The 57,671-nt window shown below is 55.0% G+C and carries 53 protein-coding genes, 2 tRNA genes, 1 other RNA gene and 2 pseudogenes (1 of these 58 running past the window's edge); 20 read left to right on the top strand and 38 right to left on the bottom strand.

Annotated elements, in window-relative coordinates; translation table 11 throughout:
* Positions 1-281 (bottom strand): annotated as a pseudogene (locus CLV44_RS03540) (hypothetical protein); the annotation flags it as partial.
* 48 nt (positions 282-329) lie between these two features.
* Positions 330-389: pseudogene (locus CLV44_RS17660) on the bottom strand (hypothetical protein); the annotation flags it as partial.
* A 245-nt stretch (positions 390-634) separates the two neighbouring features.
* On the opposite strand from CLV44_RS17660, the gene CLV44_RS03545 reads away from it, so the two are divergent.
* Positions 635-1,477, top strand: a complete 843-nt coding sequence (locus tag CLV44_RS03545; protein ID WP_106590736.1) for a hypothetical protein — start codon at positions 635-637, stop codon at positions 1,475-1,477.
* 187 nt (positions 1,478-1,664) lie between these two features.
* Here CLV44_RS03545 and CLV44_RS17705 read toward each other — a convergent pair whose 3' ends face one another.
* On the bottom strand, positions 1,665-1,892 hold the full coding sequence (locus CLV44_RS17705; RefSeq protein ID WP_106590737.1) for a tyrosine-type recombinase/integrase: 228 nt from the start codon (positions 1,890-1,892) through the stop codon (positions 1,665-1,667).
* Positions 1,893-2,354: 462 nt separating this feature from the next.
* Here CLV44_RS17705 and CLV44_RS03560 point away from each other — a divergent pair, with 462 nt between their 5' ends.
* Both CLV44_RS03560 and CLV44_RS03570 read left to right on the top strand, forming a co-directional pair.
* Positions 2,355-3,482 (top strand): IS3 family transposase, encoded by a 1,128-nt coding sequence (locus tag CLV44_RS03560; RefSeq protein ID WP_106590739.1) that lies wholly within the window; start codon positions 2,355-2,357, stop codon positions 3,480-3,482.
* A 1,121-nt stretch (positions 3,483-4,603) separates the two neighbouring features.
* On the top strand, positions 4,604-5,101 hold the full coding sequence (locus CLV44_RS03570; RefSeq protein WP_106590741.1) for an ATP cone domain-containing protein: 498 nt from the start codon (positions 4,604-4,606) through the stop codon (positions 5,099-5,101).
* Between the two features lie 212 nt (positions 5,102-5,313).
* Here the strand turns inward: CLV44_RS03570 and CLV44_RS17710 are convergent, their stop codons facing one another.
* The 4 genes from CLV44_RS17710 to rsmI form a co-directional block, all read right to left on the bottom strand.
* Positions 5,314-5,568: a tyrosine-type recombinase/integrase gene (locus CLV44_RS17710; protein ID WP_106590742.1), complete on the bottom strand. Its 255-nt coding sequence runs from the start codon at positions 5,566-5,568 to the stop codon at positions 5,314-5,316.
* A gap of 36 nt (positions 5,569-5,604) precedes the next feature.
* The gene (locus tag CLV44_RS17665) at positions 5,605-6,636 is read right to left on the bottom strand and encodes a DUF6538 domain-containing protein (protein ID WP_106590894.1); all 1,032 of its coding nucleotides are present in this window, start codon (positions 6,634-6,636) and stop codon (positions 5,605-5,607) included.
* Positions 6,637-6,689: 53 nt separating this feature from the next.
* Positions 6,690-7,043, bottom strand: an RNA gene (gene rnpB / locus CLV44_RS03585) — RNase P RNA component class A.
* A gap of 40 nt (positions 7,044-7,083) precedes the next feature.
* On the bottom strand, positions 7,084-7,917 hold the full coding sequence (rsmI, locus tag CLV44_RS03590) for a 16S rRNA (cytidine(1402)-2'-O)-methyltransferase (protein WP_106590743.1): 834 nt from the start codon (positions 7,915-7,917) through the stop codon (positions 7,084-7,086).
* 35 nt (positions 7,918-7,952) lie between these two features.
* On the opposite strand from rsmI, the gene CLV44_RS03595 reads away from it, so the two are divergent.
* Genes CLV44_RS03595 through CLV44_RS03610 form a run of 4 tightly spaced genes read left to right on the top strand, consistent with a single transcriptional unit; the run spans position 7,953 to position 11,346 of the window.
* On the top strand, positions 7,953-9,779 hold the full coding sequence (locus CLV44_RS03595) for a penicillin-binding protein activator (RefSeq protein WP_106590744.1): 1,827 nt from the start codon (positions 7,953-7,955) through the stop codon (positions 9,777-9,779).
* An 11-nt stretch (positions 9,780-9,790) separates the two neighbouring features.
* The gene (locus CLV44_RS03600) at positions 9,791-10,150 is read left to right on the top strand and encodes a YraN family protein (protein WP_106590745.1); all 360 of its coding nucleotides are present in this window, start codon (positions 9,791-9,793) and stop codon (positions 10,148-10,150) included.
* A 30-nt stretch (positions 10,151-10,180) separates the two neighbouring features.
* The gene (locus CLV44_RS03605; RefSeq protein ID WP_106590746.1) at positions 10,181-10,765 is read left to right on the top strand and encodes an SIS domain-containing protein; all 585 of its coding nucleotides are present in this window, start codon (positions 10,181-10,183) and stop codon (positions 10,763-10,765) included.
* Between the two features lie 5 nt (positions 10,766-10,770).
* Entirely contained in the window at positions 10,771-11,346 is a 576-nt protein-coding gene (locus CLV44_RS03610; RefSeq protein WP_106590747.1) for a BON domain-containing protein, read from the top strand.
* 33 nt (positions 11,347-11,379) lie between these two features.
* Here the strand turns inward: CLV44_RS03610 and CLV44_RS03615 are convergent, their stop codons facing one another.
* From CLV44_RS03615 to CLV44_RS03660, 10 genes are all read right to left on the bottom strand, one after another.
* Positions 11,380-11,835: a ClpXP protease specificity-enhancing factor gene (locus CLV44_RS03615; RefSeq protein ID WP_211298077.1), complete on the bottom strand. Its 456-nt coding sequence runs from the start codon at positions 11,833-11,835 to the stop codon at positions 11,380-11,382.
* Between the two features lie 132 nt (positions 11,836-11,967).
* Positions 11,968-12,600: a glutathione S-transferase N-terminal domain-containing protein gene (locus tag CLV44_RS03620; protein ID WP_106590749.1), complete on the bottom strand. Its 633-nt coding sequence runs from the start codon at positions 12,598-12,600 to the stop codon at positions 11,968-11,970.
* Positions 12,601-12,690: 90 nt separating this feature from the next.
* Complete coding sequence (locus CLV44_RS03625; protein WP_106590750.1) at positions 12,691-13,461, bottom strand: cytochrome c1; 771 nt, start codon at positions 13,459-13,461, stop codon at positions 12,691-12,693.
* Positions 13,461-14,717 (bottom strand): cytochrome b, encoded by a 1,257-nt coding sequence (locus CLV44_RS03630; protein WP_106590751.1) that lies wholly within the window; start codon positions 14,715-14,717, stop codon positions 13,461-13,463. The genes CLV44_RS03625 and CLV44_RS03630 overlap by 1 nt, the downstream gene beginning before the upstream one ends.
* Positions 14,717-15,313: a ubiquinol-cytochrome c reductase iron-sulfur subunit gene (petA, locus tag CLV44_RS03635; protein WP_106590752.1), complete on the bottom strand. Its 597-nt coding sequence runs from the start codon at positions 15,311-15,313 to the stop codon at positions 14,717-14,719. The genes CLV44_RS03630 and petA overlap by 1 nt, the downstream gene beginning before the upstream one ends.
* Positions 15,314-15,573: 260 nt before the next feature.
* Positions 15,574-15,966 (bottom strand): 30S ribosomal protein S9, encoded by a 393-nt coding sequence (gene rpsI, locus CLV44_RS03640; protein WP_106590753.1) that lies wholly within the window; start codon positions 15,964-15,966, stop codon positions 15,574-15,576.
* Between the two features lie 13 nt (positions 15,967-15,979).
* A complete protein-coding gene (gene rplM, locus CLV44_RS03645) occupies positions 15,980-16,408 on the bottom strand; it encodes a 50S ribosomal protein L13 (protein ID WP_106590754.1) in 429 nt (142 codons plus the stop codon).
* A gap of 173 nt (positions 16,409-16,581) precedes the next feature.
* Positions 16,582-17,691 carry a cell division protein ZapE gene (gene zapE, locus CLV44_RS03650; RefSeq protein WP_106590755.1) on the bottom strand — a complete coding sequence of 370 codons (1,110 nt, stop codon included), beginning with the start codon at positions 17,689-17,691 and terminating at the stop codon, positions 16,582-16,584.
* Between the two features lie 123 nt (positions 17,692-17,814).
* Positions 17,815-18,525 (bottom strand): LrgB family protein, encoded by a 711-nt coding sequence (locus CLV44_RS03655; protein WP_106590756.1) that lies wholly within the window; start codon positions 18,523-18,525, stop codon positions 17,815-17,817.
* Positions 18,522-18,887 carry a CidA/LrgA family protein gene (locus CLV44_RS03660; protein WP_106590757.1) on the bottom strand — a complete coding sequence of 122 codons (366 nt, stop codon included), beginning with the start codon at positions 18,885-18,887 and terminating at the stop codon, positions 18,522-18,524. The genes CLV44_RS03655 and CLV44_RS03660 overlap by 4 nt, the downstream gene beginning before the upstream one ends.
* 180 nt (positions 18,888-19,067) lie before the next feature.
* On the opposite strand from CLV44_RS03660, the gene CLV44_RS03665 reads away from it, so the two are divergent.
* The 3 genes from CLV44_RS03665 to CLV44_RS03675 all read left to right on the top strand — a co-directional run bounded on the left by CLV44_RS03665 (position 19,068) and on the right by CLV44_RS03675 (position 20,630).
* A tRNA-Pro gene (locus CLV44_RS03665) sits at positions 19,068-19,144 on the top strand.
* Positions 19,145-19,169: 25 nt separating this feature from the next.
* Positions 19,170-19,246, top strand: a tRNA-Pro gene (locus CLV44_RS03670).
* A gap of 91 nt (positions 19,247-19,337) precedes the next feature.
* Complete coding sequence (locus CLV44_RS03675; RefSeq protein WP_106590758.1) at positions 19,338-20,630, top strand: NCS2 family permease; 1,293 nt, start codon at positions 19,338-19,340, stop codon at positions 20,628-20,630.
* Between the two features lie 93 nt (positions 20,631-20,723).
* On the opposite strand, the gene aceF is transcribed toward CLV44_RS03675, so the two are convergent.
* From aceF to pdhR, 3 genes are all read right to left on the bottom strand, one after another.
* The gene (aceF, locus tag CLV44_RS03680; protein WP_106590759.1) at positions 20,724-22,694 is read right to left on the bottom strand and encodes a pyruvate dehydrogenase complex dihydrolipoyllysine-residue acetyltransferase; all 1,971 of its coding nucleotides are present in this window, start codon (positions 22,692-22,694) and stop codon (positions 20,724-20,726) included.
* Between the two features lie 48 nt (positions 22,695-22,742).
* Positions 22,743-25,391, bottom strand: coding sequence for a pyruvate dehydrogenase (acetyl-transferring), homodimeric type (gene aceE, locus CLV44_RS03685; RefSeq protein WP_106590760.1), 2,649 nt, complete (start codon positions 25,389-25,391; stop codon positions 22,743-22,745).
* Positions 25,392-25,610: 219 nt separating this feature from the next.
* Entirely contained in the window at positions 25,611-26,381 is a 771-nt protein-coding gene (gene pdhR / locus CLV44_RS03690) for a pyruvate dehydrogenase complex transcriptional repressor PdhR (protein ID WP_106590761.1), read from the bottom strand.
* A 177-nt stretch (positions 26,382-26,558) separates the two neighbouring features.
* Here pdhR and CLV44_RS03695 point away from each other — a divergent pair, with 177 nt between their 5' ends.
* Together CLV44_RS03695 and CLV44_RS03700 are read left to right on the top strand one after the other, a co-directional pair.
* Complete coding sequence (locus tag CLV44_RS03695; protein WP_106590762.1) at positions 26,559-29,405, top strand: FAD-binding and (Fe-S)-binding domain-containing protein; 2,847 nt, start codon at positions 26,559-26,561, stop codon at positions 29,403-29,405.
* Positions 29,406-29,552: 147 nt separating this feature from the next.
* A complete protein-coding gene (locus tag CLV44_RS03700; RefSeq protein WP_106590763.1) occupies positions 29,553-30,455 on the top strand; it encodes an AEC family transporter in 903 nt (300 codons plus the stop codon).
* A 48-nt stretch (positions 30,456-30,503) separates the two neighbouring features.
* On the opposite strand, the gene CLV44_RS03705 is transcribed toward CLV44_RS03700, so the two are convergent.
* From CLV44_RS03705 to CLV44_RS03765, 13 genes are all read right to left on the bottom strand, one after another.
* Positions 30,504-30,788 (bottom strand): ComEA family DNA-binding protein, encoded by a 285-nt coding sequence (locus CLV44_RS03705; RefSeq protein ID WP_106590764.1) that lies wholly within the window; start codon positions 30,786-30,788, stop codon positions 30,504-30,506.
* A 112-nt stretch (positions 30,789-30,900) separates the two neighbouring features.
* Complete coding sequence (gene pyrF, locus CLV44_RS03710; RefSeq protein WP_211298075.1) at positions 30,901-31,629, bottom strand: orotidine-5'-phosphate decarboxylase; 729 nt, start codon at positions 31,627-31,629, stop codon at positions 30,901-30,903.
* Positions 31,630-31,641: 12 nt separating this feature from the next.
* Positions 31,642-32,829, bottom strand: coding sequence for a lipopolysaccharide assembly protein LapB (gene lapB / locus CLV44_RS03715; RefSeq protein ID WP_106590765.1), 1,188 nt, complete (start codon positions 32,827-32,829; stop codon positions 31,642-31,644).
* A 1-nt stretch (position 32,830) separates the two neighbouring features.
* Positions 32,831-33,136, bottom strand: a complete 306-nt coding sequence (locus tag CLV44_RS03720; protein ID WP_106590766.1) for a LapA family protein — start codon at positions 33,134-33,136, stop codon at positions 32,831-32,833.
* A 44-nt stretch (positions 33,137-33,180) separates the two neighbouring features.
* Positions 33,181-33,477: an integration host factor subunit beta gene (gene ihfB / locus CLV44_RS03725; protein WP_106590767.1), complete on the bottom strand. Its 297-nt coding sequence runs from the start codon at positions 33,475-33,477 to the stop codon at positions 33,181-33,183.
* Between the two features lie 67 nt (positions 33,478-33,544).
* The gene (rpsA, locus tag CLV44_RS03730) at positions 33,545-35,227 is read right to left on the bottom strand and encodes a 30S ribosomal protein S1 (RefSeq protein WP_106590768.1); all 1,683 of its coding nucleotides are present in this window, start codon (positions 35,225-35,227) and stop codon (positions 33,545-33,547) included.
* 28 nt (positions 35,228-35,255) lie between these two features.
* Entirely contained in the window at positions 35,256-35,951 is a 696-nt protein-coding gene (cmk, locus tag CLV44_RS03735) for a (d)CMP kinase (RefSeq protein ID WP_106590769.1), read from the bottom strand.
* Positions 35,951-38,191, bottom strand: coding sequence for a bifunctional prephenate dehydrogenase/3-phosphoshikimate 1-carboxyvinyltransferase (locus CLV44_RS03740; RefSeq protein WP_106590770.1), 2,241 nt, complete (start codon positions 38,189-38,191; stop codon positions 35,951-35,953). Before CLV44_RS03740 ends, cmk begins: the two co-directional genes overlap by 1 nt.
* A complete protein-coding gene (gene hisC, locus CLV44_RS03745) occupies positions 38,185-39,288 on the bottom strand; it encodes a histidinol-phosphate transaminase (RefSeq protein ID WP_106590771.1) in 1,104 nt (367 codons plus the stop codon). The genes CLV44_RS03740 and hisC overlap by 7 nt, the downstream gene beginning before the upstream one ends.
* Positions 39,289-39,317: 29 nt before the next feature.
* A complete protein-coding gene (pheA, locus tag CLV44_RS03750) occupies positions 39,318-40,208 on the bottom strand; it encodes a chorismate mutase (protein WP_106590772.1) in 891 nt (296 codons plus the stop codon).
* Between the two features lie 3 nt (positions 40,209-40,211).
* The gene (serC, locus tag CLV44_RS03755; protein ID WP_106590773.1) at positions 40,212-41,294 is read right to left on the bottom strand and encodes a 3-phosphoserine/phosphohydroxythreonine transaminase; all 1,083 of its coding nucleotides are present in this window, start codon (positions 41,292-41,294) and stop codon (positions 40,212-40,214) included.
* A gap of 32 nt (positions 41,295-41,326) precedes the next feature.
* On the bottom strand, positions 41,327-43,957 hold the full coding sequence (gyrA, locus tag CLV44_RS03760) for a DNA gyrase subunit A (RefSeq protein ID WP_106590774.1): 2,631 nt from the start codon (positions 43,955-43,957) through the stop codon (positions 41,327-41,329).
* Between the two features lie 127 nt (positions 43,958-44,084).
* Positions 44,085-45,419, bottom strand: a complete 1,335-nt coding sequence (locus CLV44_RS03765; protein ID WP_106590775.1) for an HDOD domain-containing protein — start codon at positions 45,417-45,419, stop codon at positions 44,085-44,087.
* 100 nt (positions 45,420-45,519) lie between these two features.
* Between CLV44_RS03765 and ubiG the strand changes: the two genes are divergently transcribed.
* The 3 genes from ubiG to CLV44_RS03780 are packed head-to-tail and all read left to right on the top strand — an operon-like array spanning position 45,520 to position 47,708.
* The gene (gene ubiG / locus CLV44_RS03770) at positions 45,520-46,239 is read left to right on the top strand and encodes a bifunctional 2-polyprenyl-6-hydroxyphenol methylase/3-demethylubiquinol 3-O-methyltransferase UbiG (RefSeq protein WP_106590776.1); all 720 of its coding nucleotides are present in this window, start codon (positions 45,520-45,522) and stop codon (positions 46,237-46,239) included.
* A complete protein-coding gene (locus CLV44_RS03775; RefSeq protein ID WP_106590777.1) occupies positions 46,239-46,910 on the top strand; it encodes an HAD family hydrolase in 672 nt (223 codons plus the stop codon). The genes ubiG and CLV44_RS03775 overlap by 1 nt, the downstream gene beginning before the upstream one ends.
* A gap of 42 nt (positions 46,911-46,952) precedes the next feature.
* On the top strand, positions 46,953-47,708 hold the full coding sequence (locus CLV44_RS03780) for a YciK family oxidoreductase (RefSeq protein ID WP_106590778.1): 756 nt from the start codon (positions 46,953-46,955) through the stop codon (positions 47,706-47,708).
* A 20-nt stretch (positions 47,709-47,728) separates the two neighbouring features.
* Here the strand turns inward: CLV44_RS03780 and rluB are convergent, their stop codons facing one another.
* The 4 genes from rluB to CLV44_RS03800 form a co-directional block, all read right to left on the bottom strand.
* Complete coding sequence (gene rluB / locus CLV44_RS03785; RefSeq protein ID WP_106590779.1) at positions 47,729-48,670, bottom strand: 23S rRNA pseudouridine(2605) synthase RluB; 942 nt, start codon at positions 48,668-48,670, stop codon at positions 47,729-47,731.
* A gap of 113 nt (positions 48,671-48,783) precedes the next feature.
* Entirely contained in the window at positions 48,784-49,179 is a 396-nt protein-coding gene (locus CLV44_RS03790) for an H-NS histone family protein (RefSeq protein WP_106590780.1), read from the bottom strand.
* 78 nt (positions 49,180-49,257) lie between these two features.
* Positions 49,258-49,878 (bottom strand): L-threonylcarbamoyladenylate synthase, encoded by a 621-nt coding sequence (locus tag CLV44_RS03795; RefSeq protein ID WP_106590781.1) that lies wholly within the window; start codon positions 49,876-49,878, stop codon positions 49,258-49,260.
* Positions 49,879-49,917: 39 nt separating this feature from the next.
* Positions 49,918-50,787 carry a PHP domain-containing protein gene (locus CLV44_RS03800; protein ID WP_245912594.1) on the bottom strand — a complete coding sequence of 290 codons (870 nt, stop codon included), beginning with the start codon at positions 50,785-50,787 and terminating at the stop codon, positions 49,918-49,920.
* Between the two features lie 50 nt (positions 50,788-50,837).
* On the opposite strand from CLV44_RS03800, the gene CLV44_RS03805 reads away from it, so the two are divergent.
* The 4 genes from CLV44_RS03805 (at position 50,838) to CLV44_RS03820 (ending at position 52,956) form a co-directional block, all read left to right on the top strand.
* Positions 50,838-51,392, top strand: coding sequence for a septation protein A (locus tag CLV44_RS03805; protein WP_106590782.1), 555 nt, complete (start codon positions 50,838-50,840; stop codon positions 51,390-51,392).
* Positions 51,392-51,691, top strand: a complete 300-nt coding sequence (locus tag CLV44_RS03810; protein WP_106590783.1) for a YciI family protein — start codon at positions 51,392-51,394, stop codon at positions 51,689-51,691. The genes CLV44_RS03805 and CLV44_RS03810 overlap by 1 nt, the downstream gene beginning before the upstream one ends.
* Positions 51,692-51,837: 146 nt before the next feature.
* Positions 51,838-52,443, top strand: a complete 606-nt coding sequence (locus CLV44_RS03815; RefSeq protein ID WP_106590784.1) for an OmpA family protein — start codon at positions 51,838-51,840, stop codon at positions 52,441-52,443.
* Between the two features lie 81 nt (positions 52,444-52,524).
* Complete coding sequence (locus CLV44_RS03820) at positions 52,525-52,956, top strand: DsrE family protein (protein ID WP_106590785.1); 432 nt, start codon at positions 52,525-52,527, stop codon at positions 52,954-52,956.
* A 65-nt stretch (positions 52,957-53,021) separates the two neighbouring features.
* Here CLV44_RS03820 and purL read toward each other — a convergent pair whose 3' ends face one another.
* Entirely contained in the window at positions 53,022-56,924 is a 3,903-nt protein-coding gene (gene purL, locus CLV44_RS03825) for a phosphoribosylformylglycinamidine synthase (RefSeq protein ID WP_106590786.1), read from the bottom strand.
* A 108-nt stretch (positions 56,925-57,032) separates the two neighbouring features.
* Between purL and mltF the strand changes: the two genes are divergently transcribed.
* Positions 57,033-57,671, top strand: partial view of a membrane-bound lytic murein transglycosylase MltF gene (gene mltF / locus CLV44_RS03830; protein WP_106590787.1) — the start only. The gene runs 846 nt beyond the window's last position; the window shows 639 of its 1,485 coding nt (coding positions 1-639); it begins with the start codon at positions 57,033-57,035; its stop codon lies beyond the right edge, outside the window.

Here is a 57,671-nt window from a genome sequence, read left to right on the forward strand (position 1 = left end):
GATCCTCGGCGCTTTTTGCCCTTGCATGGCAGACGCTGCCGCCACTGGAGCTTTGCGATATGGCGATACAAGGTGGAGCAACTGATGGCGTTATCAGGCTCCTCCAAGGTTATACGTCCTGCCACCTGCTCTGGACTAAAGCCCATTGCCAATAGCTTCTTCAGCTGCTCTTGATGCCTTGCATTAAAGCGTTCGGCTTTGTTGGCAGCACGGCGCTGATCATATGCATGTATATCAGCTTCCGAGGCATCGTATGCCTCGCAGTCGGTTAACCGTTTCAATTCCCTTGAAATGGTTTTGTTCGAACGTTTCAGCTCTCGGCCAATGGCACGGGCAGAGAAATCCAGTTCATATAAGGCCTGAATCTGGTATCGTTCGCTGAGAGTCAGCTGGCCGTAAAGGGCCCCCGTGTGGCACCTGGTTGCTTGTGTGAGAGCTAGTCAGCCTACAGCCAGCCTGGCTCTCCTGTCTAAGTCCAAGTGTGTCGGTTATTCTGAGAATCTAGGTAATATCCAAGAACCTCATAGTAATTATAACCATTAACTGCTGTCTCAAGTTCAGTATATGAACTCGCTTACAGCATAAATTCTTATGAAAATGCTTATTTAATCAATTTTTAAGGGCGAGTAAATAGATGATTAAAACTAGAATGCTGGGATTTATAAGTGTTTTAATTGCTATTGTGGCTTTGGCTGGGTGTGCCTCTAATTCAAAGCAGTTAGTCGAAAGACCAGATATTAACAAACCTCTTAATGAAAATGAAAGCATCATTATTTTAAAGCGACCAAGTAAATTTTCCCTCTCCATTATTAATTTCATTGTTCGTACAGAATCTCAGGTTATTGGCGATTTATCTGATGGGGGCGAGCTAATTTGGAAAACAAAGGCAGAAAACTTTGAATGTATTAAAATAGAAAACCTTCAGCTTAAGCAGGTTCTTAATTTGGGTTTCTACAAAGAGGATGTACCCGCACCATACAAGTGCTTTTTTACAAATCCAAAAGAGATACTGTCATTAAACTATGATTTTACTTATCCAAAATCACGAATTTTTCGTCCTGTTGCATTTTTGCCTTTATATAAAAAATCACCAACATTTGATAAAAGGTCAAGTGTCGCTATAAATGTAAATAATTCAATTGCTACTGAGGCCCCTATTAGTTTAAAAGAAACGCTAGAAAAATATTTAGAGGAACAGTTTGGGAGTATTGTTGACAACTCTTCAAACAAGGTCATAGATATCGAGATTCTTGATTTTAAGTCAGGGAACGCTGTCCAGAGATGGTTTGCTGCAACAAAAGATGGATCTACATTAGCAAAAGTAAAAGTAACGATCTCTGAAAATGATAAAATTTTAGATGAATTCATTACAGCGCCGGTAATATCAACTGGCGGATTGGCAACTGTTGGTGGAGACTCTCTAATATTTGAAGAAATAGCAGAAGACGTATATCTTCACACATTTGGCCTGAATTAAAGTATAAGTATAAATATAAAATTAAACTAAAACGAACAGGTGAGTTTCAATTTTCCTACCGCCTGTTCGTTTGATTTTATATATTATTGGAATTAATATTTTTAATCTAAATTTCATAGTTTTGAGACCTCTTCGAAGTAGATAGGTTTTAAGTATGAGACCTACCCTAGATTATCCCACTTAAGAACTAGTATCCAACTACGTCACAGACTTCTGCTAATTTTCCAATCGTGTAGCGATGTGTGTATCTATCAGTAACTCCAGCACCGGTAACTGAATGTCCAACGTACTGCTGCACCAAACTAGTGGGCAGCCCAGCCATTCTTGCCTTTGTAATAAACGTATGGCGAAGAGAATGAAAAACTAGCCGATCTCCGTAAGCATCACTGCCACTAGTTACCAGAGAGCCAAACAAATCAGTGACTCGGTTTTGATTTCAGTGAGCAAGGTCAAATAAATATTCAGTGCTTGAGCTCTCTAGATATTCGATCAATCCAGCTTCGATCAGGTCATTACTCAACGGAACCAATCTTACTGCTGCTGCGGTTTTGCCCTGAGTTACCTTGAAATAATATCTTTTTGAGTCATTGCAAATACTGAAATCGCTTTTAGTCAATCGAGCTATTTCAGATCTGCGAGCACCAGTGTAGGCACCAATCATCGCGAACCAGTAAAACCAATCCGGTTTACTAGCAGCACCTGTTAGAATCTCTTTGACTTCAAAATCAGTAAATGCTCAAAACCTCTTACCATCAGCTTTGAAAGTGACGCCCTCAGTGGGCGACTTCGCCAGCAATTTAGCCTCTTTGTGTAGTGGCCTAATAATCCCGGACACCAACTTAAGGTGGTAAAGTCACCGCCGAAGAAGAGGTGTTCAATGGCAAAACAGCGTCGTTCGTTTTCAACCGAGTTCAAAATGGAAGCCTCCAGCCTGGTGGTCGATCAGGGTTACAGCATGGTCGAGGCCAGTCGTGCCGTTGATGTGGGCGAGTCCGCATTGAGGCGGTGGGTTAATCAGCTACGTACCGAACGTGGCGGTGTAACACCCACATCCAAGGCCCTGACACCCGAGCAGCAAAAGATTCAGGAACTGGAAGCCCGTATCAACCGGCTGGAACGGGAGAAAACGATATTAAAAAAGGCTGTGGTGATAGACCAGTTAAGTGAGCAGGAGCCGGTCGACATGGTCTGTAGTGCTTTCGGCATTGCCCGTTCCAGTTACTACGAGTACCGCCGTAGCCGATCCCGGATTGACATTAAACGGCTTGAGCAGCGAGCCAAGGTGAATGAGCTTTTTGCGCAAAGCCGGAGCTCAGCCGGAAGCCGTACAATCATGACCCAGATGCAGGGTGAAGGCTATGAGATTGGCCGTTTCCGTGTGCGGCGTCTGATGCGTGAGCTGAACCTGACTTGCAAGCAGCCGGGACCGCACAAGTACAAACAGGCTACGGTCGAGCGACCGGATATTCCCAACCGCCTTAACCGGGAGTTTGAGGTACAAGCCCCCAATCAAGTGTGGTGTGGTGATATCACCTACATATGGGTGCAGAACCGCTGGCATTACCTGGCTGTTGTGCTCGATCTGTTTACACGTAGAGTCGTTGGCTGGTCGTTCTCGGGCCGCCCGGATAGCGCACTGGTCGTAAAGGCCTTGGATATGGCATACGAGCAGCGTGGCAAGCCTGCTGGGCTGATGTTTCATTCGGACCAGGGAAGCCAATATGCTAGCCGAGCTTTCCGGCAACGCCTATGGCGCTACCGAATCCAGCAAAGCATGAGTCGCCGGGGAAACTGTTGGGATAACTCGCCAATGGAGCGACTGTTCCGGAGCTACAAGTCCGAATGGATGCCTGCCACAGGTTACAGAGCAGTAGGTGAAGCCCAACAAGACATCAGTTTCTATCTGATGGAACGGTACAACTGGCAACGGCCACATCAGTACAACCAAGGATTGCCACCCGCTGTGGCAGAGGAAAAACTTAACTTACTGTCCGGTATTAGTTGACCACTACAGAGAGACCACAAGAGAGACTTGATGTAGGTCTTACAGATAGAGACCTGTATAGGTGATTACCTATGATGATAATGAAGTAATGGATATCTCATGGAAGAACTATAAGTCCCACTGAAAGTGGGGCTTCGCCCCCTCTACTCCCACCACCTGAAACGTGTCAGATGTAGCCGACCTCAACGCAGTGCCCCCTCAGATCATCTGCGCCAGTCTTGTCCGGTTCACGTCTGCCCCAACTGCCACCACAATCGTTCAGACCGGTGGTGCGTTCATACAGCTCATACCGAAAGCTCAAAGGTAGTAGGCCTCACAGACGGATCTTACCCTGTCTGCATCGAGGTCTTTGTTCTGGAGAACGGTTGTTGCTGATCTTGCATGAACAGAACTAGCCGCTTCTTCTCCTAAACTGTCACCTAATTGAACGTCGTCGATCATGCAGGGATCTTGCAATTTTGACAGCTGCGGGCCACGTCCGCTCTCGACCGCTAGCGCCCCCGCCAAACCAACCACTTGAATAACAAACAATCACCCCCATCAATTACGATGGGGTGTTTTACTGGGCGCACCCATCACTGAGTTGTTGGTTGTCTTCCTCGATAGCAGGAATCTGATGATCGAGACAAGACAACTTATTAAACGGCTCCTTCAGCTTCATCGCTTGTTGAAACAGAAGGAGACCTTGAACCCAGCAGAACAGCTCCAGCACGAGTGTGAGCTTCAAGAGGTAAAGTCGAGGCTACTGCAGAAGTTGTGCAGTCTTGGGCTGGCATTTTTGAGGCGCATGATCTGGCTACACAGCAGACGAGAGCTGTTGGAGTGGCTTCTGAGTCAAATTATTGGTATTGGTGGATGACCGGGGCTGGAAACCTCTAATCAACTACCGGTATGAGGAGGATAGGTTAGCGTTGAATATCACCTTTATTGCGATTCATTCTCAACTCATATGGATAACAACAGGAGGTATGCCATGACACAGCTACCGAAATCAACGCGCTCTTTCTTTAACTGACCAACCATTGATGATGGGGAGGCTTCCAATCTACCCATCGAAACCCAGACTTGGCCGGTAACAGGGTCACCTCTGGATAGCCTAGTAGGAGAGTGTCCATACCCTGATGAATGATGAACTGGTAGTCACAAAGCGTGACGGCAGACGCGAAGCGATAGACCTTGAGAAGATCCACAGGGTCATCATCTGGGCCGCTGAAGGCTTGGAGGACGTGTCTGTCGACCAAATAGAGCTGAAGGCTCATTTGGACTTCTACTCCAGCCTGAGGGATGGTGCATTGCACACCCCACAGACTACTGGCGCTGTTCTCACATTTCGTCAAGGCTATTCGTTTCCGCTGTTCAAGCAGCAAGCGATCCTGCGGCACTCACAAATTCAACACTCACTGTCTGCTCGGCTTCTCCGAAGACTGTCCGCACTTCGAGATACGGGTAGTGAGGCAATAACGAGGCTGTTACTGAGCTGTGGGCACATAACGAGAGCACCACCTTCCTGTCACGCTCCCCTTACTTACCAACCGCGCCCTCAATTCTTCGAGTTCGTTCTCTCCCATGCATCCACAGGATCTTGCTTGTCCCATTACTCGAAGTCACATGCAACGTAAGCGAGAAGTCCACCCGGTATCATCCCAAACCTGTAAATACTGCGATCACCGTCCACCGGGACGAGGCTCATCATATCGGCCTCCATCTCGCGTAACTTCGGGTCTTTCTTCCAGCTTTGAAGCCCCACCTTCGACAACGTAACGACTTCCTGAACAGCAAGATTGAACCTTGATCTACCTCCGTCAGTTCTGGCGAACCCTGGCACCGTCCATCACCCCTGATACGTTACCGCATCCACTACTGGCAAAAGATCCTCAAGTCTGAACCTATGAGTGTAGCGATCAGTCACCCCTGACCCAGTTTTCTCATGTCCAACCACTTCTTGAACCAAAACAGTATCGATACCCTTGGAACGGGCTTTCGTTATGAACGTATGACGCAGAGAATGGAACACGATACGCTCCCCATCCTCGGTTTTCTTGTCCATGTTCAACGACCTGAAACGGTTCGTAATTGAGTTGGGCATAGAAGCAGCCTCAGGGAAAAGCAGCCCTTCGGGCTCTTATGCCCAATCGATAAGGCCAGCTTTGACCAACTCATGGTGTACCGGTATCTGACGCCGTGCAGCCTTCGTTTTGCCCTTCTGGATAACGATGTAATAACGTCCTGTATCAGGGCACACTCTTACATCACCGCTCCTGAGATTAGCGATTTCACTGCGCCTAGCCCCAGTGTAAATAGCCAGCATCAGGACGAGGTAGAACCACTGCTGCTTTCTTTTCCCACTATCCAGTAACAAACGAACCTGCTCATCTGTGAGCGACCCGAAACGACTATCCTCAGTTTCCAGCCTCAAGCCAGCGGTAGGCGATTTCTCGAGCAGATCGATCTCTTGAACCATGTAGCGGCTAAACAGACTCTGACAGACCTTCAAGTGCTCCCGCACATACTTGTCACTGACTCGGTATCGAGGGGGCACCTTCATCTTGACGATTTCTTCAAGAGGCTTGTTCCGGTATGGCTTCAAGTTTCGCTGAGGGAGCTTTGCTATCGAGTTCAACGCAGAACGGAGGTGTTGCTTCGTAATCTCTCCGACCGGCTTGTCACCAATAAAGAAGAGAAGGTTGTCGAACAGCCGCTGGTTATTGATTCGGCTCTTTTCTGGCCAACTCTTCCAAGCAACAAAATCACTCCAGACCTTAGACAGTTTGGGTGTCTTGGCTTCTGGCTTTAATGATTGGGCTGGTGAAACGGTTTGCGGCTGTACTGAAGATGGTGGTGTTTTCTGCTGAAGCTGCTTGAGTCGATCAGAGACCCAAACATGAAACTCCTGTGAGAAATCCACAAGACGACCGATAAGTGACTTCACAGACTCCAGATCGGAGCAACGCTGGATGAGCCTGATCAGGGGGAGCTTCTTAGAGATCAACGCCAACGCATCGGAATAAGAGTCTGTCCGAAGGCTACGCTTCACTTCTGCGGGTAACGAGGGGAATTTTCTTCTGAGGGGAGTAGGAAGAGCGAACCTAAAGTAATAGGTCCGTCCCCTCAAGAACAGGTAAGAACAGGCGTTCTGTACCAGTTTCTGTGCCATTTTCAGAGCCTCCAAAAAAGAGGCGTAACTCACTGAAAATAAAGCGAAAAGTTGTTGAGAGTCTGCCGATAAGCCGGGTTTTGTCGTGGACAATCATTCATCTAGGGCCAGCGTCGCCACTGGCCTCAAGCGACCTACCCGGACCCGGCGCGGGTCACGCCTTAATGGGTCCCTATTTGGTCTTGCTCCGGGTGGGGTTTACCATCGCCGTGGAGTGTTGCCACCCACGCGGTGCGCTCTTACCGCACCATTTCAACCTTACCGGCATCCGAAGATGCTTAGGCGGTATACTTTCTGTTGCACTTTCCGTCGGCTCGCGCCGCCCAGACGTTATCTGGCACCTTACCCAATGGAGCCCGGACTTTCCTCCCCTGCACGAATGCAGCGACGATTGCCTGGCAGACTCTCGGCGCGAAGTATAACGGCCTGAACGTGTTACGCAAGCAATTAGTCGATCAGGAGCTGATAAAGCCGGTTTTTCTTCTCGCCAGTAATTTCGGCCGCGACGCCAGCCGCTTTTTTCGGCGGCATTTCCTTGGCCAAAATACGCAGAATACGTTCCGCTTCAGGGTCAATGCTGTCAGTACGAGGATCCGGTGCGGCTCCCTGCACCAATACGACAAACTCACCACGCTGCTGGTTACTGTCTGCCTGTACCCATTCAACCAACGCAGACAGCCGGTCACCGTGAATGGTTTCAAAGGTTTTGGTCAGCTCACGCGCCACTACCGCATAGCGGTCGGCGCCGAAAGCCTGTGACATTGCCCCCAGGCTGTCGACGATACGGTGAGTAGACTCATAAAATACCAGCGTTTCACTGTTTCCGGCCAACGCTTCAAGCGCCTGTAACCGCGCCCCGCTTTTGGACGGCAGAAAACCGATAAATTGAAAACGATCGGACGGCAGCCCCGAGGCCGACAGTGCGGCGATGAAAGCACAGCATCCCGGCACCGGCGACACCCGATATCCGGCCTCGCGTACAGCACGTACCAAATGATAGCCCGGATCAGAGATCAGCGGGGTACCGGCATCACTGACCAGTGCGATCGAATGCCCACTGCCCAGCAGGTTGATAATGTGCTCACAACGCTGGCGTTCGTTGTGATCATGCACTGAAATCATCTGCCCTTTAATGTTAAAGTGTGCCAGCAAGCGCCCACTGTGGCGGGTATCCTCGGCAGCTATGTAATCAACGCTGTCCAGCACCTCGCGCGCGCGCTCCGACAGGTCCGCCAGATTACCGATCGGCGTAGCTACGATATAGAGAACTGGTTCTGACATTAGGATATCCATCTGTTGGCAAGGATTGGGATTATATGACGAATTTACACCGGCTGTCTTTCAGCCTACTTTTGGCCACAGCGCTACTGGCTGGTTGTTCAAGCCAGACGCAGCCGCCTCAGGTAGTGGACAAGACCGCTACGACTCAACAAAGTATTGACAGTCTACTACGCCAGGCCGACAAGCAACCGACAACGCCGGCTGCGGAGTTGCGCCTGCAGGCTGCTCGGTTATTGGCCCAGATGCAACAGCCACAACAGGCGCTGGATGCTTTGGCACCGATCGATTTAAGCAGGTTGCCACCGACCCTGGCGTTCGAGGTTGCCAAGCTGAAAGCTCTGCTGACAACCGGCTCTGACGACCCTGCCGCCGCATTGCAGTTCCTGGATCGTCAGCGTTTCAACAACCTGCCTGCGCCGCAACAGGCCGAATTGGGGCAGCTGCGGGCTGACGCGCTGATGCAGCAGAATAACCCCATCGCCGCCGTGCGCGAACTGATCGTCAGCAGCTTGCTGACGCTGGATCCTGACGAGCAGCTACGTTATCACGACCAGATTTGGCACTTGCTGCAACAAACACCGTTGACGACGCTCAATGATGCTGCTCGCGGCGATAACGACTATCAGGAGCAGGGCTGGTTTGAACTTGCGCTAATGTTGCGTACCAGCACCGACTTGGCCGGCCGCCAGCAGGCACTGGAACAGTGGCGCACGCTGTGGCAATCACATCCGGCTCTGGCACTACCGCCCGCAGGCCTTCTCGGTATCGAACTGACGGGTGAACAGCTGACCGTACAGCGAATTGGCGTGATTTTGCCACTCACTGGCGAACTTGCCAAACCAGCCGGAGCAATCCGCAAGGGTATCGAGGCGGCGTTGGCGGTTGCCCGCCGTGAAGGTCAGTCGACCCCGAGCCTCGTCATGCTCGACTCCACAGGTTTGAGCGACATTACGCCACTGCTGATGCAAGCACGCCAGCAAGGCGTGGATCTGCTGATCGGACCGTTGGATCCAACTCTGGTCAACCAGCTTGCCACCATGCCGCAACTCGAAATTCCGGTGTTGGCCCTGAACCCCGCCGAACCGGGCCCGTCTCGCCCTTGGCAGCTGGAACTTTCCTCCGAGCATGAAGCTCGCATGATTGTGCGGCAGGCACTGTCTCAGGGCCACCGACGTGTATTGGTGATTGCACCGGCCGCCGAATGGGGTGATCGGGTACGTGCCGTCATCCAGGAAGAGCTTGAAGCCGCCGGCGGGAGAGTTGTCGGCACGCTACGTTATGATGCCACCGGCAATTATAATGATCAGATTGCCGACCTGCTGCTGACCCGGCAAAGTGCTGAACGTGAGCAGGAACTGCGCAAACTGCTGCGCCACCGCCTTGCGTTTCAGGAGCGCCGCCGTCAGGATGCCGATGCCATTCTGATGACCGCCCAACCCGATGCTGCCCGCCTGATCAAACCGATGCTGGATTATCACTTTGCCGCTGACCTGCCGATCTATGCGACCTCTCACCTGTATGCCGGATACCCGGATGCAACACGGGATGTAGACCTCAATGGCGTCACCTTCTGTGACTTGCCATGGCTGCTACAACCACCCAGCGAAGCCCATCGCCTACTGAGCAGCAATGGCGAGAATACCCTGTCCCGCTCTGGTCGGCTGTATGCACTGGGCGTGGATGCGATTAATGTGTATCCGTGGTTACCGCAGTTGGAGCAAGGCCCCGGCAGTTTCATTGTCGGTGAAACCGGCAAGCTGACAATGGATACACACAAGCGGCTGCAGCGTGAACTGAACTGTACCACCTTCACTAATGGCGTACCGGCCAGTCTGACCGAGGCCATACCCAACACCAACTAGAGGATCATGCGATGGATCGCAACCGTATTGGCATGGATGCCGAACAGCGGGCTGAACACTGGCTCTGTACACAGGGCCTGACGTTACTGCAACGTAACGCCCGCTGCCGCCTGGGTGAGATTGACCTGATTATGCAAGACGGGGAACAGATCGTGTTTGTCGAGGTACGCACCCGCTCAGGACGGGCGTTTGGTGGTGCTGCCGCCTCGGTAGACTGGCGCAAACAACAGAAGCTGATCCGCGCCGCCCGCTTCATGCTCAGCCGCAACCCTCACTGGAGCCTTTATCCCTGTCGGTTTGACGTGCTCGCCTTTGAAGGAGATTCGGAGAGAACCCCTCCGGTATGGTATAAAGATGCTTTTCGCCCATGAACACGCCCATGAACACCGGAAACGCTTTTAATGGAACTTGAAGACCGTATTGTCAGTCAGTTTCACAACACCATGGAGATCAATGCGCTCACCATCGAGCAGCATACTCCTCTGATCGCTGAAGCCGGTGAACTCCTGCTGCAATGCCTGGTCAGTGAACAGAAGATCTTGTGTGTCGGCAATGGAGGCTCGGCTGCGCTGGCCCAGCATTTCTCCTCCTTGCTACTGAATCGCTTTCACCATGAGCGCCCGGGCCTTCCCGCCATGACGCTTAACGACGCGGCGGCCATGAGTGGTATCAGCGAGGAGACCGGTTTTGCCGATGTCTACTCCAAACAGATACGCGCACTCGGCCAGCCTGGTGACATTCTGCTGCTGATCTCCACCCACGGCCGCGCCAACAGCCTGGTACAGGCGATTCAGGCGGCACACGACCGTGAGATGACGGTCATTGCGCTCAGCGGTGGTGATGGTGGCAACATGGCAGCCCTGCTGCTGCCGGACGAGATCGAGATCTGTATACCCGGTGCCGAGGATGCTCTGATCCACGGTGCTCACTTGCTGGTCCTGCACTGCTTGTGCGACCTGATTGAATATCAACTCTTTGGAGGCTGATCGACATGATCAAACGTCCCTTGATCGCGATGGTTCTGGCATCCACAGTCCTGACCGGCTGTTCCAGCCTGGTCAGTGCCACACGCGAAGAACCAATTCAGGAAGATCAGGGTAGCCGCACACTCGGCCGCTATCTTGAAGACGAGTCTATCGAGACCAAAACGCTGGTCAACATCAGCAAAGGCTCGCAGGCACTGGCGCAATCACACATCAACGTGGTCAGTTACAACGCCCAGCTGCTGCTCATTGGCCAGGTGCCCGATGAACAGGTAAAGCAGGAGGCTGAACGCATTGCTAATCAGGTTCGTCACGTTCGCAAGATACATAACGAACTGGAAGTTGCAGGCCCGACATCAACCATCGTGCGCAGCAATGATGTCTATCTGACCAGCCGCATCAAGGTACAGATGCTGGCAGATAAACGGGTGTCTGGTGGCCGCATTAAGGTCATAACAGAGAATGGTGTGGTGTATCTGATGGGGCTGGTGACACCGGCTGAAGCGGATATCGCCGTGGATATTACCCGCTCCGTCACCGGCGTACGCAAAATCGTCAAGGTCTTCGAATATATCGGTGCCTGACGCGATCGGCTGCCGCATCAGTGCGGCAGCCGCTTACTTCACCACGCGCAGCGTGGGTTTGCCCTTGGCTTTGGACTGGGTGGCTGGTGCTGAAGCCTCATCCTGATCGACAGACTCCATCTGCACCTCCTCAAGCACAGCACCACTCTGCTCTGCCTGCTCAAACAATTCTTCAACACCCGGCTCAACACCAAAACCCATGCCCATCCCATTTTCACGGGTAAAGATCGCCATTACCGCGACCATGGGGACATACACATTCATCGGCACGCCACCGAAACGCGCATTGAAACTGACGGCCTGATCATCAATCAGCAGATGCTGCACCGCAGTCGGCGCGATATTCAGCGTAATCTGACCATCCTGAACAAACTGCCCCGGCACCTGCACACCCTGCAAGGTAGCATCTACGGCCAGATGCGGCGTCATATTGTTATCCAGCACCCATTCATACAATGCCTTCAGCAGGTAAGGACGGCTCGGTTTGATATCGCTCATAACAGCTCCTGATAACGCCACATCCATGCATCCATACGTCTGCGGCATAGCGTACACCCTGTACATAAAAAAGGGATGAAGTTGCCTTCATCCCCGAGTTTGAACAGTACTGATCAACTCTGCTCAGTCACGCAACTCACGTTCCAGTTCAGACAAGCTGGCCTGGAAAGATTCACGTTCGAACAGACGCTGCATGTATTCCTGCAACGGCTGAGTCTGCGCTTCCGGCAGTTCGATCTCAAGTTGCGGCAAGCGCCACAGGATCGGTGCCAGGCAGCAGTCTACCAGGGTAAACTCGTCGCTCATGAAGAACGGCTTCTCGGCAAAGATCGGTGAGACGGCAACCAGACTGTCACACAGTTCCTTACGCGCCTGATCCAACTCGGCCTCGGTGCCTTCATCAGCCAAAATGCGATCGACCAGCACGCACCAGTCACGCTGAATACGGTGCATGTACAGACGGCTTTCAGCACGAGCAACCGGGTAAACCGGCAGCAGGGGCGGATGCGGAAAACGCTCATCGAGGTATTCCATCATCACATTGGGTTCGTACAACACCAGATCACGATCCAGCAGAGCCGGCAGGGTGTTGTAGGGGTTCTGCGCCGCTACATCCTCCGGCAGCTCACTTGCTTTACACTCGACAATATCAACTGCCACGCCTTTTTCACAGAGTACGATACGTACACGGTGACTGTAATGGTCGGAACCATCGGAATAAAAGGTCATGGAAGAACGCTTGGCCACTACACCCATCGAACTATCCCCATAAAAGTTTGCGGCTGAAACAAAAAATCTACGCGGCCTTTCGACCGCGTAGCATCAGAACTGATCACCCGGTGACAATCAGTGAATGTCTTTCCAGTACTCTTTCTTCAGAGCAAAGGCAAACACAAACAGGATCGCCAGGAAAATCAGAACCTTGGTACCCAGACGTTCAGACTCCAGACGAGACGGCTCGCCCATGTAGGTCATGAAGTTCACCAGATCATACACGGTCTGATCAAACTCTTCTGCAGACTGAGAGCCCGCTTCCTGAACTTTCAGACAGCCGCCCATGGTTTTACCCGTCAGCGGATCGATCTCTTCATGATCACCATGCGCCAATTCTTCCGGCGTGCAGTAATTAACGACCTTACCCTGCAGATCTTCCAGTACGTTCGGCATGCCGACATCCGGGAAGACCGCGTTGTTCACACCCCAGGGACGCTCTTCATCCTTGTAGAAGCTACGCAGGTAGCTGTAAACCCAGTCAGGACCACGCAGGCGCGCTTCCAGTGACAAGTCGGGCGGAGGTGCACCAAACCAGCCAGCCGCATCATCCTTGGCCATGGCACTCTTCATGTGCTCGCCGATCTTGGCGTTCGGGTCGAGGATCATATATTCCTCAACCAGCTCATTCGGAATACCCAGGTCCTGAGCTGAACGCTCAAAACGCTGGTAGCCCGCTTCATGACACCCCATGCAGCGGTTCACGAAGGTTTTCATGCCACGCTGCAGGGACTCCTGGTTGGTCAGATCGATATCGATCGAGTCCAGGGGCACACCGGCACCGCCGGCTGCACTGGCAGTCATCGGAGCCAGCGCCATCATCAGTGTGATAAGGAACTTTTTCATTAGCCTGTAACCCTTTCCGGAACCGGTTTAGTGCGCTCCATGCGTGTGTAGAACGGCATCAGCAGGAAGAACAAGAAATACAGCACTGTACAGACCTGGGACAGGACAGTACGCGCCTCTGTCGCCGGCAGTACACCCAAAACACCCAGGATCACGAAGCTGACGGCGAAGATCACCAGCCAGACCTTGCTCAACCAGCCTTTGTAACGGATGGATTTAACCGGGCTACGGTCAAGCCAGGGCAGTACAAACAGGATAGCAATCGCGGCACCCATGACCACCACGCCCCAGAACTTCGCATCCAGGCCGAACATCGGGAAGGTTACCGCACGCAGCATCGCGTAGAACGGTGTGAAATACCAGACCGGGGCAATGTGCGCAGGCGTCTTCAGTGCGTTAGCCGGCTCGAAGTTCGGCTTCTCAAGGAAGTAACCACCCCCTTCAGGGAAGAAGAACACAACGGTACAGAATACGAACAGGAATACGACAACACCGACGATGTCTTTAACGGTGTAGTACGGGTGGAACGGGATGCCGTCCAACGGTACGCCGTTTTCGTCTTTCTTGTCCTTGATTTCAACGCCATCCGGGTTGTTGGAACCCACTTCATGCAGCGCGATGATGTGCAGAACAACCAGTGCCAGAATCACGATCGGCAGTGCAATAACGTGCAGAGCGAAGAAGCGATTCAGCGTGATGCCGGAGATCAGGAAGTCACCACGAATCCACTGCTGCAGGTCCGCACCGATAACCGGAATGGCACCAAACAGGGAGATGATAACCTGAGCCCCCCAGTAAGACATCTGACCCCACGGCAGCAGGTAGCCCATGAAGGCTTCAGCCATCAACGCCAGGTAGATGGTCATACCGAAGATCCATACCAACTCACGCGGCTTGCGGTAAGAACCGTACATGATGCCACGCAGCATGTGCAGATATATCACCACAAAGAATGCGGATGCACCGGTGGAGTGCATATAACGCAACAGCCAGCCATACTCGACATCACGCATGATGTACTCGATGGATGCAAACGCACCTTCAGCACTCGGGTTGTAGCTCATGGTCAGCCAGATGCCGGTCAGGATCTGGTTAACCAGTGCCAGCAGCGCCAACGAACCGAAGAAATACCAGAAGTTGAAGTTCTTCGGCGCGTAATATTTCGACAGATGATCTTCCCACATGGCAGTCGCCGGGAAGCGGTCATCAATCCAGCCCATCAGGCCCGGATTACCTTTGTTACGGGTACCAGCCATTATGCAGTCTCCTGATCGACACCGATTACCAGTGTGTTGTCATCTTCATACTTGTGAGGCGGGATGACCAGATTGGTCGGAGCCGGAACCGACTTGTACACACGGCCTGACAGGTCAAAGCGGGAACCATGACACGGGCAGAAGAAGCCACCCAGCCAGTCCGCACCCAGATCTTCCGGGGCCACTTCAGGACGGTAGGTTGGCGAGCAACCCAGGTGCGTACAGATACCAACCATAACGGCGATTTCCGGACGGATAGCACGCGCAGCGGTTTTCGGAATGTAATCCGGCTGCTGCGGCTTTTCTGACATCGGATCAGCGACACGATCGTTCAGCTTTTCCAGATTGGCCAGCACCTCTTCACCACGACGGACAACCCATACCGGCTTGCCACGCCACTCTACGATCATCTGCTGACCAGGCTCCAGCTTACTGATATCCGCCTTTGCAGGCGCGCCGGCGGCTTTCGCCTTGGCACTCGGATTCCAGGAAGCCACGAACGGGACGGCCGCTCCTACAGCACCCACTGCACCTACTGCAGATGTGGCACCGATCAGGAGACGACGTCGACCCTTATTCACGCCGTCATTGCTCATTAACTTCATCTCCCCTCAATCGACCTGCCGCTTTTGTACGGACACAAAAGTCTGACGGGTCGCTCAGTCATGAAAAAACACAAAACCGGTTCGTTCAAATGCGCCGAATGTTAAAGAAAATACCCTTTTTTTACAAGGTAAAATACCTTCACCATTAGGCGAACACGAATTCTATTGACTTGACCCCAAGACGAAAAAAGCCCACAGCCGCAAGGGCTGTAGGCTTTTTTGCATTGCCATAGCGGCAGGGCCGCAAGCAATTAACGCTTGGAGAACTGCGGACGCTTACGCGCTTTGCGCAGACCAACCTTCTTACGTTCAACCTTACGAGCGTCACGAGTAACGTAACCTGCAGCACGCAGTGCGCCACGCAGAGTCTCGTCATACTCCATCAGCGCACGGGTGATGCCGTGACGGATAGCGCCAGCCTGACCGAAGCCGCCGCCGCCTTTAACTGTGATGTGCGCGTCGAATTTCTCAACGTTGTCAGTCAGCTCCAGCGGCTGCTTAACAATCATACGCGCAGTAACACGACCGAAGTACTCTTCGAGTGTACGGTTGTTGATTACGATTTTGCCTGTACCAGGACGCAGAAAGACACGAGCGGTAGAGGTTTTGCGACGGCCGGTACCGTAATACTGAGTAGTAGACATTTTCGCCTTCCCCTTAGATGTTCAGTTCTTTCGGTTGCTGAGCCTGATGCGGATGTTCAGCACCAGCGTAGACCTTCAGCTTGGTGTACATGGCACGACCCAGCGGGCCTTTAGGCAGCATGCCTTTTACAGCCAGCTCGATAGTGCGCTCAGGGAAGGTCTGTACCATCTTGTTGAAGCTAGCTTCCTTCAAGCCACCCGGAAAACCGGAATGACGATAGTACATTTTGTCGTTGCGCTTGTTACCGGTCACGGTCACTTTTTCGGCATTAACTACAACGATGTAGTCGCCAGTGTCAACGTGCGGAGTATATACCGGCTTGTGCTTGCCACGCAGACGGCGGGCAATTTCAGTAGCCAGGCGACCCAGAGTTTTACCTTCTGCGTCAACAACGTACCAGTCGCGTTTTACTTCGGCCGGCTTGGCGGTAAAAGTTTTCATGGATGGTTTCACCTTACAATTTAAGTCTCGAATCCGAGATTCCGACTTACCTTATAGTTATTTGTTAGCTACTTTACAGTCGCTAACTTACACTTTTTCGGCACCCTGATTTACAGGGAGCGCGTATTATACCCGTGCGCCCGTCGTCTGGGAAGTACATCGAATGCGTTTTTTCAACCGGCCCGATGCTCCCGCGCCAGATACTCGTGCGACTGCATTTCCAGCAACCGGCTCTGGGTGCGTTCGATCTCGAAACCGAGACGCCCTTCCGTGTAAATCTCATGAATGGGCACCTCAGCCGAGATGATCAGCTTGACGCCCGAATCATAGAACTCATCAACCAGATTGATGAAACGGCGCGCAGCATCATCATTCTTGCGCCCCAGCTGCGGCACATTACCCAGCAGAATGGCGTGATAGATCTTGCCCAATTCTATGTAGTCGTTCTGGGACCGTGCACCTTGGCACAGGTGGTCAAAATCAAACCAGGCAACATCTTCACAGACACGACGCGCATTGATAAGACGGCCATTGATTTCGACACTGGCCTCGCGCTGCTCTTCTTCCAGATCCGGTGCCAGGCTTTCAAAGCTCTGCGCCAAGCTTTGATCCGCTGCCGCATCCAGCGGCCAATGATACAACTCAGCCTGTTCAAGAGTACGCAGACGGTAATCGACACCACCATCCACATTCACCACTTGGGTATAACGCTTGAGCATATCGATTGCCGGCAGGAAACGCTGACGCTGCAGGCCATCCTTGTACAAGCCGTCCGGTACAATATTGGAGGTTGCGACCAGAGAGACACCGTTATTGAACAGCTCCTGCATCAGCCCCCCCAGAATCATCGCATCCGTGATATCGGACACAAAGAATTCATCAAAGCAGATAATGCGAGCTTCATCCGCGTATTTGCGTCCGATCTCTACCAGTGGGTTTTTGGTGCCGTCCAGCGCCTTCAGCTCGCTGTGTACTCGCTGCATGAAACGGTGAAAATGCGTTCGCATCTTGCGCTCGAACGGCAGGCTGTCATAGAAGGTATCCATCAGGTAGGTTTTGCCACGCCCGACGCCACCCCAGAAATACAAACCACTGATCGGCTCTTGGCGAGTGCCCTTGAACTTGCCGCCGAGGCGCTGCATCAAACCCGGCTTGGGCGCACGCTCGGCGGCCACCAGATCATCATACAGACGCTGAAGATGACCAACGGCCATCTCCTGAGTCGGATCATAAGAGAAATCATCGCGTTTCAGATCCTGCTGATATCGCTCGAGCGGAGTCATCTTCAGTTTGTACCTCTGATCGGTTTATGCACACCACAACGGGGGGCGAACTTTACTGCCGATGCCCGGTTTGCGCAAATCGCGACACTCGAAACCGTCTCGGCACTTTGTATGATTGCGCCGTCAAAGCCCTAGCAGCCGCACCAGCACTGGCACAATGAAGGCCGTCAACAAGCCGGTCAGCCCCATGGCCAAACCGGCAAAGGCACCCGCCAGCGTACTGAACTCAAACGCATAGGCGGTACCGAAACCATGTGCCGACAGCCCCAACGTAAAGCCTTTGACCGCATCGTCTTCAATTTTCAGCCATTTAAACAGCGGCGGCGCAACCAAACAGCCAATGGCCCCTGTTATCAATACCAGCCCGGCCGCCAAAGACGGATAACCGCCTATCTTCTCGGCAATGCCGATCGCGATGGGTGACGTAACCGATTTCGGCGCCAACGACAGCAGCGTCACATCAGAAGCACCCAGCGCCCAGGCAACAGCTATGACGGATAGCGCAGCTGTTACGGCACCACAGGTACAAGCGATCAACAACGGCAACAACATTTTTTTCACCCGCTCAAAATGATCATACAGCGGTACTGCCAGCGCCACGGTCGCAGGCCCGAGCAAAAAATGAATGAACTGAGCACCTTCGAAATAGGTGTTGTAATCAGTACCTGTCAGCTGCAGCAACACGATGATCAACGACAGCGCCACCAACACTGGATGCAACAGCGGCGTGCCACCTACCCGCCGGTTTAGCCATGAGGTAAACAGAAACGTGGCGATGGTGATGATGATCCACCACAGTGGTTTGGCTGCAAAATATACCCAGAAAGTGCTCATGATTTATTCCTGCGCGTATCCAACTGCAAACCCCGCGTCAGCCGCTTGAGTACCAGCGCCGTGACCAGAATGGTTACCACCGTGCTGAGCACCAACGCCACCAGAATCACTAGCCACTCGGCTGCAATCAGCTCGGCATGCACCATCAAACCGACACCTGCCGGCACGAACAGCAATGCCAGATGGCGCAACAGCCCTTCTGCCGGTACCCGCAGCCATCCCGGCACCTTGCCATGCACAACCAACCCGACCAGCAACAGTACCATTCCCATCACCGGCCCCGGGACCGGCAATGCCAATGCCAGCACGATCCACTCACCCAGCAACTGACATCCAAGGAGCAACAATAGACCCGCCAACATCCTTCACCTCACGTCATTATTTTTATCGAGCAAAAACGGAGTGTACTTATTTAATTAACAATTTTCTCTTCTACTATTGGCAATCGACACCCACATCTCTATAATGCGCTCCGTTGCTGATTGAGGTGTAACCCACACCAATCCACCAATCAGAACAAGCACTTAGCTTTCAACGTTTGTCGGGGTGTAGCTCAGCTTGGTAGAGCACTGTCTTCGGGAGGCAGGGGTCGTAGGTTCAAATCCTGTCACCCCGACCAAATTGTTGAAAATTAAGTACTGTGTCGGGGTGTAGCTCAGCTTGGTAGAGCACTGTCTTCGGGAGGCAGGGGTCGTAGGTTCAAATCCTGTCACCCCGACCAAATTTTTCCCGCTTATCTGATTTTTTCTCACTGATCAACGCGTACGCCTAAGGTAGAATAGCGTTTTTTTACGCCATCAGTGGAACCGCTCATGCTGGACAAGCTCTTCAAGCTCTCCGAGCACCAAACAACCGTCAAAACTGAAGTTATTGCAGGACTGACCACCTTCCTGACAATGATCTACGTTATTTTCGTCAACCCAACCGTTCTTTCAGGAACCGGGATGGATGCTGGCGCTGTCTTCGTTGCTACCTGCCTTGCTGCTGCCATCGGCTGTTTCGTGATGGGCTTCTGGGCAAACTATCCGATCGCCCTTGCCCCCGGCATGGGGCTGAATGCGTTTTTCAGCCTCACCGTAGTCGGCCAGATGGGCTACAGTTGGGAAACTGCACTGGGCGCCGTATTCATTTCAGGCATCTGTTTCTTCCTGCTGTCCATCTTCCGCATCCGTGAATGGATCATCAACAGCATTCCCATGTCCCTCAAGGGTGGTATCGGTGCCGGTATCGGCCTGTTTCTGGGCTTCATTGGCCTGAAAAACGCCGGGATTGTCACTGACGATACTCACACACTGGTAACCATCGGCGACATGAGCCAGTGGGGCCCGGTCATGGCCAGTCTGGGCTTTATCATTATTGCCACTCTGTATTACCGCAAAGTAACCGGCTCGGTGATGATCGGAATCCTGGCCATTACCCTGCTCAGCCTGGCTACCGGCCATGTTGAGTTCAAGGGTATCGCCTCCGCACCACCATCACTGGCACCGACACTGGCTCAACTGGATATCCAGGGCGCACTGAGCATCGGCATGATCAGCGTTATCTTCTCATTCCTGTTTGTTGACTTGTTTGACACCTCGGGCACCCTGATCGCGGTCGCCCAGAAGGGCAAACTACTCAACAAGGATGGCAAATTGCCTCGCCTCGGCCGCGCACTGATGGCCGACTCCACCGCCACCATGGCCGGCTCCGTACTGGGCACGTCCACCACGACCAGCTATATTGAGTCCGGTGCTGGCATTGCAGCGGGTGGCCGTACCGGCCTGACGGCCGTTGTGGTCGGCGTACTTTTTCTGGCCAGCCTGTTCCTGTCACCATTGGCCGGCACCATACCTGCCTATGCGACAGCACCTGCACTGCTGTTCGTTGCCGTATTGATGACCCACAGCCTGGTCAAGATCGATTGGGACGACATCACTGAAGCCGCACCTGTCGTGATCGCAACGGTCAGCATGCCACTGACCTTTTCCATCACTACCGGCATTGCCTTCGGCATTATCTCCTACACAGCCATCAAGGCCCTCAGCGGTCGCTTTGATCAGCTCAATCCGGCGCTGTGGGTTCTGTCTGCACTGTTCATCGCAAAGATGGCTTTCTACGGCTAACTCCGCCGCCGGCAGAGCTACACCTGCCGGATGACAGCCACAAAAAAGGGGTGGAGACCTGAGTCTCCACCCCTTTTTCATATCAACAACCGATCAGAGCAGCAGGCGACGAATATCGCTTAGCAGCCCATTAAGGTCGGTCAGGAAGCGACCGGCATCACCACCATTGATGGCGCGATGGTCATAGGACAGACACAACGGCAACATCAGACGTGGCTCGAACTCTTTGCCATTCCAGCGCGGCTTGATGTCGGCCTTGGAAATGCCGAGAATCGCAACTTCTGGTGCATTCACGATCGGCGTAAAGCCGGTGCCGCCAATACCGCCAAGGCTGGAAATGGTGAAACAAGCCCCCTGCATTTCGTTCGGCTTGAGCTTACGGTCCTTGGCCTTGCCTGCCAGCTCGATTGCTTCACGCGACAGCTCATAGATGCTCTTCTTGTCGGCATCCTTGATCACCGGCACCATCAAGCCGTGCGGTGTATCGACAGCAATACCGATATTGACATACTTTTTGTAGACAATATGTTCGCCATCGTCATGCAGCGATGCATTGAACTTCTGATGACGCGAGAGCGCAATCGCAGCCGCCTTGATCATGAACGGCAGAGGCGTCAGCTTGACCCCCTCTTTTGCCGCTTCATCCTTCATGTCCTTGCGGAACGCTTCCAGCTCGGTGATATCAGCATCATCGAACTGAGTCACGTGCGGTACGTTCAACCAGTTGCGGGACATGTTGTCGCGGGTGATCTTGCCAACCTTGCTCAGCTTAACCAGCTCGATCTCGCCGAACTTGCTGAAGTCGACCGCAGGAATCGCCGGAATTCCACTACCGCCGGTCACGGCTGCAGGCCCCTTCTCGGACAACTGTTTGAGTGCAGACTTCACATACGCCTGCACATCTTCCTTAACGATACGGCCATTGCGACCAGTACCGGCAACACTGGCCAGCTCAACACCAAACTCACGCGCCAGCGCACGCACAGCAGGACCGGCATGCACATTACGGTTCTTTTGCTCCAACGCACTCAAATCAACCGCTTTGCCCGCACTTGATACAGCAGCCGGCGTTGACGGCGCTGCGGTCTGAGTCGAAGCCGGTGCAGTCGCTTTTGGCGTTTCCACCGGAGCCGAAGCAGCAGGGGCACCCGCCACTTCAAGCTCGATGATCACATCACCTTCACTGACCCGGTCACCTTCCTTGATGTTGACCGCCACTACCTTGCCACCCTTGGGTGCAGGTACTTCCATGGAAGCCTTGTCGGTTTCCAGCGTGATAAGACTGTCGCCTTCGGCGATCTCATCACCCACTTTGACCAGTACTTCGATCACGTCTACATCGGCCGCACCGGACAGGTCCGGTACCGCAACCGGCTCGACACCACCGGGCGTGGCCGGCGCTGCAGCAGGCGCTGCAGTCGGTGCTTCAGCTTCAGCTTCAGCTTCAGCTGCAGCTGAAACCGGAGCTTCCTCTACAGCCGCACCACCCACTTCAAGTTCCAGCAGCAGATCACCTTCATTGATCTGATCGCCTTCCTTGATGGTCACGGAAACGACCTTGCCACCCATCGGCGCAGGGACTTCCATTGAAGCCTTGTCGGTCTCCAGAGTGATAAGACTGTCGCCTTCCGCGATCTCGTCACCGGCCTTGACCAGCACTTCGATCACATCAACATCGGCAGCGCCGGACAGATCCGGCACCAAAACCTGCTCGGTCCGGGTCGCTGCTGCTGCCGCAGGAGCTGCCGCCGGAGCGGGTTCAGCAGTCGGAGCTGCGGCCGCTGCCGGGGCTGCTTCAACCGGAGCCGGAGCCACATCACCTGCGCCTTCGGTTTCCAGTTCCAGAATGGCATCACCTTCGTTGCAGGTACCGCCTTCGGCCACGATGATATTTTTCACCACACCCGCATGCGTGGAGGGAACCTCCATGGAAGCCTTGTCGGTCTCCAGCACAATCAGGGAATCACCCTCGGCAATGGTGTCGCCCACTTTGACACATACTTCAATGATGTCGACGTTTTCGCTACCGCCGATATCAGGCACTGTAATGGTAGTCGTAGTCACAATAAATCCTCTCGCTTAAACCAGTCAGATGTTCACTCGCCCGGCCGCTTACAGCGTCCAGGGAGCCGGTTTGTCCGGGTTGATGTTGAACTTCTGAATGGCCTTGGCGACAACCGAAGCTTCCAGTTTGCCCTCTTCCTGCAACGCCTTGAGCGCAGCAACGGTGACGTAGTAACGGTTCACCTCAAAGAACTCACGCAGCTTGCCACGGGTATCCGAGCGACCGAAACCGTCGGTACCCAGCACCTTGTAGCGACGCGGGATGTATTCACGCAGCTGATCGGCGTACATGCGAATGTAATCGGTGGAGATGATCACCGGACCTTCACGACCGTCCAGGCACTGCTCAACGTAAGACGTACGCTCCGCCTGTTCAGGGTGCAGCAGGTTCCAACGGCTGACTTCCTGAGCTTCACGACGCAATTCGTTAATGGAGGTTGTACTCCATACATCAGACTCGATACCGAACTCGTCGCGCAGGATAACGGCGGCCTCACGCACTTCGCGCAGAATGGAGCCACACCCCATCAGCTGCACCTTGAGCTCTGCATCCTTGCCCTCTTCCAGCAGGTACATGCCCTTGATGATGCCGTCTTCGGCACCCTGCGGCATTTCCGGATGCTGGTAGTTTTCGTTCAGGGTAGTGATGTAGTAGAACTTGTTTTCCTGGTCCTGATACATGCGCTTCAGGCCGTCCTGCACGATAACCGCCAGCTCATAGCCATAGGTCGGATCGTAGGAGATGCAGTTCGGAATCATCTGCGCCATCAGATGGCTATGACCGTCCTGATGCTGCAGGCCTTCGCCGTTCAGCGTGGTCCGGCCTGATGTGGCACCAATCAGGAAACCGCGCGCCTGGGAATCACCGGCCGCCCAGGCCAGGTCCATGATGCGCTGGAAGCCGAACATGGAGTAGAAGATGTAGAACGGCACCATGGTGCAGCCATTGTTGGCATAAGAGGTTGCCGCCGCAATCCAGGCCGACATGGCACCCGCTTCATTGATCCCCTCCTGCAGGATCTGGCCGTTCTTGGACTCTTTGTAGTACATGATCTGATCGGAGTCGTGCGGCACATAGCGCTGACCTTCAGACGAGTAGATACTCAGCTGACGGAACATGCCTTCCATGCCAAAGGTGCGGGCTTCGTCCGGTACGATCGGTACAACACGCTCGCCCATCTGCTTGTCTTTTACCAGCGTGCTCAGCACACGGTTAAGCGACATCTGCGTGGACAGCGTACGCTCGCCACTGGATTTCAGCTGACCGGAGAACGCCTCCAATGCCGGAATTTCCAGCGCTTCGAATTCGGTACGACGCGCCGGGTAGAAGCCACCCAACTGCTTGCGACGCTCGAACATGTACTTCATTTCCGCAGAGTCCGGAGACGGGCGGTAGTACGGCACTTCCTTCAGCTGATCGTCGGACAGCGGGATGTTGAAGTTGTCGCGGAATGCCTTGAGGTCTTCCAGCGCCACTTTCTTCATTGAGTGGGTGTCGTTCTTGGCCTGACCTGACTGCCCGGTACCGTAGCCCTTCACGGTCTGCGCCAGAATAACGGTCGGCTGACCCTTGTTGTTCATGGCCTGATGGTAGGCCGCGTACACTTTGTACGGGTCATGACCACCACGGTTCAGCTTCATGATCTCGTCATCGGACATGTCCTTGACCAGTTCAAGCAGCTCCGGGTATTTGCCGAAGAAGTGCTCACGGGTATACGCGCCGCCGTTGGCCTTGTAGTTCTGCAACTCGCCGTCGCAAACTTCATTCATGCGCTTGGTCAGCAGGCCCGTCGTATCACGCTCGAACAGCGGATCCCAATGACGCCCCCACAGAACCTTGACCACGTTCCAGCCGGCACCTTTAAAGACGCCTTCCAATTCCTGCACGATCTTGCCGTTACCGCGCACCGGTCCATCCAGACGCTGCAGGTTACAGTTGATCACGAACACCAGGTTTTCCAGCTGCTCACGGCCAGCCAGAGAGATGGCACCCAGCGTTTCCGGCTCGTCGCATTCGCCGTCACCCAGGAACGCCCATACCTTGCGATCGCCACGTTTGACCAAGTCACGGGCAGACAGGTAACGCATCACGTGCGCCTGATAGATCGCCTGAATCGGCCCCAGCCCCATGGACACGGTCGGGAACTGCCAGAAGTCCGGCATCAACCAGGGGTGCGGATAGGAAGACAGACCGTTGCCATCCACTTCTCGACGGAAGTTGTCCAGCTGTTCTTCGGTCAGACGACCTTCAAGGTAGGCGCGTGCATAGATGCCCGGAGAGATATGGCCCTGGAAGAACACCATATCGGACTCACGACCGCCATCAGGGCCATGGAAAAAGTAGTTGAAGCCAATGTCATACAGGGTGGCGGAGGAAGAAAAGCTGGAGATATGGCCGCCCAGAGCGTCGTCATTGTCGTTGGCGCGCATTACCATCGCCATCGCATTCCAGCGAATGAACGAACGAATACGACGCTCAATGAACAGATCACCTGGCATACGGACTTCGTCACGCGGCGAAATGGTATTCACGTACGGCGTGTTAACGGTCACACCCGCATCAACGCCCATGACGGACGCTTTGGCACCGAGTTCGCGCAGCAGATAACGCGCGCGCTCATCACCGCCGTTTTTGGCGACGGATTCGAGAGCATCCATCCATTCCTGGGTTTCGATTGGATCGATATCTTCAATCATGTCTCGCACTTTGCCTTCTCCGATCACTTGTAAGCGTGGATATTCCAGGATCAACCAGCGCAGCGTGGATTACACGCACAAACACATAAGGCTGTCTCGGTTATTGTGGTTTTATATGTAGTAATACTACATTTGCACTATACTTTTGTCTATGACCCGCAATTGAGTCGACATCGTCCGGGATAAAGCCCCTTCAAAATGTAGTATTTTGACACTTCGTCATGCCGTGTCATGGTTCAGATTAGACCGTCTTAGCGCTCTTTCCAGTCGCGTCCGCTCTCGTCCCTGCTCCATCAATACCTCTTCGACAAAGGCCAGATGGTCATGCGCAGCTTGGCGCGCCACCTCAGGTTCAGCACGCAAGATGGCCTGCAACAGCAGATGGTGCTGCTCGTGAATGCGAGCGCGCATCTCCCCTGTCGGATAAATCTGCTGCAAATTGTCCCAAATATGTTGGCGTAACAGTGTGAACAGCGCACGCATCATGTGCAGTAACACAACATTGTGGGTTGCTGCGGCGATCGCCAGATGAAATTCCACATCAGCTTCCACTTCCTTGTCGAACGCTTTCTCTTCATGGAACTGCTGCAGGCGCTCAAAGCAGGTCTGAATCGTCGCCTTGTCCGCAGGGGTGGAGCGCAATGCTGCATAGTAGGCACTGACGCCTTCCAGCGCATGACGAAACTCCAGCAGGTCATACTGTGATTCCGGGTGTGTTTTAAACAGCTCCAGCAATGGATCGGACAACCCGGCCCCCAAGTCTTCGGTGACAAAACTGCCTCCGCCCTGCCGACTGACCAGCAGCCCCTTGGCCGCCAGCTTTTGTATCGCTTCACGTACCGAAGGCCGCGATACTTCGAACCGAGTCGCCAACTCACGTTCTGGCGGCAATCGCTGGCCCGGCTGAAGCGCCCCTTCCAGAATCATGGTTTCCAACTGCTGCATGATGACATCCGAAACCCGGGGTTGCTTGACACGCGTATAAACCATACTTCAATGATTACCTGAAAGTTCGCTATGAATAGGGCTGACGTTAAATTGGTTTGACCAATTATTCAACCGGGTTTTATCCCCTGCATACTGAAAAATATTGACAGCGGCTCGGGCCAAACCATACAGTCCACTAAATAACTATGGATAATTGGTCTTACCAATTATGGTGATTGAATGAATCCCCAATACCTGCGCTTCCTGGAACAGCTCCAACATTTCATTCCCGAACAACGTCTGATCACGGACCCGCTGCGCACACTCGCCTACGGCACTGATGCCAGCTTCTACCGCCTGATCCCGCAGATTGTGGTCCGGGTTGAGCACGAGCAGGAGGTGATACGGCTGATCAGCCTGGCCAATGAGCATGCTCTGCCGCTGACCTTCCGGGCCGCCGGCACCAGCCTGTCAGGCCAGGCCATTACCGACTCGGTACTGGTACAACTGGGTGATGGCTGGACCGGTTATTCAATCAACGAGGACGCCAGTCAGATCCGCCTGCAACCCGGTGTAATCGGTGCGCATGCCAACCGCTACCTGGCACCCTTTCAACGCAAGATCGGCCCCGATCCCGCTTCCATCAATGCCGCCAGAATCGGCGGTATTGCCGCCAATAACGCCAGCGGCATGTGCTGTGGCACCGCCCAGAACAGTTACCGGACACTCCGCGCCATGCGCATGATTCTGTCGAACGGCTCGGTACTGGATACGGGCGACCCAGTCTCGGTGCGGCTGTTTCAGCAACAGCACCGAGGCTTGCTCGACAGTTTGGGTACATTGGCGGCGCTGACCCGCGCCAACACCGAACTGAGACAAAAAATCGAACACAAGTACCGACTCAAGAACACCACCGGTTACGCACTCAACGCCCTGACCGACTTTGAAGATCCGATCGAGATCCTGCAGCACCTGATGATCGGCTCTGAAGGAACGCTCGGTTTCATCTCCTCCATTACCTATAACACGGTACCCGAACACCCGCATAAAGCATCGGCACTGGTGTTTTTCGACCGTGTACGCACTACCTGTGAAGCCGTGGCACTATTGAAAGCCACACCGGTTGCCGCTGTTGAACTGATGGACCGTGCCGGCTTGCGCGCGGTGGAACAAAAGCCGGGAATGCCTGACTTTATCCGCTCCCTGCCTGAAGATGCCGCCGCTCTGCTGATCGAAACTCGCGCCGAAGACCCGACCCGACTGCAACAGCAGATTACCGAGATAGGTGCCGCGATCGCCCATCTTGAAACCAGTCAGCCATACAGTTTTACGACCGACCCAGACACCTGCGCCCGCTACTGGGCCATTCGTAAGGGCCTGTTTCCGGCCGTGGGGGCCGTGCGCCAGACCGGTACCACCGTAATCATTGAAGATGTCGCGTTTCCGGTAGCGCAACTGGCGGATGCCGTAGCCGACCTGCACCAGCTGTTCAAGCGCTGGGACTACCCCGAAGCCTTGATTTTCGGTCACGCCCTTGAGGGCAATCTGCACTTCGTGTTTACCCAGTCTTTCGACTCCGCCACCGCATTGCAGCGCTATGAAGGACTCATGGACGATGTTGCCGATCTGGTGGTCGGAAAATACGGCGGCTCACTGAAGGCCGAGCATGGAACCGGACGTAACATGGCACCCTATGTCGAACGTGAGTGGGGCAGCGATGCCTACCGGTTGATGCACGAAATCAAATCGCTGCTCGACCCAGCGGGTATTCTGAACCCGGGCGTGATTCTCAACCCAGACCCCAAAATCCATCTGCGCAACCTCAAGCCCATGCCTGCAGCTGACCCGCTGGTCGATACCTGTATTGAATGCGGCTTCTGCGAACCTGTATGCCCGTCGCGCGACCTGACTCTGACGCCACGCCAACGCATCGTCATCTGGCGCGAAATCTCCCAGCTGCAACGCAGCGGTGAGGATTCGCAACGGCTGCAGCAATTGCAAAAAGACTATGCCTATCAGGGCGATGAAACCTGTGCGGCCTGTGGCCTGTGCTCAACCAGCTGCCCTGTCGGCATCAATACCGGCGACCTGACCCGCCAGATTCGCCATCAGCACAATCTTAATCGCGACAGGTCGGCTGATTGGCTGGCCACACACTACGCCGGCGCCATGCGCACCAGTCGCGCACTGTTCACTCTTGCCGATACCGCCCACCGCCTGATCGGCAGTGATCGCATGCAAACACTCACCCGGGGCACTCGACGCCTGAGCGGCAACCGGATTCCGCTGTGGACACCGGCCATGCCAACGGCAGCCGCCAAACCCGCAGTCCCCATCTCTCCGGTAGCACCCTCTTCGCCCGATACGGACAAGGTTGTCTATCTGCCCAGCTGTGCCAGCCGCACCATGGGCCCCATGCGAGGTGCCGAAGACTCTGCTTCCCTGGCTGACAAAACGATACAACTGCTGCAAAAGGCGGGCTTTGAAGTCATTCTGCCCGACGCCCTGGAAGGCCTTTGCTGCGGCATGCCGTTTCAGTCCAAAGGACTGTTTACAGCTGCCGACCACAAACGTACCGAACTCAACGCCCGGCTCTTGCAGATCAGCGAACAGGGACAGATTCCGATCTATTCCGATACCAGCCCGTGTAGTCTAAGGCTGCAGGAAGGACTGGACCCTGTGCTCAAGCTCTATGACAGCATCGAATTTATTGATCGCTTTGTGCTGCCAAGGCTCGAAATCACCCCTCTCGAGACACCGGTAGCACTGCACGTTACCTGCAGCAGCCAACGCCAGGGCCTCGACGCTGCGCTCAAGCGCATCCTTTCGGCCTGCAGCCATGAAGTCGTCATTCCGGATCAGATCAGCTGCTGCGGGTTTGCCGGCGACAAGGGATTTACCACCCCTGAACTCAACGCCAGTGCGCTGCGCACATTGAAACCGCAGGTCCAGCATTGCAGCGGCGGCTACTCCACCAGTCGCACCTGTGAAATCGGTTTGAGCCATCACAGCGGGATTGAATACCGCTCGGTCGTCTATCTGCTGGAACAGTGTTCACAGCCGAAGGTACAAACGGAAGCACACTGATACCGACCCAGAGGCGGAAAACACGGGGACTAATGGTATTATCCTGCGAGCTGAAAACAGGTTCGGCCAGCGGTCCCCCACCGTAGCAGCACAAACATTTGCTGACCCGGTGGGCTGACCGGCCTTCCGCCCGCTAAAGGAACCTTCATGGACAGTACCTCCCTCGCACTGCTGGAACGTATTTTTCTCACCGTTTTTCCCCTCGTCGTGATTGTCAGCGTGGGGTTTTTCTATGCCCGAGCCCGAACAACCGACATGTCGGTTGCCAACCGCATCAATATCGACGTGTTCTGCCCTGCACTGATTTTTTCGGTCATGTCGGCCAAGTCTTTTGACCTGCCTGCCTATTCCAACTTGGCATTCGGCGCATTGCTCGTGGTACTGGGCTCCGGCCTGCTGCTATGGCCGCTGTGCCGTTTGCTGGGCGTACAGATCAAGACATTTCTGCCACCGATGATGTTCAACAACAGTGGCAACCTCGGCATTCCTCTGCTGGTGCTCGCCTTCGGCGAACAGGCACTGCCGGCAGCCGTGATTCTGTTTCTGGTCGAGAACCTGCTGCATTTTACCGTTGGCATTTATATGCTCGACCACCGCACCAACCCGTTCAATGTGCTGCGCATGCCGATGATTATTGCCACTATCGCCGGATTGCTGTTCAGCAGCTTTGATTGGACCTTGCCCGCAGCCGTGCAGGTACCGATCGACATGCTGGGACAGATTGCCATACCACTGATGTTGTTCGCACTGGGAGTACGCATGACCAGTGTCGATTTCACACATTGGAAAATAGGGGCATGGGGAAGTGTGCTGGCACCCGCCAGCGGCGTCCTGGTTGCACTGGCCTTACAGCCGATACTACAGCTTGAACCCTTGCAATTCAGTTACTTACTGATATTCGGCGCATTGCCGCCGGCGGTACTGAACTACATGATGGCAGAACGCTACAATCAAGAGCCTCAGCAAGTGGCGTCGATTGTGCTGCTGGGTAATATCGGTAGCTTGCTGGTGATTCCCATCGCCTTGGCGTTTGCACTCCAGGCAGGCTGAACGGACATTAAACACCGGACGGTGTCATATCCCGTCCGGTTTCTCGGTTTACTCTGCTGCCGTCGGCTGCAACAGAATCAGCTCCCGATTCTTGTCTAGGGTCGTGGCACCAATCCCTTTCACATCCGTGATCTGCTCGACAGCCACAAAGGGGCCATTGGCTTCACGATAGGCAACGATGGCTTCTGCCTTGGCCGGGCCGATACCGTTGAGGGACATTGCGATTTGAGCAGCACTGGCGGTATTGATATCCACCGGTTCAGCCGCTAATGAGAAGGGGGAAAACAACAGCGTGGTCGAGAGCAGCACACTGCTCAGAAGGCGCTTTATCATGGTCGCTTCCTTTCGATGATAAGGTAAGTGCCGGCCATCCTTGACCGACGCAGCCATGGTAGACAGCTCATACTTCAAGCAGAAGCCCAAGCTGCCGTTTTGTTGACCTCAATCAGGCCTGACGTGCATTCAGTGCTGCTGCCACATCATTCTGTATGCACGCGGCGACATCGGCAGGCGTGCTCGCCTGGGTAATCGGGCGGCCGATCACCAGGTAATCACTGCCGGTATGGATAGCCTGTGACGGCGTCATGATTCTGCGCTGGTCGCCCTGCTCGGCGTCCGCCGGACGGATACCCGGTGTTACCAGTGCAAACGGCTGCTCAATCGCCGCACGAATGGCAGCCACCTCCTGTGCCGAGCAGACCACGCCATCCAGCCCCGCAGACTGCGTCAACCGGGCCAGCCGGACCACCTGTTCAAGTGGGTCGATGTCCAGACCAATTTCGGCCAGATCACTGCGCTCCATGCTGGTCAGCACAGTCACCGCAATCAGCAGGGTCCTGTTATCGGCCACCTGCTCCAGCTGTTCCCGGGCCGCTTCCATCATCCGGCGACCACCCGAGGCATGCACGTTTACCATCCACACACCCATTTCCGCAGCTGCTCGAACCGCCCGCGCCGTGGTGTTAGGGATATCATGAAACTTGAGATCGAGGAATACGTCGAAGCCGAGAGCATGCAGCGCTTCCACCACAGACGGGCCACAGCGGGTGAATAGTTCCTTGCCCACTTTCACCCGACACAAGGCCGGGTCCAGTTGACGCGCCATCTGCACGGCAGATGCCTGATCAGGGTAATCAAGGGCAACAATGATTCTGTTGGTATCGATGATGGTCATGTTGGAGGTCTCTTACTCGCCTTCCAGGCCCTGTATCGGGCCTGTCGTGCCCCATTGCTTGCAGGATGGACATTGCCAATGCAATAGCCGCCCAGCAAACCCGCAATGGTTACACTGGTAGATGGGTTTACTCTGCTCCAGCTGGCCGGTCAGGCCACGCAAGACACTGAGACTTTGCCGGGTACTGCTGGAGCCGTACTCGATGTGCATATCAATCAAGCGGTTGAACCCCTTGACCGAGGGACGCTTCTTCAACTCTTCCGTAAGAAACTTGCCGGCAGCATAAACATCCTGCTGCTGCCGTATAATCTCGGCATACGCGATAATTACTGTCGTAGAGGGAACCCGGCCAAGGCAGTGACGCAGATAGGCTTCGAAGTCAGCTTCCCCTTTCAAGGCACGGTAACACTCGCTCAACGGCGCGATGGTTTCCGATACAAACAGCGCATTCTGCTGCGCAACCTGCTTCAAGCTCTTGATCGCCGCACGCCAGCGCGACTGCGCCATCTGCATCTGCGCCCGAATCAAACTGGCACGACAGCAGTTCTTGTCATACACCAGTGCCTGACGCAGGTGCCGCTCCGCAGCCGACAGATCACCAGCCTTCTGAGTCACCAACGCCAGTTCACAACAGTAATGTGCCAGCTCGTGCTGGATATCGACCAGATCAATCGACAGCAACTGGCTCGCACTGTCCAGTGCATACTGCCATTCCCGCTCTTTCTCGTATAACTTGATCAACAGCGTCAGCGCCTGACGTCGATACTCGACATCCGTTGCATGCTGGATGATCTCCCTGAGCAGATTTTCAGCCCGGTCCAACAGTCCCAGCGCATCGTAATCACGCGCCAACGCCATCTGAATACGCAGGTAAACCGCCGGTGGCAGGTCCGGCCGAGCCAGTAGCTTCTGGTGAATCCCCACCGCGCGATCAACATCGCCCTTGCGTCGCAACAGTTTGGCCAGAGCCAAATGCGCCGGAATCGTATCCGAATTGATCTCAAGCGCACGAATGAAGCTTTCAATCGCCTCATCCGTGTTCTCGTTGATCAGATGATCAAGTCCAATAAAATATTCTGTACTGAGGTCATTGCGGGACGACTCAAGCGACTGCTTCTGCAGCAACTGAAAGCGCCCCAACCACCACCCGGCTCCTACCGCAACAAACAGCGGAATGATCAGCAGGTAATCAGAGAACATTTCAGAGGGTGTCTTTGAGGCCAGCGGTGCGCAATTTATCCAACTCTTTACGAGAGCTCTGCTCTTGACGACGAGCATTTCTGAGGCGCGCTTTCAGTGCCAGCAGCGTCATACTGCTGAGCAACATGCCACAGATGCCGCCCAACACAAAAACCGCAATCAGCCACAACGACAGGCTGGCTTCCGGCAAGGTTAGAAACACCAGATCAATGGTGACCGGTTCGGTATTGTGAATAGTAAACAGTATGCCTATGCCGATTACCATCAGCGCCAGCAGTGTAAAAATCAATTTTTTCAGCCAGTTCACGCGTTAATCCTCTGCAGTTGACCGGCACTATTATGACAGCGAATTCAATAGCCGGCTTTAAGCCCTTCGTTCACTTGGTCACGCAGTTCCTTACCCGGCTTGAAGTGAGGAACATACTTGGCCGTCAGGGGAACAGCTTCTCCGGTCTTGGGGTTCCGCCCCATTCGCGGCGCGCGATAGTGTAGCGAGAAGCTACCGAAACCGCGAATCTCAATGCGTTCACCGGTCGAAAGTGCGTCGGTCATATGATCAAGCATGGTTTTAACCGCCAACTCCACATCTTTGACCGACAGCTCGGGGTGGGCATCAATCAAACGCTCGATTAACTCTGATTTGGTCATAACACCTCCGGTTCAGACCGAATGCCCTGCACTCACGTGCAGGGCCTCAGACTAGAGCGACATATATTCAGGAGTCCTGTTTTTTCATCTGCTGCTTGATCAGGTCACCGATGGTCGTCGGTCCCTGCTCAGGTGCCGCCTGCTCCTGTACTGCCTTCATCGCCTGTTGCGTCTGTGCACGTTCCATCTGGCGCACGGACAGGTTGAGTACACGGTTGCGGCGATCAACACTAAGCACGGCCGCTTCAATCTCCTCACCCGCCTTGAGCTCATGGGTAAGATCATCAACATGTGCTGCGGACAACTCAGACACTTTGAGTATGGCTTCGATACCGTCGACCAGAGTCAATGTCGCCTGACGCGGGGTTACATCCTGTACCACCGCGCGCACGATAGTGCCCTTGGGATACTGCTCGGCAGACTGGGTAAAGGGATCCGAGTTAAGCTGCTTGATGCCCAGGGCAATGCGCTCACGCTCAGGATCAATAGACAGTACCAGCGCTTCGACTTCATCACCCTTGCTATAGGTTTTCATCGCCTCTTCGCCAGGCAGATCCCATGACAGGTCGGACAGATGTACCAGCCCGTCTACACCACTATCCAGACCGATGAAGACACCAAAATCGGTAATCGAGCGCACCCGTCCCTTAAGCACATCGCCCTTGGCATGTTGACTGGCAAACTGCTCCCACGGATTGGGTTTGCACTGTTTCATGCCCAGCGAGATACGGCGGCGCTGCTGGTCGATGTCGAGAATCATGACCTCGATTTCATCACCCACCTGCACCAATTTTGACGGATGAACGTTCTTGTTGGTCCAATCCATTTCCGACACATGCACCAGCCCTTCAATGCCGGGAGCAATCTCGGCAAAGCAGCCGTAGTCGGTCAGATTGGTGACACGTGCAGTCACCCGACTGCCCGCGCTATATTCGGCAGCCAACTTGTTCCAGGGATCTTCCTGCAGCTGTTTGAGGCCCAGAGATACCCGCTTGCGCTCGGCATCATATTTGAGCACCTTAACGTCGACTTCATCACCGACATTGAGTACTTCACTGGGGTGTTTGACCCGTTTCCAGGCGATATCAGTGATATGCAATAGACCGTCGATACCACCCAAGTCGATAAATGCACCGTAGTCGGTCAGGTTCTTGACGATCCCCTTGACCACCAAACCTTCTTCCATCTTCTCCAGCAGTTTGTCGCGCTCGATGCTGTAGGCTTCCTCAAGCACAGCACGTCGTGACACCACCAGGTTATTACTGCGGGCGTCCAGTTTGACGATACGCAGTTCCAGCTCCTGCCCATCCAGGTGCGAGGTATCGCGCAACGGACGAACATCAACCAAAGAACCGGGCAGGAAGGCCTGCAGGCCGTTGACTTCGACCGTCAGACCGCCGCGCACGCGACCTATGATATGACCATGTACGCTGGTCCCCTCGGCATAGGCATCTTCCAGCACCGCCCACGCTTCAATGCGTTTGGCGCGCTCTCGGGAGAGAACGGTTGAGCCGAAGCCATCTTCCAGTGACTCCAGTGCAACACGCACTTCGTCACCGACCTGAAGATCACATTGACCCTTGTCATCACGGAACTGCTCCAGAGGAATGACACCCTCGGACTTGAGTCCCGCATTAACGGTCACAAAGTCATTATCGATCGCTACTACGGTTCCCGTCACAATCGATCCGGGCGCCATATTCAGCTCTTTCAGACTCTCTTCAAACAGCTCAGCAAAACTTTCGCTCATTACCGTTCCTTCCCAAGTTTGGACTACATCAGCGTAGTCCTCTGTGCCTGGCTTCATCCAGTACAGCTTGCAGTACTGCATCGATACTCATTGTCGTGGTATCAAGACGTACGGCATCCGATGCTGGTTTGAGGGGCGCAATCGCACGATTCATGTCACGCGCGTCGCGTGCTTTTATATCGTTCAATATATCATCAAGGCTAGCACCGGGTTCCTTGCTAATCAACTGCTTATAACGGCGTTGTGCTCGCTCTTCCGCACTGGCGTCAAGGTAGATCTTCAAACCGGCCGACGGGAACACCACTGTTCCCATATCACGACCATCCGCTACCAGCCCCGGCGCACAGGCAAAATCACGCTGACGGGCCAGCAATGCCTCACGCACAGGCCCCAATGCAGCAATGACCGAAGCCTCTTCACCAACCCGCTCGTTGCGGATGGCATGAGTCACTTCTTCACCTTCCAGAATGATCTGGATATCATGGCCGCTATCGGCAGCCTTGAACTGTACGTCCAGATGCGCCGCCAGTACTTCCAGCGCCTCCACGTCATCCAGCTCGACCCCATGGTGACGAGCCGCCAGCGCAGTCAGCCGGTAAAGCGCCCCGCTGTCGAGCAGGTGCCAGCCCAGTTCGCGCGCCAGCAACTGACAAATGGTACCCTTGCCGGACCCACTGGGACCATCAACGGTAATGACTGCTACCTGTTGTTCTCGGATGGACATCAGTCCTCCTCCTTATGTACTTTCAGACCGACACGTTGTGCCTGCTCGACAAAATCAGGATAGGCCGCAAGCATCATGCCACTGCGGGTCACCGTCACTGTTTCTGTATTACACAATCCTGCTGCCACGGCAGCCATGGCCATACGCAAACTGCCACGCGCTTCAACGCTGCCACCGTGCAATCCTCCACCGCTGACACGAATACTGTCCGCATCCCGAGTAATGCAACCGCCCAGCTCCGTCAGCATGGTGACTGCTTTCTGCACCGGATCATCTTCTTTGTGTGCGAGGCGAGCCAAGCCACTGAAACAGCTGTCTCCATGCGCAACAGCTGCGGCCACCAGCAGCAATGGCAACTCATCCACCGCCTGAGCCAGCAAACCGGCATCAACGGTAACACCGGTCAGCGTCGCTCCGGCTGTCACAACCAGATCTGCCACCGGCTCGCCCAGCTGCTCATCCGAGTTCTCGAGGACAATATTGGCCCCCATCAACTGCAACACCTGCAACGCCCCCAACCGACTGGGATTAACCCCAACTGCTTTCAACCGATAGCCACCGGCGTTGTTCCGGGAGCTGGCCACCAGCATGAACAGCGTTGCCCAGGAGATATCACCTGGCACCTGAATCGCGGTAGCCGTCAAACGCTGACCGGGGCGCAAGACAATATGTGCATCAGCCTGTGCTACCTCGGCACCGAGCGCCGCCAACATGCGTTCCGTATGGTCACGGGTCGACACCGGTTGATGAATCCGTGTTTCGCCTTCAGCCCACAGACCGGCCAGCAACAGCGAAGATTTCACCTGCGCACTGGGGAAAGGCAAGGTGTAATCGATGCCACGCAGTGATTGCCCCCCCTTGATATGCAGGGGTGCGCCGCCCTCGGCACCGGTTTCAATCACCGCCCCCATCTGTTTCAGCGGCTCCGTCACCCGGGTCATGTTGCGCTGGCACAGCGCCTCATCACCAAAAAGCTCGGTATCAAATGGCTGTGCAGCCAACACGCCGGCCAGTAAACGCATGGCGGTGGCCGAATGGCCCAGATACAACGGCCCCGGCGGAGGCTTGAGACCATGCAGACCGACACCAAAAACACGTACCTGGCCTTGATGTGGGCCTTCGATCACCACTCCCATATCCCGCAATGCCTGTAGCGTGGCCAGACTGTCTTCGTTTTCCAGAAAACCGCTGATATCGGTGACACCATCAGCAATGGCGGCAAGGATAATGGCCCGCTGTGAAATCGATTTGTCACCGGGTAGTGTCAGCTCTCCCCCTAGCTCAGCACCCCCTGTGGCCCGCAAATCTACCGGACGCAGATGATCATTCGATGAATAGGACGATTTATTGAGCAAACGCGTGAAGTGGTCACGTGCCGCCTTGGCCCGGGTAAAGATACCCAGCATGCCTTCACTGTCGGACTGTGCGATGGCACCACGCAGCCGGCTTACACCAGCGGTGTAGCGGTCGATCTGGGCAAGAATGGCGTCCCGGTTGGCCACACAGATGTCATGCCACATGGTCGGGTCGCTGGCTGCAATACGCGTGAAATCGCGGAAGCCACCGGCAGCGTAACGGAAGATATCGAGATTTTCCTCTTCCCGCGCCAGCGTATCCACCAGTGAAAATGCCAGCAGATGAGGCAAATGACTGGTCGCGGCCAGCACTTCATCATGCCGATCCACTTCCATCTGCAACACTTCGGCCCCGACGCTCTGCCACAAACGGGCCAGCTCCAGCGTTGCATTGGGGTCGGTTTCAGGCAGCGGCGTCAGAATCACCTTGTGATGCTCAAACAGGTCGGCATCAGAAGCACGTACACCGCTCTTTTCGGCACCGGCAATCGGATGTCCCGGGATGAACGTCGCTGGCAGATGACCGAAAATACGCCGTGCGGCCGTTACCAAATTACCCTTGGTGCTGCCGACATCCGTGACCAGCGTTTGCAGCTTCAAAAAGGGACGAATCTGCTCCAGCACCGTTTCCATCGCCTTGACCGGCACCGCCAGTACTACCAAATCAGCTGCGCCGACCTCGGCAGGCAGATCTTCAGCAATGCGATCAATGACCCCCAGTTCAAGCCCGAGGCGACACTCATCCATGCTGCGATCGGCACCCACGACTTCGCGGACACAGAAACGGGTACGCAGTGCCTTGGCAAAGGAGCCGCCGATCAGGCCAAGGCCGATAATCAGTACGCGCTCCAGACGGTATTGTGCAACCGGGGTATAGTTCAGCACGCAAGTACCTTCTTAAGTGCACGCAGGAAACGGTCATTCTCTTCCTGCAGGCCGATGCTGACCCGCAAGTGCTGTGGCATGTGGTAACCCGCTAACGGTCGCACAATCACACCCTCGCGCAGCAATGCCTCAAACACCGGCTGGGCCGGTCGAGCCACATCCACCGTGATGAAATTACCATGCGAGGGAATGAACCCCAGCCCCTGCTGCTTGAATCCCTGCTCAAGCTGCTGCATGCCCGTACGGTTCAGCTCAACGCTGCGTTGCAGATAATCCTGATCCTGCAGCACCGCCTGCGCAGCTGTCAGTGCAATCTGGGAAACGTTAAATGGCTGGCGCACCCGGTTCAGCAGGTCAGTGATGACCGAATTGGCGGCAGCAAAACCAATACGCAGCCCCGCCAACCCCCAGGCTTTGGAAAAGGTACGGGTGACAATAAGATTGGGGTATCGCGGCAACAGCGCCAGACCATCAGGGAAATCAGCCGATGTGGCGTATTCAGTATAAGCCTCATCAAGTACGACGATCACCTGTTCAGGCACCGAATCCAGAAATGCCACCAGCTCGTCGCGCAACAGTACCGTTCCCGTGGGATTGTTGGGGTTGGCAATGAACAACAAGCGGGTGCGATCGGTAATGGCATCCGCCATTGCCTGCAGGTTGTGCCCATATGCATGTGCTGGCGTCACCACAGCCGTCGCGCCACAGGCCTGGGTCACAATCGGATACACGGCAAAGGCATATTCGGAGAACACCACCTCATCATCGACGTTCAGAAACGCCCGTGCAATCAGTTCCAGCACATCGTTGGACCCATTGCCCAGGGTCAGCTGATCGACTGCGACACCGTAATGCCGGTGCAAGGCTCGCTTGAGACCAAAACCGCTACTGTCGGGATAACGGGTCGTATCCGCCAATACCGCGCGTACGGCGTCCATTGCCATGGCGCTCGGTCCCAGCGGGTTTTCATTGCTGGCCAGCTTGATAATGTTGCTGATGCCCAGCTCGCGCTCCAGCTCCTCCACCGGCTTGCCGGCTTCATAGGGGTGCAGTCCCTGCACTCCGCGTGTTGCCAGTGCCATAAAATCACATGACATGTCGTGGCATCCTTCTGGTCGGGTGAGACTTACAATACGGCTTTGGGGTAGGAACCGAGGTGCTTGACTTCAACCTTCAACGCATCCAGCTCAGCGAGCAGTTCGCTGACCTGCGCATCGGTGTTATGCCCTTCAAAATCGATATAGAACAGCATATTCCAGTCATGCTCACCGCTGCTGCGTGTCTCCAGCCGCGTCAGGCTGATCTGGCGTCGATGGAATGGTGCCAGCAAGTCATGCAGTGCGCCCGGCTCATCTTCGCACACCAGCAGCAGCGAGGTTTTGTCATCACCACTGGGACCGATGGCCTCGCGCCCGACCACCAGATAACGCGGACTACGATTGACCGCTTTACTGGAGACTTCCGGCGACAACTCTACCTCACCACAGATGAACAGGTTGAAACGGCGGAACAGATCCAGCGTATGCCGGATCAGACCGGCATTTTCACTCTCGATAGGCACCACGGCATAGTGCGCCTCACCACGCTCAACCGCCGTAAATACCTGCTCCAGACTGTCCAGCGCATGACAGCACGCGGATTGGCCGAAGTGCTTCTGTGCAGCCTGCTGGGTGAAAGTGCCCTCAGGACCGAGAAACACCACCTGCATCGACTCTTCCAACGCCAGGCAGACCGACATCACCTCACGGAACAGGCGCGCTACGGTAACATCCGCCAGCGGCCCTTCGTTGCGTGCCATAACGGCACGCAACACCTGAGCTTCACGTTCAGGGCGGTAAAACACCGGTGTTTCATCACCCTGACGATAATGTTCCTTGACGCTGGCTACCTGCTGAGCCAACCGCGCCCGATCATTCAGCAATTGATGGATCTGGCGGTCAACACTGTCGATCTGGTCACGTAGCACGCGCAGCTCGGCTTCCTGTGCATCAGCCGCCGGGGGTTGCTTCGCACTCATCAATCAGGCCTGCTCTTGCTCGAAACGCTGCATATAGTCGATCAATGCATCCACGGCCGCTTCAGGAACCGCGTTATAGATACTGGCACGCATGCCGCCGACAGAACGATGGCCCTGCAGGTTCAGCAGGCCCTCACGCTCTGCACCGCTCAGGAACGCCTGCTCCAGCGCGGCATCAGCCAGCGTAAACGGCACGTTCATGATCGAACGGTTGTTGATCGCCACCGGGTTGCCATAGAAACCACTGCCATCAATCGCCGCGTACAGCTTGGCCGCTTTGCGACGGTTGATTTCGGCCATGGCTTCGACACCGCCCTGACGCTTGAGCCACTGGAAGACCAGACCCGCCAAGTACCAGCCGAACGTCGGCGGCGTGTTGTTCATGGAATCGGCATCAGCATGAATCTGATAATCATACATGCTCGGCGTACCGGCCAGGGTCTGGCCGATCAGATCGTCACGTACGATAACCACGGTCAGACCCGCCGGACCGATGTTCTTCTGCGCACCGGCATAGATCAGACCAAAGCGGCTGACATCAACCGGGACCGACAAAATGTCAGATGACATGTCCGCTACCAGAGGTACGCTGCCGCTGTCGGGAATGTAGTCGAATTCAACACCGCCGATAGTTTCATTGGTAGTGTAGTGCAGGTAGGCCGCATTCGGGTCCAGTACCAGCTCAGACTGTGCCGGTGCCGAAGTGAAGCTGTTGGCCTCACTACTGGCCGCGATGTTGACGCGGCTATAGCGCTGGGCTTCCTTGATCGCTTTCTTCGACCAGATACCGGTGTTGATGTAGTCCGCTGACTCCGCACCACGCAGCAGATTCATCGGCACCATACCGAACTGGGCGGTGGCACCGCCCTGCAGGAACAGCACCTTGTAGTTGTCAGGCACGCCCATCAGGTCACGCAGATCCTGTTCGGCCTGAGTCGCCACACCAACATATTCGGCACTGCGGTGGCTCATCTCCATGATGGAGAGTCCCTTGCCATGCCAATCCAGCAGCTCTGCCTGAGCCTGCAACAGAACCTCTTCCGGCAACGCGGCGGGGCCTGCACTGAAATTATATTTGCGCGTCATATCTGTTCTTGCTTCCACTGTAATAAACGGAATTATTCATCACCGACTTCAGGAGACATGTCCCCTTCAGCGGCATCCGGTGCTGCGGCGGCTACATCTGCAACCTCTTCGCTCTCACCTTCGATTTCGACTTCTTCAGGCTCTTCGATGCGGGCAATGCCGACCAGTCCTTCATCGTCAGCCAGACGAATCAGCATGACCCCCTGGGTATTACGGCCCAGGCTGGAAATCTCGCTGGTGCGTGTACGTACCAGTGTGCCGCGGTTGCTGATCAGCATCACGTCATCACCGTCAAATACCTGCACGGCACCGGCCAGCTGACCGTTGCGCTCGGTACACTGCATCGCGATCACACCCTGGCCACCACGACCACGCAACGGGAATTCGTCAATACGGGTCTTCTTGCCGTAGCCGTGTTCAGAGGCGGTCAAGACTTCACCACCCTCTTGCGGCACCATCAGTGAAATCACGTGTGTTTCCGCATCCATCTTCACACCGCGCACACCGCGCGCAGTACGACCCATGGCACGAACATCGTTTTCATTGAAGCGGATCGCTTTACCGGCACTGGTCACCAGCATCACGTCATCCTGGCCATTGGTCAGCATGGCACCGATCAGGCGGTCACCGTCTACGATATCCAACGCGATCAAACCGGTGCTGCGCGGACGTGAGAACGCATCCAGCGGCGTTTTCTTCACGGTACCGTTAGCGGTTGCCATGAAGATGAAGCGATCGGCATCAAACTCTTTCACCGGCAGGATGGTGCTGATCCACTCGCCTTCAGCCAACGGCAGGATATTCACCACCGGACGGCCACGGGACGCTCGGCTGGCTGGCGGAATTTCATACACTTTCAGCCAGTACACCTTGCCCACATTGGTAAAGCAGAGAATGGTGTCGTGGGTGTTGGCGATCAGCAGATGTTCGATGAAGTCTTCATCTTTCATCGAGGTTGCCGACTTGCCCTTACCGCCACGGCGCTGGGCCTGATAATCCGTCAACGGCTGCGTCTTGGCATAACCGGCATGGGAAATCGTTACCACCATGTCTTCTTCGGTGATCAGATCCGCGACCGTCAAATCCTGCATCGACGCCTGGATTTCAGTGCGACGCTCATCGGCGTATTCGGCTACCAGAGTTTCAAGCTCCTCACGAATCACTTCCATCAGACGTTCGAAGGAGCCCAGGATGTGCAACAGCTCGGCAATTTTTTCCAGCAGATCACGGTACTCGGCAATCAGCTTTTCATGTTCAAGGCCGGTCAAACGGTGCAAACGCAGGTCCAGTATTGCCTGTGCCTGTACCGGCGACAGGAAGTAATGACCGTCACGCATGCCATACTGCGGTTCCAGATCTTCCGGACGACACGCGGTTTCGCCCGCACGTTCCAGCATATCGGTCACGTACCCCGGCACCCACGGCGTGGCGATGAGTCGCTCTTTCGCCTCGGCCGGTGTCGGTGACCGCTTGATCATCTCGATAACCGGGTCAATATTGGCCAGCGCAATCGCCAGACCTTCAAGCACATGACCACGCTCACGGGCCTTGCGCAGTTCGAAGATCGTGCGTCGGGTCACCACTTCACGACGGTGACGCACGAAGCATTCAAGAATCGTTTTCAGATCCAGGATCTTCGGCTGACCATCAACCAGCGCTACCATGTTGATGCCAAAAACGCTTTGCAGCTGCGTCTGGGCAAACAGGTTGTTGATGATGACTTCAGCCAGTTCGCCGCGACGCAGTTCGATTACGATACGCATACCGTCCTTATCGGACTCGTCACGCAGCTCGCTGATGCCTTCGATCTTTTTCTCTTTGACCAGGTCCGCAATCTTTTCGATCAGGCGGGCCTTGTTGAGCTGATACGGGATCTCGCTGATCACCAGCATCGGACGACCGTTTTTCGGATGGTCTTCAATGTGGTGGCGGGCACGCACATAGATGCGTCCACGGCCGGTGCGGTAAGCCTGCAGAATACCGGCGCGGCCGTTGATGATACCGCCCGTCGGGAAGTCAGGTCCCGGAATCGACTCCATCAGTTCATCAATCGTGATATCGGGGTTGTCGATCAACGCCAGACAACCGTTGACGATTTCGCCCAGGTTGTGCGGCGGAATATTGGTCGCCATGCCCACAGCGATACCGGCAGAGCCGTTGACCAGCAGATTCGGCACACGCGTCGGCATCACCGCCGGTATTTTCTCGGTGCCATCGTAGTTGTCGACGAAATCGACCGTCTCTTTTTCCAGATCCGCGAGCAACTCATGCGAGATCTTGGCCATGCGAATTTCGGTGTAACGCATGGCTGCCGCAGAATCGCCATCAACGGAGCCGAAGTTGCCCTGGCCGTCGACCAGCATGTAGCGCATGGAGAAATCCTGCGCCATTCGCACGATGGTGTCATACACCGCACTGTCGCCGTGCGGGTGGTATTTACCGATGACGTCACCGACCACACGCGCCGACTTCTTGTACGGCTTGTTCCAGTCGTTGTTCAGTTCGTTCATGGCGAACAATACACGCCGATGAACCGGTTTCAGGCCGTCACGCACATCCGGCAGAGCTCGGCCCACGATTACGCTCATGGCGTAGTCGAGGTAGGACTGTTTCAGCTCGTCTTCAATGTTGACTGGCAGAACTTCTTTGGCTAAATCACCCATTCGCACAGCTTTCCTTGATCCGGTACCCGAGCACGCCCTGATGGCGCGCTTATAAACCGCGGAAGTATACCACAGCAGCGTTCAATTCACGCTAACCTCAGCGCTGCAACACTAAGGTTATGCATGCCTAGTCAATCAGTTTACGCAGGCTGGCGGGCAACGCGTTACGACGCTGACGCAGGAGCGGCGCAACTTTCTGCTGCCATAACTGCTCAACCGGCACTGACGGCATCCCGAGCTGCGCCAGATAGGCTTCAACAAAAGGAGCCTCCCCGCTCCGACCCTGCCGTTGGTCCAACATCCAGGACGCTACATGTAACAGCGCCACCGGCTCACGCCAGGCAGCAGGCAACTGCTCAGGCGGCATCGACATTGGATAATGCTGCAGTGCGATCACCTGCCAAACAGCCTCAGGCAGCAGCCAGTCTCGCAACAACAGACTCCCGGGCAGCCCGGACGGCACACGTCGGATCAAGGCGCGGGACGCCGGTTGCTGACGCTGCCATACCGCCAGCACCAGGCGGCCGATATCGTGCAACAGCGCAATAGTTGCCATCTCGGCGGGACGCCCCTTGGCCGTCGCTTGTGCCAACGCGAATACGATATAGGACAAGGCCAGCGCACGTTGATAACTGGTTCTGAACACCTCGCTATCGGGCAACGACTTGCGCAACGTCTCCGCCATGATGACCTGATAAACCCCCTCAAAACCCAACAAGGTTACCGCATGGCTCAGGTCAGTGATTTTCTTATCGAAACTGTAACCGGGGGAATTCAGTGCTTTCAGCAACGTTGCCGTCATTGCCGGATCCTGCCGCACCAGATCAACAATCTGCGCACGCGTACTGTCTTCATCCAGCAGGCACTGCAATAAATCCAGACTCGACACCGGCAAGCGGGGAATACGACCAATCACCGACCGTAGACTCTCATCCTCATCCAGGCCGACAGCCAAACGCTGTGATTCGTTATAATGACGACCAGCCAGCTGGGCCAGGCAGCCGCTGGTCTGCTCAAGCTCCACCGCCAACCGGCTCGAAAGCCGCGCGGCACAGCCGTACGCCCGCTGTAGCAAGACCAGCTGCGTCTGCTCTCGCAACTGAGCAAATTGAGCTCGAGACACGTAGAACAACTGCCCCTCACTCAATGCCTTCAGCATACAGTCCGAGGCCGACGCCGAGGGCAGCAATGCCGTCAGGTCATTCAACACGTCTCCAGACGAGAGAAGCAAGGGCGTACGCCCCGTTTTCTCTACACTCACATCACCACTTCTGAACAACACCAGGGCGCGCGCCAACTCGGGTGTTTGCTGCAGCAAACAAGCACCGGCTTCGAAACGTACACTGGCCGCCAGATTGATCAATTCGACCATGGCTGCGTCAGTAAGTCCCAAACCATTGTCTTTGGCTTTGCTCGCGACCTCAGCCGAACGTCCGACACCACGCTTCCATATATCAATCACTACATTCTCCTTCACACTCGCCAACCGCGTTCCGATTTCCGCGCCTCACACCATGATGCTAGAATGCGTGCAACTGGAATATGGAGCAAGGGCATTGAACATGAAAGAGGATCGCGCGCTGAATCTGGACCCGGCCGAAATCGCCAAGTTTGAGGAACTCGCCAGCCGCTGGTGGGACCGCGACAGCGAGTTCAAACCTCTGCATGACATCAACCCGCTGCGGGTAGACTTCATCGACCGCATCAGTCAACTGGCCGGCAAGAAAGTGCTGGATGTCGGTTGTGGCGGCGGCATTCTGTCAGAAGCCATGGCCCACCGGGGTGCTACCGTGAGCGGCATTGATATGGGCGAGGCCCCACTCAAGGTTGCCAAACTGCACGGCCTGGAAAGCGGCGTCAGCGTCAATTATCGACGCATCACGGTAGAAGACCTGGCCGACGAGCAACCGGAACAGTTCGATATTGTTACCTGCATGGAAATGCTTGAACACGTTCCCGACCCCGCCTCGGTCGTACGCGCCTGCGCCCGCCTGACCAAGCCCGGCGGCAAGGTATTCCTGTCGACGCTCAACCGCAACCCGAAAAGCTATCTGTTCGCCATTCTGGGTGCCGAGCGCGTACTCAAGCTGGTACCGGCGGGCACCCACGACTTCAATAAATTCATTCGCCCGGCTGAACTCGGTGACATGACACGCAAGGCTGGACTCGAAATCGAGGAAATGACCGGCCTGGTTTATAACCCGCTCACCAAAATCTATCGCCTTGACGCCACTGATGTGGACGTCAACTACATGCTGGCCTGCCGCAAAGAGGCACATTGATGCCCGCCATGGCCGCTGTACTGTTTGATCTGGACGGCACTCTGCTGGATACGGCGCAGGACTTTCATCGCGTCATCAATCGCATGCTGGCCGAAGCCGAGCGCCCGGCCATCGATTACGACTCACTGCGCAGCCAGGTCTCGAACGGGGCACGCGCCATGGTCAGCCATGCTTTCGCCCTCTCTCCTGAGGCCGATGATTTCCCCCGTTTGCACCAGCAACTGCTCGATGACTATGCCGAGCAACTGCTGATCAGCAGCAGCCTGTTCCCAGGCATGACCGAGCTTCTGCGCTGGCTGGAAGAGACCCGCACCCCCTGGGGCGTCGTCACCAACAAACCCAAGCGCTTTACATTGCCCCTGCTGGCAGCGCTGAACCTCGATCACTGCGGCAGCATTATCTGCCCAGAAGATGTCAGCACCGCCAAGCCCGACCCGGAAGGACTGCTACTGGCCTGCCAGCAATTGGGCGTAGCCCCGGAGCGCAGCATCTATGTCGGTGATCACCTCCGGGATATCGAGGCCGGCCGCGCCGCCAACATGTGTACCGTCGCAGCAGGCTGGGGCTATCTCAATACAGGGGAAACGCCTGAACAGTGGCACAGCGATCACATCAGCCACCAGTCGACCGACCTGCAACCCCTGCTACACTCGTTATTACAGGCTGGATGAGATCTGCCTTTCCGCCAGACCGCTTTTATCAAGGAGCTTAGGATGTTTCATTACCACGCCCCGGCCGATTCATTGAAAGGCCGTATCATTCTGGTTACCGGTGCCGGCGCAGGTATCGGCCGTGCCGCTGCCTGGCATTATGCCGCACAGGGCGCTACGGTAATTCTGCTGGGAAGGACACTGGAGAGACTGGAATCGTTGTATGACGAGATCGAAGCGGCCGGCTACCCGAAACCGGCAATCGCTCCCATGAATCTGGATACGGCGACCGAGCATGATTACATCGAGCTCAGCAATCAGCTCCATGACGAGTTCGGCCGCCTGGATGGCATTCTGCACAATGCCAGCCTGCTGGGCATGCGCACACCGATCGAAAACTACGACCCGATCACATGGGACCAGGTCATGCGCGTCAATGTACAGGCCCCGTTTCTGATGACCCAGGCATTGCTGCCCCTGCTCCACCTGTCAGATGACGCATCAATCATCTTCACGTCATCAAGTGTCGGCCGCAAGGGACGCGCCTACTGGGGTGCCTACGCAGTCTCCAAGTTCGCCACCGAGGGGATGATGCAGGTACTCGCAGACGAACTGGAAAACACACAGGGCATTCGCGTCAACGCGATCAATCCCGGAGCGACACGCACACAGATGCGTGCCTACGCCTATCCGGCCGAGCCGCCCGAAAGCAACCCGACACCCGCCGAGATCATGCCCGCCTATCTGTATTTGATGGGACCCGACAGCCGTCAGGTCAATGGGGTATCACTGGATGCGCAAGGCGAAGGGTCTGCCTGACCCTTCGCACCTTGGCGAACTTAAACGCGACGCCCGCGTCGGCTAGTGTTGCGGCGGCCGACCGAGCGCACCTTGGGCTTTTTGCCCGGGCGTGCCTTCTCATTATCATCTTGAGCCTGCGGCTGTGGCTGCCCCTTGATAACCGACTGACGTACCCGCTGACGCTTATACAGGCGCTGCTCTTTTTCGAACTCAATCGGTGTCGGTCGGTGCGTACGCGCCTCATCCATCACCAGCTCTTTCGCCAGCATATTGACCTCTTTGGGCGACATCTCGCGCCAGGTCCCTACCTTGATATCGCTCGCCAGGAACACAGGACCGAAACGAACCCGCTTAAGCCGGTTGACCTGCACGCCCTGAGATTCCCATAGACGACGGACTTCACGGTTACGCCCTTCCATCACCACGCAGTGGTACCACTTGTTGGCACCTTCACCGTTGAAATAACGCACATCGGTAAAGCGCGCCATACCGTCTTCCAACAGCACACCCTGCTGCAGACGCTCCAGCATGGCATCTTCGATATCACCCAGCACTCGTACCGCATACTCGCGGTCGATCTGCATCGACGGGTGCATCATATGGTTGGCCAGCTCACCATCGGTGGTGAAAATCAGCAGGCCACTGGTGTTAATGTCCAGACGACCAATGGCTACCCAGCGGCCTTGTTTCAGCGGTGGCAGGTTATCAAATACCGTCGGCCGCCCCTCGGGGTCATGGCGCGTACAGACCTCACCCAAGGGCTTGTTGTAAATCAGCACCCGGCGCTCCGCTGTCGCAGCAAACGACAATGTAACCGACTTGCCATCAACGCTGACACGATCCGTTGCACTCACACGGTCACCGAGGGTCGCCGGATGGTCGTTCACAATAATGCGACCACTTTCAATCCAACGCTCCATCTCACGACGTGAGCCAAAACCGGAACGCGCCAAAACCTTTTGCAATTTTTCATCATGCATTTTGACGTCTCCTGCGGCGACCCCAATGCAAGGCCACCTGATTATCATGGTAAATCAAAAAAGCCCCTTCAGGATGACCCGAAGAGGCTTCGTATTGACAGCATAATGCCCGATCAGTCGACAGTCGGCAACTGTTCCTTGGTCAGATTATTCTTGTCCATGTATTCACGGAAAGCGATCGGTGTACGGCCACGACCCGACCAGCTATGCTCGTTACCTTCGCTGTCGGTAATGACATATTTTGCCTTGACGGATTTACGTGCAACCGGCTCAACACCCTGCTTAAGCTCATCCAAGCCAATACCCGCTTCTTTCATCAGGCGCTGAATTTCTTCAACCTGCTGCAGCTTGGCACGTTCATTTTCTGCATTACGCTCAGCTGCTTCCGCAACCTCCGCACGAATATCATTCAGGTCAGCAATAACCTTATCGATATCAGCCAGCTGCATTTCCTGGCAATGCTTACGCAAGGAGTTCTTGCGTGTCAGTATCTTAATGAAGTCAGTCATTTTTGCGCGCCACTATCTGTAAGTTAATAATTCCAATTATCGCTATAAAATAACTTTTTTCAATAAAATATATAAACTTTATTTAAAATGATCCGTATTGCCAGCACCTTCACGGACAACAAATGGGACTTCATCGACCATATTAACGACACTGGTCGCCTCCATGCCGCAATAGCCGCCATCAATAATCAGATCAACCTGATGCTGCAAAATGTCACGCATTTCATAAGGATCGGTCAGCGGCAACTCTTCGCCCGGCATTATTAATGAGGTACTCATAATCGGCTCGCCCAACTGTGACAACAGTTGCGAGACAATGGCATTGTCTGGCACCCGAATACCGATGGTGCGGCGCTTGGGATGCAGCAACCTGCGTGGAACTTCTGTCGTTGCCGGCAATATGAAGGTATATGCGCCCGGTGTATGCGCTTTCAATAGCCTGAACTGTTGATTATCAACCTTCGCATATGTACTGATAGAGGACAGATCATCGCAGACCAGCGTGAAATTATGCTTGTCATCAAGATTACGAATACGCTTGATGCGATCAACCGCTTTTTTATCGCCCAGGTGACAGCCAAGCGCGTAGGCACAATCAGTAGGGTAAATAATAACTCCCCCCTTGCGCAGGATTTCGACCGCTTGCTGAATCAATCGTGACTGCGGGTTTTCAGGGTGAATCTGGAAAAACTGGCTCATGAAGCCTCCTGCTTAAAAACGAGAAACCGATCCAACTGTTCAGGCCTGCACGTCAGAACGGATCTGGTGAATGATATGACGCGGGGTCTCAACCCGAGGGAAACGCCCCAACCCGGTCCACTGATGTGCAGGATTATGAAAGTCACTACCGGACGACACCTGCATATCAAGCGTATCCGCAACCCGCAGCAATAATCCGATCTGCTCCTGACTGATACCGGGATAAGCAATTTCAAACCCGTCAGCTCCCGCCTCGGCCAACGCCGCCAACAACAACCGCAAGCGGGAAAAAGTCAGTTTATATTTGGTCGGATGCGCCAACATTGCCTTTCCGCCACTGGCCTGCACAATTGCAATTGCTTCGGCAACATCAGGCCATTCGGCTTTTACATCACCCACTTTACCCTGGCCCAGATAACGGTCAAACGCTTCATTTTCACTACTAACGACCCCCGCCTCCAGCAGCGCCCGGGCAAAATGCGGTCGCCCGATCTGCCCTTTACCGGCCTGCTCCTGCGCCCGCACCAGAATATCGGCGGGCGCGCGCTTGGCAATCAATTTGGTTGCTATGGTTTCGGCTCGTTTTTCGCGCAAGGCAACCAAACGGGCTTCATACTCCTGCCAACCGACAAAATCAGGGTCTATACCCAAGCCCAGCAAATGGATACTTCTTTTATGCCACAGGCAAGTCAGTTCAATACCGGGTATGAAATGAATACCGTGTTCCCTAGCGGCCATATGTGCTTCGCTAAGCCCTGCCAGCGTATCGTGGTCGGTCAGCGCCAGATAACGGATCGATGCTTCCGCGGCCTTGACAACCAGTTCAGTCGGGGACAGGGCACCATCAGATGCTGTACTATGCATATGCAGATCAAACTTGGGTTCATCTGCACGAGTCAGGTCAGTCACGATAACGGGCACACCTCTGGATTCAACTTACTTTTTAGATTAGCAGGCCAATGAAACTATTACTCGACTTTCTTCCCGTCATTATATTCTTTGCTGTCTACAAGTTCAGTGGCGATATTATTCTGGCTACCGCCGTACTGATTCCTGCAACCCTGGCACAGATGGCCTACACCTGGTTCAAGACGCATACCATCGAGAAAATGCAGCTGGTCACGCTTGGACTGGTAGTGGTTATGGGGGGGGCTACTGTTCTATTGGACAACAAGGCATTCATTCAGTGGAAACCCACCGTCGTCAATTGGCTGTTTGCCGCTGCCTTTCTGGGCAGTCACTTCATTGGTCAGAAAACCATTGTACAGCGCCTGATGGGGGCAAGTATCGAATTGCCGACACGGGTATGGCGCCAATTGAACCTGTGCTGGTGCGTGTTTTTCATCTTTATGGGCGTGTTGAATCTGGCTGTCGTCTACACTCTGAGCGAAGAGGCCTGGGTCAACTTCAAACTGTTCGGCATGCTTGGCTGTACGTTGATTTTCATCATTGCACAGGGCCTGTATATTTCTCGTCACATGCCCCAACAGGATCAACACAACGGAGATCAATAATGTACTACGCCATCATTGCCGAAGATAAGGCCGATGTACTCGATAAGCGCATGGCCGCGCGTCCCGATCACCTGGCACGCCTTGAACAGTTGAAACTGGAGGGACGTTTGCTGGTCGCAGGCCCGCACCCTGCCATCGACAGTGAAGACCCGGGCCCCGCCGGTTTCACCGGTAGCCTGGTCATTGCCGAGTTTGAATCGCTCGACGCGGCACAGAAATGGGCAGATGCCGATCCGTATTGCGCCGCAGGCGTTTATCAGAAAGTCGTCGTAAAACCATATAAAAAAGTTTTGCCCTAAGCTAACATAGTCGCTAGCTGATGTAGCCGAATAAAATCGTCCAGGATGTGGCGGTGGTTTCGTTCGACTGCAGTTAAGGCGAATACTGTTCTAATGAACTAAACTTTTTGCAAAAATAAACATCCACCTGGCACAAGGATATGATGATGAAAAAAATTGCAATTGCTGCTGGATTGGCGATGGCTCTGGGCGTTTCCGCTGCTCAGGCTGCGGTACCGGGTTACGCCGTAAATTCCAGCGACACTATCTGGCGCACCAGCTTTGGTGAATGCTGGCATACTGGTTTCTGGACCCAGGAGCAGGCTGTTGAAGGTTGTGACAACGTCATGGCCAAAGCAGAAGAACCGGCTCCGGCACCCGCTCCTGCACCGGCACCTGTCGCCAGCATGGCTGATGTAGAAAAGAAATTTGCTCTGTACTTCGACTTCGACAGCACTAAAGTCGGCGATGTCAGCAACGTTGTGAACTACATCGGTTCACTGGCCAGCCTGCAGAGCGTCAAGCTGGTAGGTTACGCTGACTTTATCGGTTCTGCTGCCTACAATGAAAAGCTGTCTGAGCGTCGTGCACGTTCTGTAGCAACCACTCTGGAACAGGCTGGCGTTGACGCCAGCAAGATGTCCATCGGTTTCATGGGCGAATCTGCTCCGGTTGCAAACTGCACCGGTCGTGGCGCCGAGCTGATTGCATGCCTGCGTCCGGACCGTCGCGTAGACGTGGAAATCATGGGTCAGAAGCGCGTTCAGAAGTAATTATCTGAATCGCTCACCCCAAAAAAGCCGGCCTTGAGCCGGCTTTTTTTATGTCTTTTTACTGACCACTGGAGTTTCACCATGCTCAAATATCTATGCTTGGCACTGGTCATGCTAATGCCAGCCAGCAATGCAGTTGCCAGTGACAATTATGGCGAACAAAAAGTCGTTTATCACATGAACTATGGTGACAGCAGCCGAATATCCGCCACCTTCAGCAATATCAGCAACCATATACAGGCCGTTGGCGAAGAAAATATTGACGTGAGAGTTGTGGTGCATGGTGCAGCGATCGAATACTTTACCGCCGCACAGGACGATAATCAGAAACAGGTCGCACTGGATACCCTGCGCCTGAGCGGTGCACGCTTTATTATCTGCGGCAACACCCTGGATGGTTACAACATCACCCGCGAAGACCTGTATGACGTCACCGCCGAAGATGTTGTTCAGGCAGGTTTACCCGAAATTGTTCGCCTGCAGCAACAGGGCTTCAGCTACGTCCGCCCATAGGCGCTCAGTCACGCAATAAAAACGGCAGCCGAGGCTGCCGTTTTTTTATCGCATCAATCTACCTGTTAACCGACCCAGACACGCGCATTGCGGAACATCCGCATCCACGCACCGTCTTCGGACCAGTCATCCGGTGCCCATGAGTTCTGCACTGCACGGAACACACGCTCCGGGTGCGGCATCATGATGGTGACGCGGCCATCCGGCGTGGTCAAACCGGTAATACCCAGCGGCGAACCGTTCGGGTTGGCCGGATACAGCTGTGTCGGCTCTGCATTGTTGTCCACATAGCGCAGGGATACCGTACCGGATTCGTTCAGCATACGCAGTTGCGCATCATCTTCGAATTCGGCACGACCTTCACCGTGTGCAACCGCGATCGGCATGCGTGAACCCGCCATCCCCTGCAGGAATACAGACGGGCTATCCTGCACTTCCACCATCGCAACACGCGCTTCAAACTGCTCGGACTGGTTACGCACGAAGTGCGGCCACAAGTCAGCGCCCGGAATAAGTTCGTGCAGGTTGGACAGCATCTGACAACCGTTGCACACACCCAGCGTAAATGTATCTTCACGCTCGAAGAACGCCGAGAACTGCTCACGCGCTACCGGGTTGAACAGAATCGACTTGGCCCAACCCTCACCTGCTCCCAGAACGTCACCGTAGGAGAAGCCGCCACAGGCTACCAGACCGCGGAACTGATCCAGAGTAATGCGGCCGGACAGGATGTCGCTCATGTGAACGTCGATGGCATCAAAGCCGGCACGATCGAACGCCGCCGCCATTTCCACCTGACCATTAACACCCTGCTCACGCAGGATCGCCACTTTCGGGCGTACACCGGATGCCACCAGCTCGGCCGCCACGTTGTCATTTTGATCAAACGACAGACTGACATTCAGACCCGGATCTTCACGGTCCAGCAAGCGGTCAAATTCCTGCTGGGCACATTCCGAGTTATCACGCAGTGCCTGAATTCGGTATGACGTCTCTGCCCACCAGCGCTGCAACTTGATAAGATCAGCACTGTACACTTCTTCATCATCATGGAAGGCATTGAGCTGCAGATCCGGATTCAGCGTGCCGACCACTTTGGCTACATCAGCCAGGCCTGCCGCGTTCAGCTCGTTCAGCACCTGCTCCATGTCTTCGCGACGAATCTGGATAACCGCACCCAGCTCTTCGTTAAACAGTGCAGCCGCCAGTTCGCTGCTATCCGCAGCCAGCAGATCCAGATTCAGATCCACACCGGTACGGCCCGCGAAGCCCATTTCGGCAATAGTCGCCAACAGGCCACCATCGGCACGGTCATGGTACGCCAGAACCAGCCCCTGCTCGTTCAGCTCCTGAATGGCGGTGAAGAAGTTGCCCAACAACTCGGCATCATCAACATCCGGCACATCCTGACCCACTTCGTTGTACACCTGCGCCAGCGCGGACAGACCCATACGGTTCTGGCCGTTGCCCAGATCCAGCAGCAGCAGATCGGTTTCGCCCTGGTCCGTACGCAGCTGCGGCGTCAGTGTCTTGCGCGCGTCCAGTACCGGTGCGAAACCGGAAATGATCAGCGACATCGGCGCAGTGACGCTCTTCTGCTCGCCATTCTCGTCCCACACCGTACGCATGGACATGGAGTCCTTGCCGACCGGAATCGTGATATCCAGTGCCGGACACAGCTCCATACCCACCGCCTTCACGGTGTCGTACATTTTCTCATCTTCACCCGGGTGACCCGCTGCGCACATCCAGTTGGCAGACAGCTTAATGTCGGACAACTGGCCGATACGTGCGGCCGCCAGATTGGTGATGGTTTCACCCACCGCCATCCGACCGGACGCCGGTGAATCAATCAATGCCAGCGGTGTACGCTCACCCATCGCCATCGCTTCACCGGCATAGGTGTCATAGGATGCGGTCGTCACCGCACAGTCAGCAACCGGCACCTGCCAGGGACCAACCATCTGGTCGCGTGCGACCTGACCGGTGATGGAACGGTCACCGATAGTGATCAGGAAGCTCTTGGAAGCAACGGCCGGCAACTTGAGTACACGCTCAACCGCGTCAGCCAGATCAATGGCGGACGTATCGAACTCAGGCACACTGTAGGTGGTCCGTTCGATGCTGCGGTGCATTTTCGGCGGCTTGCCGAACAACACGCTCATCGGCAGATCAACCGGCTTGTTCTCGAAGTGGGTATCACCCAGGGTCAAGTGATGCTCTTCAGTGGCCTCACCCACTACTGCAAACGGGCAACGCTCACGCTCGCAGATCGCTTCGAAGCGAGCCAGATCTTCCGGCTTCACTGCCATCACGTAGCGCTCCTGCGCTTCGTTACACCAGATTTCCAGCGGCGACATGCCCGGTTCGTCGTTGTTGACGTTACGCAGCTCAAAGTTACCGCCACGGCCGCCATCTTTCACCAGCTCAGGGAAAGCATTGGACAGACCACCGGCACCGACGTCATGAATGAACGCGATCGGGTTGTCATCGCCCAGCTGCCAGCAGCGGTCGATCACTTCCTGACAACGGCGCTCGATTTCAGGGTTGCCACGCTGTACGGAGGCGAAGTCCAGATCAGCCGAAGAGCTGCCAGAGGACATTGAAGAGGCCGCGCCGCCACCCAGACCGATCAGCATAGCCGGACCGCCGAGACAGATCAGCTTGGCACCCACGGTGATTTCGCCCTTCTCGACGTGATCTTCGCAGATATTACCCAAGCCACCAGCGATCATGATCGGCTTGTGATAGCCGCGCACTTCATCACCGTTGGCACCCGGCACCTGCTGCTCGAAGGTACGGAAGTAGCCGGTCAGGTTGGGACGACCAAACTCGTTATTGAACGCCGCACCACCGATCGGGCCTTCAATCATGATATCCAGCGCCGACGCAATGCGCTCCGGCTTACCGTATGTAGACTCCCACGGCTGCTCGAAATCAGGGATGCGCAGATCGGATACGGTGAAACCGTTCAGGCCCGCTTTCGGCTTGGAACCACGACCGGTTGCGCCTTCATCACGGATTTCACCGCCGGAACCGGTCGCTGCACCGGAGAACGGCGCAATCGCGGTCGGATGGTTATGGGTTTCCACCTTCATCAGAATGTGGATCGCCTGCTGGTTGTAACCATACTGACCGGTCGCTGCATCCGGGTAGAAACGACCGGCCTTGCTGCCAACAATAACGGATGCATTATCCTTGTAGGCAGACAGCACGTTATCACCGGCATGCTGATAGGTATTGCGGATCATCGCAAACAGCGAGTGCTCCTGACGCACACCGTCAATATCCCAGCTGGCGTTGAAAATCTTGTGACGGCAATGCTCGGAGTTCGCCTGGGCGAACATCATCAGCTCAACATCGTTCGGGTTACGGCCCAGCCCCTTGAAGCTGTCAACCAGATAGTCGATCTCGTCATCGGCCAGCGCCAGACCCAGATTGGTGTTGGCGACCGCCAGTGCCTCACGGCCCCCATCCAGCACATCTACCTGTGTCATCGGGCGCGGCTGCTCATGACGGAACAGCGCAGCTGCGGCATCGGTATCTGCCAAAACGACTTCAACCATGCGGTCATGCAGCAATGCCTGCAACTTATCACGCTGTTCAGTAGTCAAAGGTTGCTCGCTACGAACATGGTAAGCAACACCACGCTCCAAACGTGCAATTGCACTCAAACCGCAGTTGTGTGCAATATCAGTTGCTTTACTGGACCAGGGCGAGATGGTTCCCGGACGCGGCACGACCAGAAACAGCTCACCGGCTGGCTCTTCGGTGCTGGCCTTGGGGCCGTAACGCAGGATACGATCAAGAACCTGAGACTCTTGCGCATCCAGATCACGCTGTAGATCTGCAAAATGAGTGTATTCTGCGTACAGTGCAGTCACGGCTGGCAGCTGGGACTGAATCTGGGACAGCAGTTTTGCATGACGAAAGGACGAAAGAGCGGGAGCTCCACGCAATACGAGCATGTTGTATCGAGCCTCTTGGTTCTACCTGCGAAATCAGGCGTGGGAGAGCAAACAATTAAATAACGATTTTACCCGATCAGGTCATCGAGATACAGAATAGCAGAGCCTATGTTTAAACTGCGCAAATCTCCCCATTTACGCGAGCTGATCTACTTCAGCGTATTGGTCAGCATCACCTTCGGATTGGTGATGTTGGGATTGAACACTCCCACGCAGCTGGAATCGATCCAGCAGAAGGGTGTGATCCGCTTCGCGACAACCAACACGCCGATGACCTACTATATCCGCAAGGGTGAACCTGTCGGCTTTGAGTACGAGCTGGCGCAGGCTTTTGCCGCACACCTGGGCGTGGAGCTGGAGCTGGCACTGCCGAGCAGCTTCGCCGGGTTGTTCAGCGTACTCGAAGAGCGCAATGCACACATTGCCGCCGCCAGCCTCACGGCTACCGCCGAGCGCCGTAAACGTTTCGACTTCTCACCCGCCTATCGCAGCAGCGCACCAGTACTTATCTACCGAGTACGCCGCGGCAACCCTGCCCCCAAAACCATTGAGGATCTCTACGGCCGCTCGATCCGCGTACTGGCAGGCTCAAGCTATAATGAGCTGCTGCAACAACTGCATACACAACATCCCGCACTCGCGTGGTCCAGCAATGAAGACGACTCGGTCACCGACCTGCTTGACCTGGTTCACGACGGCAGCCTGGATTACACCATCCTTGATTCAACCGTGTTCGATGCGCAAAAG

Origin of the sequence: Marinobacterium halophilum (assembly GCF_003014615.1) — a bacterium.
GTDB classification, from domain to species: domain Bacteria; phylum Pseudomonadota; class Gammaproteobacteria; order Pseudomonadales; family Balneatricaceae; genus Marinobacterium; species Marinobacterium halophilum.

Excerpts from the sequence above, each read along its gene's own strand:
- CLV44_RS03545 (WP_106590736.1), top strand. The coding sequence starts at position 635 with ATGATTAAAACTAGAATGCTGGGATTTATAAGTGTTTTAATTGCTATT.
- CLV44_RS03560 (WP_106590739.1), top strand. The coding sequence starts at position 2,355 with ATGGCAAAACAGCGTCGTTCGTTTTCAACCGAGTTCAAAATGGAAGCC.
- CLV44_RS03570 (WP_106590741.1), top strand. The coding sequence starts at position 4,604 with ATGAATGATGAACTGGTAGTCACAAAGCGTGACGGCAGACGCGAAGCG.
- CLV44_RS17710 (WP_106590742.1), bottom strand. The coding sequence starts at position 5,568 with ATGCCCAACTCAATTACGAACCGTTTCAGGTCGTTGAACATGGACAAG.
- CLV44_RS17665 (WP_106590894.1), bottom strand. The coding sequence starts at position 6,636 with ATGGCACAGAAACTGGTACAGAACGCCTGTTCTTACCTGTTCTTGAGG.
- rsmI (WP_106590743.1), bottom strand. The coding sequence starts at position 7,917 with ATGTCAGAACCAGTTCTCTATATCGTAGCTACGCCGATCGGTAATCTG.
- CLV44_RS03595 (WP_106590744.1), top strand. The coding sequence starts at position 7,953 with ATGACGAATTTACACCGGCTGTCTTTCAGCCTACTTTTGGCCACAGCG.
- CLV44_RS03600 (WP_106590745.1), top strand. The coding sequence starts at position 9,791 with ATGGATCGCAACCGTATTGGCATGGATGCCGAACAGCGGGCTGAACAC.
- CLV44_RS03605 (WP_106590746.1), top strand. The coding sequence starts at position 10,181 with ATGGAACTTGAAGACCGTATTGTCAGTCAGTTTCACAACACCATGGAG.
- CLV44_RS03610 (WP_106590747.1), top strand. The coding sequence starts at position 10,771 with ATGATCAAACGTCCCTTGATCGCGATGGTTCTGGCATCCACAGTCCTG.
- CLV44_RS03620 (WP_106590749.1), bottom strand. The coding sequence starts at position 12,600 with ATGGGTGTAGTGGCCAAGCGTTCTTCCATGACCTTTTATTCCGATGGT.
- CLV44_RS03625 (WP_106590750.1), bottom strand. The coding sequence starts at position 13,461 with ATGAAAAAGTTCCTTATCACACTGATGATGGCGCTGGCTCCGATGACT.
- CLV44_RS03630 (WP_106590751.1), bottom strand. The coding sequence starts at position 14,717 with ATGGCTGGTACCCGTAACAAAGGTAATCCGGGCCTGATGGGCTGGATT.
- petA (WP_106590752.1), bottom strand. The coding sequence starts at position 15,313 with ATGAGCAATGACGGCGTGAATAAGGGTCGACGTCGTCTCCTGATCGGT.
- rpsI (WP_106590753.1), bottom strand. The coding sequence starts at position 15,966 with ATGTCTACTACTCAGTATTACGGTACCGGCCGTCGCAAAACCTCTACC.
- rplM (WP_106590754.1), bottom strand. The coding sequence starts at position 16,408 with ATGAAAACTTTTACCGCCAAGCCGGCCGAAGTAAAACGCGACTGGTAC.
- zapE (WP_106590755.1), bottom strand. The coding sequence starts at position 17,691 with ATGACTCCGCTCGAGCGATATCAGCAGGATCTGAAACGCGATGATTTC.
- CLV44_RS03655 (WP_106590756.1), bottom strand. The coding sequence starts at position 18,525 with ATGAGCACTTTCTGGGTATATTTTGCAGCCAAACCACTGTGGTGGATC.
- CLV44_RS03660 (WP_106590757.1), bottom strand. The coding sequence starts at position 18,887 with ATGTTGGCGGGTCTATTGTTGCTCCTTGGATGTCAGTTGCTGGGTGAG.
- CLV44_RS03675 (WP_106590758.1), top strand. The coding sequence starts at position 19,338 with ATGCTGGACAAGCTCTTCAAGCTCTCCGAGCACCAAACAACCGTCAAA.
- aceE (WP_106590760.1), bottom strand. The coding sequence starts at position 25,391 with ATGATTGAAGATATCGATCCAATCGAAACCCAGGAATGGATGGATGCT.
- pdhR (WP_106590761.1), bottom strand. The coding sequence starts at position 26,381 with ATGGTTTATACGCGTGTCAAGCAACCCCGGGTTTCGGATGTCATCATG.
- CLV44_RS03695 (WP_106590762.1), top strand. The coding sequence starts at position 26,559 with ATGAATCCCCAATACCTGCGCTTCCTGGAACAGCTCCAACATTTCATT.
- CLV44_RS03700 (WP_106590763.1), top strand. The coding sequence starts at position 29,553 with ATGGACAGTACCTCCCTCGCACTGCTGGAACGTATTTTTCTCACCGTT.
- CLV44_RS03705 (WP_106590764.1), bottom strand. The coding sequence starts at position 30,788 with ATGATAAAGCGCCTTCTGAGCAGTGTGCTGCTCTCGACCACGCTGTTG.
- pyrF (WP_211298075.1), bottom strand. The coding sequence starts at position 31,629 with ATGACCATCATCGATACCAACAGAATCATTGTTGCCCTTGATTACCCT.
- lapB (WP_106590765.1), bottom strand. The coding sequence starts at position 32,829 with ATGTTCTCTGATTACCTGCTGATCATTCCGCTGTTTGTTGCGGTAGGA.
- ihfB (WP_106590767.1), bottom strand. The coding sequence starts at position 33,477 with ATGACCAAATCAGAGTTAATCGAGCGTTTGATTGATGCCCACCCCGAG.
- rpsA (WP_106590768.1), bottom strand. The coding sequence starts at position 35,227 with ATGAGCGAAAGTTTTGCTGAGCTGTTTGAAGAGAGTCTGAAAGAGCTG.
- cmk (WP_106590769.1), bottom strand. The coding sequence starts at position 35,951 with ATGTCCATCCGAGAACAACAGGTAGCAGTCATTACCGTTGATGGTCCC.
- hisC (WP_106590771.1), bottom strand. The coding sequence starts at position 39,288 with ATGTCATGTGATTTTATGGCACTGGCAACACGCGGAGTGCAGGGACTG.
- pheA (WP_106590772.1), bottom strand. The coding sequence starts at position 40,208 with ATGAGTGCGAAGCAACCCCCGGCGGCTGATGCACAGGAAGCCGAGCTG.
- serC (WP_106590773.1), bottom strand. The coding sequence starts at position 41,294 with ATGACGCGCAAATATAATTTCAGTGCAGGCCCCGCCGCGTTGCCGGAA.
- gyrA (WP_106590774.1), bottom strand. The coding sequence starts at position 43,957 with ATGGGTGATTTAGCCAAAGAAGTTCTGCCAGTCAACATTGAAGACGAG.
- ubiG (WP_106590776.1), top strand. The coding sequence starts at position 45,520 with ATGAAAGAGGATCGCGCGCTGAATCTGGACCCGGCCGAAATCGCCAAG.
- CLV44_RS03775 (WP_106590777.1), top strand. The coding sequence starts at position 46,239 with ATGCCCGCCATGGCCGCTGTACTGTTTGATCTGGACGGCACTCTGCTG.
- CLV44_RS03780 (WP_106590778.1), top strand. The coding sequence starts at position 46,953 with ATGTTTCATTACCACGCCCCGGCCGATTCATTGAAAGGCCGTATCATT.
- rluB (WP_106590779.1), bottom strand. The coding sequence starts at position 48,670 with ATGCATGATGAAAAATTGCAAAAGGTTTTGGCGCGTTCCGGTTTTGGC.
- CLV44_RS03790 (WP_106590780.1), bottom strand. The coding sequence starts at position 49,179 with ATGACTGACTTCATTAAGATACTGACACGCAAGAACTCCTTGCGTAAG.
- CLV44_RS03795 (WP_106590781.1), bottom strand. The coding sequence starts at position 49,878 with ATGAGCCAGTTTTTCCAGATTCACCCTGAAAACCCGCAGTCACGATTG.
- CLV44_RS03805 (WP_106590782.1), top strand. The coding sequence starts at position 50,838 with ATGAAACTATTACTCGACTTTCTTCCCGTCATTATATTCTTTGCTGTC.
- CLV44_RS03810 (WP_106590783.1), top strand. The coding sequence starts at position 51,392 with ATGTACTACGCCATCATTGCCGAAGATAAGGCCGATGTACTCGATAAG.
- CLV44_RS03815 (WP_106590784.1), top strand. The coding sequence starts at position 51,838 with ATGAAAAAAATTGCAATTGCTGCTGGATTGGCGATGGCTCTGGGCGTT.
- CLV44_RS03820 (WP_106590785.1), top strand. The coding sequence starts at position 52,525 with ATGCTCAAATATCTATGCTTGGCACTGGTCATGCTAATGCCAGCCAGC.
- purL (WP_106590786.1), bottom strand. The coding sequence starts at position 56,924 with ATGCTCGTATTGCGTGGAGCTCCCGCTCTTTCGTCCTTTCGTCATGCA.